We start from the raw sequence: 55,126 nt of genomic DNA on the forward strand, positions 1-55,126 counted from the left end.
GTTTCCATGGCCGGACTCCCCGTGTGCTGTTGACGTGCTCCTGATCGAACGCGCAGATCCTAGCGGGCTTCGAGCGCGCGTTCACCGGCGATACGCATCGCCCGCAGCGGTGCGGGCGCGCGGCCGGTCATCTGCTCGACCTGGAGCACCGCCTGGTGCACCAGAAGGTCGAGGCCACCGACCACCTCGCCGCCCCGGCCGGACCAGGCGGCGGCGAGCGCCGTGGGCCACGGTTCGTACAGCACGTCGAAGAGCGTGCCCGGCCGCTCCGGCACCTCGGCCGCCAGGGCGTCCGTGGTGCCCGCGGGGGTCGTGGCGACGACGAGCGGCGCGCTCAGCGCCTCGGCGGCGGCGGACCAGTCCGCGATACGCACGTCGACGCCGAGCCGCTCGCCCCAGCCGCGCATCTCGTCGGCACGGGCCGCGCTGCGTATATACGCCGTGACCGGCCCGGCGCAGACCTGCGCGAGGGCGGCGAGCGCGGAGGAGGCGGTGGCGCCCGCGCCGAGGACGGCGGCGGACTCGACCTTCTCCACGCCGCGTTCCGCCAGCGCGGCGACCATGCCGGGGATGTCGGTGTTGTCGCCGAGGCGCCGGCCGTCGTCGGTGAACACGACCGTGTTGACGGCCTCCACCGAGGCGGCCGTGTCACTGATGCCGTCCAGCAGCGGGATGATCGCCCGCTTCAGGGGCATGGTGAGCGACAGGCCCGCCCAGGACGCGTCCAGCCCGGCCACGAACGCCGGCAGCGCCGCCTCGTCGACCTCGAACCGGTCGTAGGACCAGTCGGTCAGGCCGAGCGCGGCATAGGCGGCGCGGTGCAGCACCGGGGACAGGGAGTGCGCGATGGGCGACCCGAGCACCGCGGCGCGGTTCCGGGCCGGGGACAGGGAAGGGGTCATCAGTTGCCCCGCGAATCGTTGAACTTGTCCACCAGCCTCTGGTGCTCGGCGAACGTCTTGGCGAACTCGGTCTTCTTCATGCCGTCGGTCGACACGAAGTACAGCCAGCCGTCGTCCGTCGGGTTGAGGGCAGCGGCCAGGGCCTCGTTGCCCGGGTTGCTGATCGGCCCCGGCGTCAGACCCTTCTGGGTGTACGTGTTGTACGGGTCCTGGTTGCTGTTGATCTCGTCCTCAGAGATGTCGATCTTGCTCTGCCCCTTGAGGTAGTTGAACGCGGAGTCGAACTGGAGCAGTTGGTTCGTCTCGGTGTTGGTCGGCTTGAGGCGGTTGTAGATGACCTCGGACATCTTGCGGAAGTCGTCGTGCGTCTTGCCCTCGACCTGGACCAGACTGGCGAGCGTGAGCAGTTCCCAGGGGTTCTTGAGACCGAGGCCCTCGGCCTTCGCCTCCAGGCCGGCCTTCTCGTACTCCTGGTTGGCACGGGCGACCATCTTCTTGAGGACCGCCTCCGGCTTGGCGCCCTTGGCGACCGGGTAGCTGGCCGGAAAGAGGAAGCCTTCGAGCGGGTCCTTGACGTCCGGGTGGTTCCTGGCCCAGTCCGGGAGGCCCAGGTTGTCGGCCTCCTTCTCGGCGATCTCCTGCGTGGTGCCCGGCTTCAGTTCGAGGCGCTTGTCTATGTCCGCGTAGACCTGGACGTTGCGCCTGCCCTCGGCAATGATCAGGTTGTTCCGGCTGGCGGGGCTCAGCATGAGCTCCACGGCCCTCGCCGCCGACATCTCCTTCTTCAGGAGGTACACGCCGTCCTGGATCGTGTTGCCCTTCGGGTTCTCCTCCTGGGCGGCGACGAAGGCGTCGACGCTCTTGACGACGCCGGCGTCCTTGAGGATGTTGCCGATCTCGTAACCGCCGGCGCCCCTGGGGATCTCGACCTGGACCGATCCGGTGCCGTCGCCCGCGTAGTCCTCGGCCGCGCCGAAATGGCTCTGCCAGAACTGGTACCCGAAGTAGCCGACACCGCCGAGACCGCCGACGAGGACCGCCGCGACGACCAGGCAGGCCAGACCGTTGCGGCTCTTCTTCTTGCCCTTGCCGCGCCGGTCGCGGCCTCCGCCGCCGCGCGGCTCCGCGTCGTCACCGTCGTCGCCGCCGGGTCCGTCGTCGCCAGTGAAGAACGGGTGGGTCTCCTCCTGGGCCGCCTCATTGTCCCAGTCGGTGGCCGGTTCGGGCTCCGGCGGGCGACGACCGGGGGGCTGCGGTGGCGGGTACGCCTCGGCCGTGCCGTAGTAGTCGGCCTCCTGGGGACTGCCGTAGCCCGCGGGATGGACTCCGTAGCCGCCCGCCTGGTCGGCGCCGTAGGGCATGGCCGCCGTCTGCTGTCCGGTGTCCCAGCCGGCGTCGTACTGCTGGTAGGGGTCGTGCGCCTGCTGGTACGGGTCCTGCGTGCCGTACTGCTGGTACGCGTCCTGCTGCGCCTGCGGGTACTGCTGCTGCGACTGGCCGCCGTACGGAGCGTGACTGGCCGCGGCCGCCTGGCCTCCCCATCCCTGGTCCCCGTACAAGGGGTCCTCGGGATGCCACGGTTCGGAGCCGGGGCCCCGGCCATACTCAGTCATCGATCCCCTAGGGCCGCGAGACGGCGCGAAACGACCCGCCTCTCTTATGTGCGGCAGCTGTTCGAACACGCCGCATCGCGCGGAACGTTACCGTATCGCGATCAGACAACCACTTCGATGCCCTCTCCTGGAGCAACACCGGACGCCCGTTCGGACTCCAGAGCGTTCTGGAGGATCACCACAGCGGCAGCCTGATCGATGACGGACCTGCCCTTTTTGGACTTCACGCCCGAAGCGCGCAGCCCCTGGGTGGCCGTCACTGTGGTCATCCTCTCGTCCACCAGTCGTACCGGAACCGGCTTGATGCCCTGGGCGAGTGTCTGTGCGAAGCTGCGGACCTTCTTCGCCGCCGGTCCCTCACCGCCGCTGAGCGAGCGGGGCAGACCGACGACGACCTCGATCGGCTCGTACTCCTCGACGAGTTGGCGCAGCCGCCGGTGGGCGGCCGGGATGTCGCGGCCCGGCACGGTCTCCACCGGCGTGGCGAGGAGCCCGTCGGGGTCGCACGAGGCGACCCCGATCCGGGCGTCCCCGACGTCGATCGCGAGACGACGTCCTCTGCGCATCGTCATCAGGCGGTCTCGGCGACGAGACGCTCGACGGCGGCGACGGCGGCGCCGATGGCGTCCGGGTTCTGGCCGCCGCCCTGGGCGACGTCCGGCTTGCCGCCACCGCCGCCGCCCAGCGTCTTGGCCGCGGTGCGCACCAGGTCGCCGGCCTTGAGGCCGCGCTCGCGGGCGGCCTCGTTGGTGGCGATGACGGTGAGCGGACGCCCGTTCGCGGTGGTGAACACGGCGACGACGGCCGGGCGGTCACCGGGGATGCGGCCGCGGACGTCGAGGACCAGCTTGCGCAGGTCGTCGGCGGACGTGCCGTCCGGGACCGTGCCGGTCACCAGGGCGACGCCGCGGACGTCCTTGGCGCCCTGGGCGAGACCGGCAGCGGCGCCGAGCACCTTCTCCGCACGGAACTTCTCGATCTCCTTCTCGGCGTCCTTCAGCTTGCCGAGCATGGCGGCGATCTTCTCCGGCAGCTCCTCGGAGCGGCCCTTGACGAGCTCCTGGAGCTGGGCGACGACCGTGTGCTCCTTGGCGAGGAAGTTGTACGCGTCCACGCCGACGAGGGCCTCGACGCGGCGCACGCCGGAGCCGATGGAGGACTCGCCGAGCAGCTTCACCAGACCCAGCTGGGCGGTGTTGTGGACGTGCGTACCGCCGCACAGCTCCTTGGAGAAGTCGCCGATGGTCACGACGCGCACCCGCTCGCCGTACTTCTCGCCGAACTCGGCGATGGCGCCCTGCTTCTTGGCCTCGTCGATGCTCATGACCTCGGCGTGGACGTCGAGTTCGCGGGCGAGGACCTCGTTGATCTTCTGCTCGACGTCGGTGAGGACCGTGCCGGGGACGGCGTTCGGCGAGCCGAAGTCGAAGCGGAAGCGGCCCGGGGAGTTCTCCGAGCCGGCCTGGGCGGCGGTGGGGCCGAGGGCGTCCCGCAGCGCCTGGTGGGTCAGGTGCGTGGCGCTGTGGGCGCGGGCGATGGCCCGGCGGCGGCGTACGTCGATGGCGGCGTAGGCCGAGGCGCCGACGGTGACCTCGCCGACCTGGACGACGCCCTTGTGGACGCTGACGCCCGGGACGGGCTGCTGGACGTCGCGGACGTCGATGACGGCGCCGGTGTCGAGCTTGATCCGGCCCTGGTCGGCGAGCTGGCCGCCGCCCTCGGCGTAGAACGGGGTGCGGTCGAGGACGATCTCGACCTCGTCGCCCTCGGAGGCGGCCGGGGAGGAGACGCCGTCGACGAGCAGGCCGACGACGGTGGATTCGCCCTCGGTGGAGGTGTAGCCGGTGAACTCGGTGGTGCCCGAGGTGTCGGCGACGTGGCGGTAGGCGGACAGGTCGGCGTGGCCGGACTTCTTGGCCTTGGCGTCGGCCTTGGCGCGGTCCCGCTGCTCCTTCATCAAACGGCGGAAGCCGTCCTCGTCCACGCTCAGGCCTTGCTCGGCGGCCATCTCGAGGGTGAGGTCGATCGGGAAGCCCCACGTGTCGTGGAGCAGGAACGCCTTGTCGCCGGAGAGCACCGTGCCCCCGGCGGCCTTGGTCTCGGTGACGGCGGTGTCGAGGATGTTCGTGCCGCCCTTGAGGGCCTTGAGGAAGGCGGCCTCCTCGGCGGCGGCGACGGTCTCGATGCGCTTGCGGTCGGTGATCAGCTCCGGGTACTGCTGCCCCATGGTCTCGATCACCACGTCGACGAGGTCCTTGACGACCGGGCCGGTGGCACCCATCAGGCGCATGTTGCGGATGGCGCGGCGCATGATGCGGCGCAGCACGTAGCCGCGGCCCTCGTTGCCCGGGGTGACCCCGTCGCCGATGAGCATCGTGGACGTACGGATGTGGTCGGCGACCACCCGCAGGGAGACGTCAGAGCCGTGGTCGGCGCCGTAGCGGACGCCGGTCAGCTCGGTGGCCCGGTCCATCACGACGCGCAGGGTGTCGGTCTCGTACATGTTCTGCACGCCCTGCAGGATCATGGCGAGGCGTTCGAGGCCGAGGCCGGTGTCGATGTTCTTCGACGGCAGGTCGCCGAGGATCGGGAAGTCCTCCTTGCCCTCGCCGGCGCCGCGCTCGTACTGCATGAAGACCAGGTTCCAGATCTCCACGTAGCGCTCGTCGTTGACGGCCGGGCCGCCCTCCTCGCCGAACTCCGGACCGCGGTCGTAGTTGATCTCGGAGCACGGTCCGCAGGGGCCGGGGACGCCCATGGACCAGAAGTTGTCCTTCTTGCCGAGGCGCTGGATGCGCTCGGCGGGCACGCCGATGACGTCGCGCCAGATCTGCTCGGCCTCGTCGTCGTCGAGGTAGACGGTGATCCACAGGCGCTCGGGGTCGAGGCCGTAACCGCCCTTGTCCTGGGGATTGGTGAGCAGCTCCCAGGCGAGCTTGATGGCGCCTTCCTTGAAGTAGTCGCCGAAGGAGAAGTTGCCGCACATCTGGAAGAACGTGCCGTGGCGGGTGGTCTTGCCGACCTCTTCGATGTCGGGCGTGCGCACGCACTTCTGCACGCTGGTGACACGGGGGGCGGGCGGCTTGACCTCGCCGAGGAAGTACGGCTTGAAGGGGACCATGCCCGCGGGCACCAGCAGCAGAGTCGGGTCGTCCGCGATGAGCGACGCCGAAGGGACGACGGTGTGCCCGCGCTCCTCGAAGAAGCTCAGCCAGCGGCGGCGGATTTCAGCCGACTCCATCAGTGGTCCTCATTCCGGTTGTACGAAGTCCCGGTGGCCGGGTCTTCGGTGGTGTTCTTGGTCGTGCGGTACGAGTCTTCGGTCCTGCTGTGCAGGTAGGTGATCGATGCGGGCCGGTCGGGCTCGATCGCGGGCCGGCGGGCGGCGGGGAGGTCGCCGCCGGGTGCCGCGTTGAGTCCGAGGACCTCGCCCAGCTCCGCCTCGCGCTGGCGCATCTGCGCGCGGATGTCGACGGCGATGTCCTTGAGACGGTGTCCCGCGTCGATCGCCTTGTTGGCCGCCTGGGCGGCGAGGCTCTCGGGGGTGAGCTGCTTGAGCTTGCGGTTGACCTTGGTGGTGGCCCAGACGCCGGCTGCGGCGCCCGCGGTGAACCAGAACGTACGGCGGAACACGGCGCCTCAGCCCTTCCGCTTCTTGCGCCGCGCGGGGGGCACGGCCCGTCCGACGATCACGGTCCGCCTGGTCTCGGGGGCCGGGGCGTCGTCCCGGCGGCTGAGCGCCCGTCGTACGCCGTACCCGAAGGCGGCGACCTTGACGAGAGGGCCGCCGAACGTCGACGCGACGGTCGTGGACAGCGCCGAGGCGTTGGAGGTGACCTCCTGGACGTCGCTCGCGATGGCGTCCACCCGGTCGAGCTGGGTCTGCGCCGAGCGCACGGTCGCGGCGGCGTCGGCCAGCAGGGGCACCGCCTGTTCGGTCACGTCCGCCACGAGTCTGGTGGTCGCTCTGAGCGTCTGCGCCAGCCTCACCAGCACCACGGCCAGGAAGGAGACCAAGATCGCCCAGAAGACGGCCACCAGAATCCCGGCAACCTCTCCACCGGTCACTGCGCACCGCTCTCTGCTGTCGTCTGGCACCTGAAAAGTCGCATCCCGACCCTATCGCGCCCTGGGTGGGGCCCCATACCGCATTAGCGGTCGGCGAGCGGTGGCCCTGCGGATCGATTCTACGGAGTGCTTACGCGCCGATACGCTGCGTGCCCCATGGGGGACGATCCTCTCGCACCGGCTCCTCCCCCGGCGACCCCCTCAGGGTGGCCATTCGGTGCGCCGCGCGCGCGGTGCGACCGGCAGGCGCGGCGCCTGCTCGGCACGGAGCGCTACGAGGCGTGCGTGGCGGAGGCAGGTCGCTGTGGCCGGATGCGGCGGTGCGGCGGGCACTGTCGGCGCGGACGGACGTACGGCCGTTTCCGGTGCGGCGGCGTGACGCGCGCCGGGCGGTCCCGGAAACGCGGGAGCCCGCCGCTCCCCCACCGGAAACGGCGGGGAAGCGGCGGGCCGAGGTGCGGGGAGCTACTGCGCCGGCTGCCGCTGGGAGGATCCCAGGATCAGCGGGCGTAGTACTCGACGACCAGCTGCTCGTCACAGATGACCGGGATCTCCTTGCGCTGCGGGTCACGGTCCAGGCGGAACGCCAGGGCCTTCAGGTTGACCTGCAGGTAGCGCGGGGTCTCACCGTCGGCGGCGAAGCCACCCTCGCGAGCGACCTGGAACAGGGCCTTGTCGCGGGAGCGCTCGCGGACCATCACGACGTCGTCGGGACGGACGCGGAAGGACGGCTTGTCGACCTTGCCGCCGTTGACCTCGATGTGGCCGTGGACGACCATCTGACGGGCCTGGTAGATGGTGCGGGCGATGCCCGAACGCAGGACCAGGGCGTCGAGGCGGCGCTCGAGCTCGATGACGAGCGCGTCGCCGGTCTTGCCCTCGGCCTTCTTGGCGCGGTCGTAGGCGCGCGCCATCTGGCGCTCGCTGATGTCGTACTGGGCACGCAGACGCTGCTTCTCGAGCAGACGGACCTTGTAGTCCGAGTTCTGCTTGCGGCCACGGCCGTGCTCGCCCGGCGGGTAGGGGCGGGCCTCGAAGTACTTGACGGCCTTGGGCGTCAGCGCGATACCGAGCGCACGGGACTTCTTGACCTTGGGACGCGACTGGTTAGGCACGTTCTCCAGACCTCCGTTGTAGGTTAGGTTAGGCTCACCTTACTCAAGGAGATCGCATGTCTCGCCGTGGGAACACCAAGCGCATCACGGACAGCACAAAGAACGCCGACGCTTCATCGAGCGTCGAGGTGACGGAGGTCCGATCAGCTCATGGTCAGCCGCGTCCCAGCGGGCTTGAAATCACCCGGATGCCGTCAGCAGCCGAGCGCACACGAACTCTCGTACAGAGTACATCCTCGGCGGTACTGCTCGTTCCCGGCGTGGAGGGTGCCCGGACCGACCAGCTCAGTCCGCAGGCCAGGGCATTCGGCGCGGACGGGGAGGTGTTCCTCCTCTTCCCGGGGAACGCCCCCGTCGTCCGGGCGGCGACCCATGCGCAGGACGACGAGCTCTCGGCCGTGCTGGAAATCACCGACGTCGCGCCGGTCGCCGTGCCCCACCGTATCCGCGCCCGCGCCCGGGTCTCCGGCTGGCTGACCTGCGCACCCGGCCTCGCGACCGAGCCCGGCGCCATGATGCTGCGCCTGGAGGTGGGAGAGGCGAGCGTCGACGACCTGTGGGGCGCGTCCGCCGTCGAGGCGGAGGACCTGGCCCGGGCATCCGCCGACCCGCTGGTGGCCCACGAGACCGAGTTGCTCCAGCATCTGCACTCCGCCCACTTCGACCAGGTGCAGGCGCTCGCGGGACTGTTCGGCGAGCGCGGCACGGCCGCGACGGCCGGGGGACGGCGGGCGGTGCCGCTGGCGCTGGACCGCTTCGGGCTGCGCGTGCGGTTCACCGGGGAGCAGCCGGTCGACGCCCGCTTCGACTTCCCGGAGCCCGTGCGGGACATCACCGGACTGCGGCGCGCGATGCACACGCTCTTCGAGGCCGCCGCGCTCTGACGGCTGCCGGTGCGGGCTACTTCGCCTCACCGCGCAGGCGCTCACGCACCTTCTCCACCACGTCGGCATACCGCGCCTCGGCGCCGTAGCGCGTGGGCTCGTAGTACCGGCGGCCGTGGACCGCGTCCGGCGCGTACTGCTGGGCGGCGATGCCTCCGGCGACATCGTGCGGATAGACATAGCCCTGGGCGTGGCCGAGCTTCTGGGCTCCCTTGTAGTGGCCGTCGCGCACGTGCGGCGGGACGGGGCCGACGAGGCCGTCGCGGATGTCCTGCCGGGCGGCCTGGATGGCGAGCGTGGCCGCGTTCGACTTGGGGGCGAGCGCCAGGGCGATCGTGGCGTGGCTGAGGGTGAGCGCCGCCTCCGGGAAGCCGATCATGGCGACGGCCTGGGCGGCCGCCACGGCCGTCGGCAGAGCCGTGGGGTCGGCGAGACCGATGTCCTCGCTGGCCGCGATCATCAGCCGGCGGGCGATGAACCGGGGGTCCTCCCCCGCCTCGATCATGCGGGCCAGATAGTGCAGCGCGGCGTCCACGTCCGAACCGCGGATCGACTTGATGAGCGCGCTGGCGACGTCGTAGTGCTGGTCGCCGTCGCGGTCGTACTTCACCGCGGCGCGGTCGACGGTCTCCTCGACGGTCTCGAGGGTGATCTCCTCCTCGCCCTTGTCGATGGCCGCGCCGGCCGCCGCCTCCAGAGCGGTCAGGGCCCGCCGGGCGTCGCCTCCCGCGATGCGCAGCAGGTGCGCCCTCGCGTCGTCCTGGAGGGCGAGCGCGTCGGCGAGACCGCGTTCTTCGGTGAGCGCGCGCACCAGCAGAGCGCCGATGTCGTCGTCGGTGAGCGGCTCCAGGGTGAGCAGCAGGGAGCGGGAGAGCAGGGGGGAGATCACGGAGAAGTACGGGTTCTCCGTGGTCGCCGCGATCAGCGTGACCCAGCGGTTCTCCACCGCCGGGAGCAGGGAGTCCTGCTGGGCCTTGGAGAAGCGGTGGATCTCGTCGAGGAAGAGGACGGTCTCCTTGCCGAAGCCGCCCGCGGCCCGGCGGGCGCCGTCGATGACCGCCCGGACCTCCTTGACGCCCGCGGTGATGGCGGACAGCTCGACGAAGCGCTTGTTGGTCGCCTTCGAGACGACGTACGCGAGGGTCGTCTTGCCGGTGCCGGGCGGTCCCCAGAGGATCACCGAGGAGGCGCCCGCCCGGCCCGAGCCGCCTTCGGCGACGAGCCGGCGCAGCGGTGATCCGGGCTTCAGCAGATGCTGCTGGCCGACCACCTCGTCCAGGGTGCGCGGGCGCATCCGGACTGCCAGGGGGCTACTGGTCGGGTCCTTCTCCTGGCGGTCTTCGGCTGCGGCGGTGAACAGGTCGGGCTCCACGTGGTGAAGCCTATGTCAGAGCACCGACACCGCCGCTGGGCCGGTCAGCCGGTCCAGAAGTCCCACCAGCGGGTGAGCACCAGCATCCCGATGATCCCGACGTGCAGCACCGGCAGCACCCACGTGAACTCGTCCAGGAACCCCCGTACCACAGCCGGCGCGGGCAGCAGCCCATGACGGACGTTGTGCGAGGTCACGTACCAGAACATGACGATCGTGGCGACCCACGCCAGACAGCACCACAGGCACAGCGCGTTGATCTCGTACAACGACTGCTGCATCAGCCACATGCAGAACCCGACGCCGAACAGCGTCCCCGCGTTCAGCCCCAGCCAGTACCACCGCCGAAAACGCGCCCCCGCCAGCAGCGCCACCCCGATCGCGATCACCATGCCGTACGTGACCAGACCCAGCATCGGGTTCGGGAACCCGAACACCGCCGCCTGCTCGCTCTTCATGATGCTGCCGCACGACACCACCGGATTCAGACTGCACCCCGGCGTGAACCCCGGATCCTCCAGCAGCTTGAACTTGTCGATCGTGATCACCCACGCCGCCAGCAGCCCCGCCGCACCCGTGACCACCAGCATCCACGCGAACCCACGGCTCGCGCCTGTCGTCCCGTGGTCGGTGGACACGTCGTCAACCGCTGCAGTCGTCATATCGCCGTTCCATCGTTCGCCGGTCTGCTGGGTACCGCCATTCTGCCGCACCCCATCCGGTTCTCTCTGTTCGCTCCGGATAAGCAACACCCCCGGCGATGCTCTCGGACCTGGACAACGGCGAAGGGGCCCAAGGCAGTTGATGCCCGGGGCCCCTTCGCGTCGCGCTGTCAGCCGAGGAGTTCGGCGCGCAGCCTGGCGACCACGGCGTCCAGCGCCACGGGCTGCTGTTCCCCGGACTCCATGTCCTTGAGCTGGACCACGCCCTCGGACAGGTCGCGCTCGCCCGCCACGAGGGCGTACCGGGCACCCGAGCGGTTGGCGTTCTTCATCGCGCCCTTGAGGCCCTTGCCGCCGTAGCTGAAGTCGGCGGCGACGCCGGCCTTGCGCAGCTCGGTCACCACGCCGAACAGCACCCGGCGGGCCTCCTCGCCGAGCGGGACCGCGTAGACGCTGGTGGCCTCGGGCAGGTCGAGCTCGACGCCCTCGGCCTCCAGCGCGAGGACCGTGCGGTCGACGCCGAGCGCCCAGCCGACGGACGGCAGCGCCGGGCCGCCGATCATCTCGGACAGGCCGTCGTAGCGGCCGCCGCCGCCCACCGCGGACTGCGAGCCGAGACCGTCGTGGACGAACTCGAACGTGGTGCGCGTGTAGTAGTCGAGGCCGCGCACCAGCTTCTCGTCGTCCTCGAAGGGGACGCCGGCCGCCGTCAGCAGCGCCCGCACCTCCTCGTGGTACGCCTTGCACGCGTCGCACAGGTAGTCGCGCAGCAGCGGCGCGCCCACCAGCTGCTTCTGCACGTCGGCACGCTTGTCGTCGAGGACCCGCAGCGGGTTGATCTCCACCCGGCGGCGGGTGTCCTCGTCGAGGTCGAGGTCGCGCAGGAAGCCCTGGAGCGCCTCACGGTAGACCGGGCGGCACTCCTTGTCGCCCAGCGAGTTCAGCAGGATGCGGAAGTTCGTGAGGCCCAGCGAGCGGTACGCCTGGTCCGCCAGGATGATCAGCTCGGCGTCCAGCGCCGGATCCTCCGCGCCGATCGCCTCGGCGCCGACCTGCGAGAAGTGGCGGTAGCGGCCCGCCTGCGGCTTCTCGTAGCGGTAGTACGAGCCCGAGTACCAGAGCTTCACGGGCAGGTTGCCGGCCTTGTGGAGGTTGGCCTCCAGGGCCGCGCGCAGGACGGACGCGGTGCCTTCGGGGCGCAGCGCGAGCCGGTCGCCGCCCTTGGTCTCGAAGGCGTACATCTCCTTGGTGACGATGTCGGTGGACTCACCGACACCGCGCGCGAACAGCTCCACGTTCTCGAAGCCCGGCGTCTCGATGTAGCCGTAGCCGGAGTTCTTGAGCGGGGTGGAGATCGCGTCGCGCACCGCGAGGAACTTCGCGGAGCGCGGCGGGATCAGGTCGTAGGTGCCCCGGGGGGCCTGGAAGGTACTCACGTCGGAATCTCGTCACATTCCTCGTCGGGGAGCGGGCTGGGCGCTCCCGAGGCCGGCCGCCACCTCGCGCAGATACGGGTTGGTGGCGCGCTCACGGCCGATGGTCGTCTGGGGACCGTGGCCGGACAGCACCACGGTCGAGTCGTCGAGCGGCAGGCACACCCGGGCCAGCGAGTCGAGCATCTCGTCCATGTCGCCGCCGGGCAGGTCCGTGCGTCCGATGGAGCCGGCGAACAGCAGGTCGCCCGAGAAGAAGACGGACGGAACGTCCGCGGACTCGGGCATCCGGAAGGTCACCGACCCCTTGGTATGGCCGGGTGCGTGCGCGACGGAGAAGTCCAGGCCGGCGAGGCTGAGCGCGGCGCCGTCGGTCAGCTCCCTGACGTCGTCGGGCTCCCCGACGGTCAGCTCGCCCATGAGCGGCATGCCGATGGAGCGGCCGAGGGACTTCTCGGGGTCGCTCATCATGTAGCGGTCGGCCGGGTGGATCCAGGCCGGCACGTCATGGGCGCCGCAGACGGGGACGACGGAGGCGACGTGGTCGATGTGGCCGTGCGTGAGCACGACGGCGACGGGCTTGAGCCGATGCTTCTTGAGCGTCTCCTCGACCCCCTGGGCGGCCTGGTGGCCCGGGTCGATGATCACGCACTCCTCGCCGGCGGCGGGGGCGACCAGGTAACAGTTGGTCCCCCAGGCCCCGGCGGGGAACCCGGCAATAAGCACGATCGTCCTCAGTTCGGTCGTCGAGAGGCATGCGGCGGATCGGCGGGCGGTGCTGCCGCGTCGATCACAGCAGTTCAGAGCCTACCGGCGCTGCTCGCTCCACAGCCAACCCGTATACGGTACGGGGCCAGGCCCACTCTTCCCGGTCAGGCCGGACCGGTGAGAGGGCCTGGCCCGGCGGTCGGCATCGCGCCACGTGCACGGCCCCTCGACGGACACGACGTTTTCGACGTTCTCGACCTACAAGGAGAAGACCCGGTGGTCAGCAGCGATCAGCGGCGGCGGCAGCTCGCCAGGGAGAAGTTCGAGCGCCAGCAGCAGCGTCGGGAGCAGGCGCGGAAGAAGGCGAAGCAGCGCAACGCGATCATCGCGGCCGCCCTGGCCGTCGTGGTCGCCGCCGGCGGCGCCGTCTACGCGGGCGCGGCCCTGAGCGACGGCGACACGAGCGACAGCGCCTCGTCGGAAACCTCGCCCGGCGCCACCCTTTCGCCGTCCGAGAGCAGCTCGCCCGAGCCCGCGATGTCGATCGACAAGAAGGCGAAGTACACCTTCGCGCTGAAGACGAACCAGGGCGACATCACGATCGCGATGGACGCGGCGAAGACGCCCCGCACGGTCAACTCGTTCAAGTCGCTGGCGGACAAGGGCTACTTCAACGGCACCAAGTGTCACCGCCTCACTACGCAGGGCATCTTCGTGCTCCAGTGCGGCGACCCGAAGGGCGACGGCACCGGCGGTCCGGGCTACACGATCCCGGACGAGAACCTCGCGGCGCTCGGCAAGGCGGGCGCCGACGGCAGGGTGACGTTCCCGGCGGGCACGGTCGCGATGGCGAACACCGGCCAACCGAACTCGGGCGGCAGCCAGTTCTTCCTCGTGTACAAGGACACCAAACTGCCGCCCACGTACACGCCGTTCGGCACCATGGACGACAAGAGCCTCAAGATCGTGGAGGCCGTGGGCAAGGGCGGTGTCGAGGGCGGCGCGAGCGACGGCGCGCCCAAGCAGGCCGTCAGCATCGAGAAGGCCACCGTCCCCAAGGTGTGAGCCGGGGAATTTCGGCGGCGCCGAGTGCGGACAGCCAGGCGGCCGGTCGCCTAGATTGGCGTTGTGCAGCGCGGGCCGGCTTCGCGTTGTTCAGGACGGGCGAGGCCCGTCCCAGGAAACTGTGGACGATGCCCGGGGACGAACTCCCTCGCGGGCATCAGGTTGAGGAGGCGCTGTGAGCAGCGACCCGTGGGGCCGTGTCGACGAGACGGGCACCGTGTACGTGCGTACTGCCGAGGGCGAGAAGGTCGTCGGATCGTGGCAGGCGGGCTCTCCCGAGGAGGCGCTGGCCTACTTCGAGCGCAAGTACGAGGGCTTGGTGGTCGAGATCGGCCTCCTCGAGCGGCGGGTGAAGACCACCGACCTGTCGGCCAAGGACGCCATGGCGGCGATCGACCATCTGCGTCAGCAGGTGGACGAGCACCACGCCGTGGGTGACCTCGACGCCCTGCGCGTGCGTCTCGACGCGCTCGTGGCGACGGTCGACAAGCGCCGCGAGGAGCGCAAGGCGCAGCGCGCGAAGCAGAGCGACGAGGCGCGCCGGGCCAAGGAGGCGCTGGTCACCGAGGCCGAGGAGCTGGCACAGAGTGACCAGTGGCGAGCCGCGGGTGAGCGGCTGCGGGCGCTCGTGGACACCTGGAAGGGCCTGCCCCGGCTCGACCGGAAGTCCGACGACGAGCTGTGGCACCGCTTCTCGCACGCCCGCTCCGCGTTCTCCAAGCGCCGCAAGGCGCACTTCGCGTCGCTGGACGCGCAGCGGGAGGAGGCCCGTCAGACCAAGGAACGGCTGGTGGCCGAGGCCGAGGCCCTGTCCGGGTCGACGGACTGGGGCCCCACCGCCGCCCGCTATCGCGACCTGATGGCGCAGTGGAAGGCGGCGGGCCGTGCCCAGCGCGAGGCCGAGGACGACCTGTGGAACCGCTTCCGGGGTGCGCAGGACGTCTTCTTCGCCGCGCGCAGCGGCGTGTTCGCCGAGCGCGACGCCGAGCAGGCGGAGAACCTCAAGCTCAAGGAGGAGCTCGCGGCCGAGGCCGAGAAGCTGGTGCCGGTGACGGACCTCAAGGCGGCCCGCGCCGCCTTCCGGGCCATCAACGAGCGCTGGGAGGCCATCGGCCACGTGCCGCGCGACGCCCGGCCGAAGGTGGAGGGCCGGATGCACGCGGTGGAGCGGGCCCTGCAGGAGTCCGAGGAGAACGAGTGGCGCCGGACGAACCCGGAGGCACGTGCGCGTGCCGCGGGTCTGACCGGGCAGCTGCAAGCGGCCGTGGACAAGCTGCGTGAGCAGATCGACGCGGCGCGTGCGGCGGGCAACAACGCCAAGGCCGACAAGCTCGCCAAGGAGCTCGAGGGCCGTCAGGCGCTGCTGGACCAGGCGCTGAAGGGCCTGGAGGAGTTCGGCGGCTGACGCGCCGGCCCCCGGAGTACGGGAAGGCCTCGGTACGCGGTGCGTACCGGGGCCTTTGCGTACTCCGGCACTTCCGGCGGGCACTCCGGGCACTTACGGCGCGGCCGGCGATCCCGCGGCCGACGCCCTGCGCGGGCCGGCGAACCCGGGGCCGACGCCCTGCGCGCCCCGGCGAGCCCGTGGCCCGACGGCTCGGCCTGCGTGGTCGAGCCGTCGCGGGGCCGCCGGCGCGGTCGTGGCCTGTCAGGGCCGGCGCGCGGAGGTGACGCGGTAGACGTCGTAGACGCCCTCCACGCCGCGGACGGCCTTCAGTACGTGGCCGAGGTGCTTCGGGTCGCCCATCTCGAACGTGAAGCGCGAGGTGGCCACCCGGTCGCGGGAGGTCTGCACGGCCGCCGACAGGATGTTGACGTGCTGGTCGGACAGGACGCGGGTCACGTCCGACAGCAGCCGGGAGCGGTCCAGGGCCTCGACCTGGATGGCGACGAGGAAGACCGACGACTGGGTGGGCGCCCACTCGACGTCGAGGATCCGTTCGGGCTGCTGCGAGAGCGAGTCGACGTTGACGCAGTCCGCGCGGTGCACGGACACGCCGCTGCCGCGGGTGACGAAGCCGATGATCGGGTCGCCGGGAACGGGCGTGCAGCAGCGGGCCAGCTTGACCCACACGTCCTCGACGCCCTTGACGACCACGCCCGGGTCCGTGCTGTTGCGGCGCTTGCCGCGGCTGCGGGAGGGCGGGGTGGACTCGGCGATGTCCTCGTTGGCGGCCTCCTCGCCGCCGAGGGCCTGCACCAGCTTCTGCACGACGCCCTGCGCGGCGACATGGCCCTCGCCGATCGCCGCGTAGAGCGACGAGATGTCGGGGTAGCGCATCTCGTGCGCGAGGGTGACCAGGGAGTCGCCGGTGAGGATGCGCTGGATCGGCAGGTTCTGTTTGCGCATGGCGCGCGCGATGGCGTCCTTGCCCTGCTCGATGGCCTCGTCGCGGCGCTCCTTGGAGAACCAGGCGCGGATCTTGTTGCGTGCCCGCGGCGATTTGACGAAGCCGAGCCAGTCGCGGGAGGGACCCGCGCCCTCGGCCTTGGAGGTGAAGACCTCCACCAGGTCGCCGTTGTCGAGGGTCGACTCCAGCGGGACGAGCCGGCCGTTGACCCGCGCGCCTATGGTGCGGTGACCCACCTCGGTGTGCACGGCGTAGGCGAAGTCGACGGGAGTGGCGCCCGCGGGGAGCGCTATGACGTCACCCTTGGGCGTGAAGACGAAGACCTCGTTGCGGGACAGGTCGAAACGCAGGGACTCCAGGAACTCGCTGGGGTCCTCGGTCTCCTTCTGCCAGTCCAGCAGCTGCCGTAGCCAGGCCATGTCGTTGACGGTGTCCTGGCCCGCGGTGCCCTTGCCGGCCTTGGGGACGTCCGTACGGATCTTGGAGGCCCCGGCGACGGTCTCCTGCTTGTACTTCCAGTGGGCCGCGATGCCGTACTCCGCGCGGCGGTGCATGTCGAAGGTGCGGATCTGCAGCTCGACGGGCTTGCCGTTGGGGCCGATGACCGTCGTGTGCAGCGACTGGTACATGTTGAACTTCGGCATCGCGATGTAGTCCTTGAACCGGCCGGGGACCGGATTCCATCGCGCGTGCACCGTGCCGAGGGCCGCGTAGCAGTCGCGGACCGTGTCGACGAGGACGCGGATGCCCACCAGGTCGTAGATCTCCGCGAAGTCACGGCCTCGGACGATCATCTTCTGGTAGACGCTGTAGTAGTGCTTGGGGCGGCCGGTGACGGTGGCCTTGATGCGGGCCGCGCGGAGGTCGGCCTGGACCTCGTCGGTCACTATGGCGAGGTACTCGTCGCGCTTGGGCGCGCGCTCGGCGACGAGGCGCACGATCTCGTCGTACATCTTGGGGTAGAGGATCGCGAACGCGAGGTCCTCCAGCTCCCACTTGATGGTGTTCATGCCCAGCCGGTGCGCCAGCGGGGCGTAGATCTCCAGCGTCTCGCGGGCCTTCTTCTCCTGCTTCTCCCGCTTGAGGTAGCGCATGGTGCGCATGTTGTGCAGGCGGTCGGCGAGCTTGATGACCAGGACGCGCGGGTCCTTGGCCATGGCGACGACCATCTTGCGCACGGTCTCCGCCTGCGCGGCCTCGCCGAACTTGACCTTGTCCAGCTTGGTGACGCCGTCGACGAGCAGGGCCACCGAGTCGCCGAAGTCGCGGCGCAGCTGGTCGAGGCCGTACTCGGTGTCCTCGACGGTGTCGTGCAGCAGGCCGGCCATCAGCGTCGCCGGGTCCATGCCGAGTTCGGCGAGGATGGTGGTGACGGCGAGGGGATGCGTGATGTACGGGTCGCCGCTCTTGCGCTTCTGCCCCCGGTGCCAGCGCTCGGCGACCTGGTAGGCGCGCTCGACCTGGCGCAGCGTGGAGGTCTCGATCTTGGGGTCGTTGCTGCGCACGATCCGCAGCAGCGGCTCCAGCACCGGGTTGTACGGCGACGAGCGCTGCACGCCGAGACGGGCGAGACGGGCGCGTACCCGATTCGAGGAGCCGCCGGACCGCGTCGTGGCGGGCGGTACGGGCTTGGGCGCGGAGACGGGCACCGGGCTCACGCGCTCGGGCGCGGGGGGCTGCGGCTGACGGTCCGGCTTCGGCTCGGGCGTGACAGGGGCTGCCGCGGCCTTTGCGGCCTTCTGGCCGGGCTGCGCGGCTGCGGACTGGGCCTCGTCTGGCAAGGGCACTCCTCTGGGGGTCCCCCGGGACGGAGTCTGGGGGAGGTTCCGGGTCCCCCGGTCAGGCCCGGAAAGCCCATGGTATCGACCCGGCTCTGCAGGTGCGCACGAGGCGGTGGAGAGGCATGCGCCACAGGAGCCGCCCGGGAGCGGGGCGGGAACGACGACGGGTGCCCCGGAGTGATTCCGGGGCACCCGTCGTGTGCCGTGGGCCGGCCGTGCGGCCGGCCGTCAGAGCGTGATCAGCGCCTCCAGCGGCGCTCCGCCCAGGGCGCCGTCCAGCCGGGCACGGCCGCCGAGGAAGCCGAGCTCCATGAGGACCGCGATGCCCGCGACCTCCGCGCCCGCCCGCCGGATGAGTTCCAGCGACGCCTCGGCGGTCCCGCCGGTGGCGAGGACGTCGTCGATGACCATGACGCGGTCTCCCGCGCTCAGGTCCTCGGCGTGCACCTCGATCTCGGCGGTGCCGTATTCCAGCTCGTACGCCTGTCCCAGCGTCGCCCCGGGCAGCTTGCCCGCCTTGCGCACCGGGATGAACCCGATGCCGGCGCGGACGGCTACCGGCGCGGCGAGGATGAAGCCGCGCGCCTCGAGGCCGACGATCTTCGTCGCGCCGTGGCGGACGCAGAGCTCGGTGAGGACGTCCGTCAGCGCCGTGAAGGCGACCGGGTCGGCGAGCAGGGGCGTGATGTCCTTGAACACCACTCCCGGCTTCGGGTGGTCGGCGACGTCCCGGATACGGCTGAGCAGCAGTTCCCTGGTGCCGGCGGGGGTCACCGGCGCCTGCCCGAGGGACGGCCGCGCCCGCGTCCGCGCTGACCGACGATGGCGCCGGCCGGCGCCGCGTCCTCCGGCACGTCGGCGTCGGCGTCGACGGCATCGCTCTGCTCGGACTCCGCCGACTCGCCCTTGGCGGCGGCGGCCGCGCGCTTGGCGAGCACCCGCTTCTTCAGGGCCTTCATCTGCGGCTCGCGCTCCTTGAGGTCGGCGACCAGCGGAGTGGCGATGAAGATCGAGGAGTACGCACCGGCGGCGAGGCCGACGAACAGCGAGAGCGAGATGTCGTTCAGCATGCCGGCGCCGAGGACACCGCCACCGATGAACAGCAGGCCGGCGACCGGCAGCAGGGCGACGACCGTGGTGTTGATCGAACGCACCAGGGTGCTGTTGATGCTGCGGTTGGCGACCTCGCTGTAGGTCCAGCGGGTCTGCTTGGTGATGTCCTTCGACCCCTCCTTGAGGGAGTCGAAGACGACGACCGTGTCGTACAGCGAGTAACCGAGGATCGTGAGCAGACCGATCACGGTGCCGGGCGTGACCTCGAAGCCGACGAGGGCGTAGACGCCGACGGTGATGGTGATGTCGTGGATCAGCGCGACCAGGGCCGCGACCGCCATGCGCCACTCGAAGGCGATGGCCAGGTAGATCACCACGAGGATCATGAAGACCCCGAGGCCGGTCCAGGCCTTGTTGGCGATCTGCTCGCCCCAGCTGGGCCCGACGAGCTCGGCGTTGATCCTCTCCGCGTCGACGTCGAGCGTCTCGGAGAGCTCGGCGGCGACCTTGTCGGCCTGCTTCGTGTCCAGCTCACTGACCTGGATGCGCATGCCGCCGGTGCCGAGCTCCTGGACGATCGCGGGGTGGCCGGAGGCCTCCTCGGCGGCTGCCTGGGCCTGGGCGACGGACACGCTCGTCTTCGGCGTCGTGAAGACGGCACCGCCCTTGAACTCGATGCCCATGTTGAGGCCCTGGACCACCAGGCCGAGGATGGCCGTGATGGTGATCAGGATCGAGACGCCGTACCAGATCTTGCGCTTGCCGACGAAGTCGTAGCCGACCTCGCCCTGGTACAGCTTGGCACCGAGGGTTCCGAGTCGTGACATCTCACGCCTCCTTCAGGTCGGTGGGGGCGGAGACGCGACGCGAGCGGCGCAGCGGCGGCTTGGCGCCGAGCCGCTTCGGGTCCAGTCCGGACCACGGGTGGCCGTTCGAGAAGAACTTCTTGCGGGCGAGGATGGTCATGATCGGCTTGGTGAACAGGAAGACGACCACCACGTCGAGCAGGGTCGTCAGACCCAGCGTGAACGCGAAGCCCTGGACCTTGCCGACCGTGACGATGAAGAGCACGGCGGCGGCCAGGAACGACACGAAGTCGGAGACCAGGATCGTGCGCCGGGCACGCGGCCAGGCACGCTCCACGGCCGGGCGCAGGGTGCGGCCCTCGCGGATCTCGTCCCTGATGCGTTCGAAGTAGACGATGAACGAGTCGGCGGTGATGCCGATCGCGACGATGGCGCCGCAGACGGCGGGCAGGTTCAGCGCGAAGCCGATACCCGGGCCGAGCAGGGCCATGATCGTGTAGGTCAGGATGGCGGAGACCATGAGGCTGAGGATCGCGATCAGGGCCAGGCCGCGGTAGTAGACGACCAGGTAGATCACGACGAGCGCGAGGCCGATCGCACCGGCGATCAGACCCGCCTTCAGCTGCTCACCGCCGAGGGCGGCGGTGACCGTGGTGACGCTCTGCTCCTCGAAGGACAGGGGCAGGGCGCCGTAGGACAGGATGTTGCCCAGGTTCTGTGCGGAGTCCTGGGTGAAGTTGCCGGTGATCTCGGCGCTGGCGCTCAGCGTCTGGTTCACCTGCGGGGCCGAGACCACTTCACCGTCGAGGACGATGGCGAACTGGTTCATCGGGGGCTGCTGCTGCGACAGGCGGCTGGTGATCTTCGAGAACTTCTTGGCGCCGTTCTCGGTGAACTCCATCGTGACGATCCACATGCCGCGCTGCTGGTCGAGCTGGCCCTTGGCGTCGTCGACGTCCTTGCCGTCCACCTCGGCCGGGCCGAGGATGTACTTCTCCCACTCGCCCACGCTGTTCTTGCCACAGGCGAGGGTCGTCTCGGTCGGCTTGACGCCGTCACCGAGCTTGCCGCGGGCCTTGTCGTCCGTGCAGTCCAGCGCGGTGAAGCGCTTCTCCAGCGCGGCGGAGGCCGGGTCGCTGGAGGGCGTCGGCTCGGGCTTGTCCGTCGGCTTCGGGCTCTCGGACGTCTTCGGCTTGTCCGACGCGGACGGGCTCGGGCTCGCCGCGGGGGCCTTGAGGCCCTCGGTCACGGCGCGGCCCTGCGTGGTCGGGGAGGCGGAGGGGGAGCCGGAGGGGGCGTCGGCCCTCGGCTTGTCCGTCGCCTTGTCGTCCTTGGGCTTGCCGCTGGGCGACGCGCTCGGGGAGGGCTCGGGGGCCACGGGGGTGCCGGCCGCGACCGTCAGCACGGGCCGGAAGTAGAGCTGGGCGGTGGTGCCGACCTGCTCGCGGGCCTGCTCGGAATTCGTCCCCTTGGGGATGTTGACGATGATGTTCTGGCGGCCCTGGGTCTGGACCTCGGCCTCGGAGACGCCCAGACCATTGACACGGCGCTCGATGATGCCGACCGCGGTGTTCATGTTGGTCTCGTTGACGGCGCTCTCTTTGCCGGGCTCGCTCTTCGCCTCGAGCGTGATGGTCGTACCGCCCGCCAGGTCGATGCCCAGACGCGGCGTGAGCTGCCCCGCCCAGAACATGCCGCCCGTGAGCGCGACCATGGCGATCAGGATCAGAACCAGGGCACGCCCCGGCTTGCCCTGAGCCCCCGCGGGCCTTCGGCCCCTGTTCGGTGCTGCCACCTTCTCGTTTCTCCCTGTCCAACCGCCTGCGCCGTGAGCGCCGAGGCGGCCACGAAGTGTTGTGGGGACCTGCCCCCGAAGGTAAGTCGGCACAACCGGGGGACCGCCCGGCGCCGGTGGACGCCGTCGCGGTCCCCGATCGTGACTACTTCGCGTCGGCCTCGCCGTCGGTCTTGCCGTCCTTGGTCTCGGCGTCCTTCGACTCCGCGTCGTCCGCGTCGGCCTTCTTGCCGAGGTCGATCTTGTCGGAGTCGGTGGCCTCGGCGGCAGCGGCGTCGTCGCTCAGCGAGGAGGCGTCGTCGGGCACGACGGTGACGTCGTCGGTCTTGACATCGTCGTCACCGTGGACGATGCGGTTGTACTCGTCGTCGGCGAGGACCGCGCCGATGGCGTTCTTCGCGAACACCAGGTGCACGCCGGGGGCGGCCTCGAGAAGGACCGTGTCGTCGTTGACCTCCTTGACGGTCGCGTAGAGGCCACCGATGGTCCGCACTCCGGTGCCGGGCTGCATCTGGTCGCGCATCTGCGCGGCTGCCTGCTGCTTCTTCTTGGCGGAGCGGGTCATCAGGAACATGGCCCCGATGAGCACGATGAAGGGGAGGAGGGTCAAGATATCCACGGCGGGGAATTCCTTCGCACGACCGCGCTGATGAACGGCCTGATCTACGGGGGTGGGCACGCCGACCCGGAAGGTCGGCATCGGCGGAGTCTAAGCGAGTCCGCATCACTGGAACAACGCCCAGCATCCCACCCTGGTTCCGCTGGTGGCGACTCTCCTCGCCGTCACGCCCCGAACAGACCCTGTTGTCCACTTGCGCCCTGCTGGGGCGGCACGAGCCCGAGGTGCGCCCAGGCCGCGGGCGTCGCCACCCGGCCGCGGGGCGTCCGGGCCAGCAGACCCTCCCGTACGAGGAAGGGCTCGGCCACCTCCTCGACCGTCTCGCGCTCCTCCCCCACCGCGACCGCGAGCGTGGACAGACCGACCGGGCCGCCCCCGAACAGCTTCAGCAGCGCGTGCAGCACCGCCCGGTCCAGCCGGTCCAGGCCGCGGCTGTCGACCTCGTACACGCCGAGGGCGGCCGCGGCCACCTCCCGGGTGATCAGGCCGTCGGCCTTGACCTGGGCGTAGTCCCGGACGCGGCGCAGCAGACGGTTGGCGATGCGGGGCGTGCCGCGGGAGCGGCCGGCGATCTCCGCGGCCCCCTCCGCCTCTATGTCGACGTCGAGAAGCTGCGCGGAACGGTGGACGACGCGCTCCAGCTCGACGGGCTCGTAGAACTCCATGTGCGCGGTGAACCCGAAGCGGTCGCGCAGCGGGGGCGGCAGCAGACCGGCCCTGGTCGTCGCGCCGACGAGGGTGAACGGCGGCAGCTCCAAGGGGATGGCGGTGGCCCCGGGGCCCTTGCCGACGATCACGTCGACGCGGAAGTCCTCCATCGCCATGTACAGCATCTCCTCGGCGGGCCGGGACATCCGGTGGATCTCGTCGAGGAAGAGGACCTCGCCCTCCTGGAGCGAGGAGAGGATGGCGGCGAGATCGCCCGCGTGCTGGATGGCGGGGCCGGAGGTGATGCGGATCGGGGCGTTCATCTCGGCGGCGATGATCATCGACAGGGTGGTCTTGCCGAGGCCGGGTGCGCCGGAGAGCAGGACGTGGTCCGCGGTGGCGCCGCGTGCGAGGGCCGCCTTGAGCACGAGGTCGAGCTGCTCGCGCACGCGTTCCTGGCCGACGAACTCGGCCAGCGACTTGGGTCGCAGAGCCGCCTCGACGGCCTGGTCCTCGCCGTCGGCGGCCCCGCCGACCAGCCGCGGTTCCGCTTCGGCGGTGGTCTCGTCGTCCCAGTTCACGTGGTGTCTGCCTTCTCGGTTCGTACGGTTGCGTGCGGGTGGCCGGGGCTGCGGGGGGGCTTTCCTCTACCCGCCCCTTCCCGAACGGGGGCTTCACCCCCGGACCCGCCCCCTACGGCCTGGCGGCCGGGGGCACCCCCCCATCCAGAGACCGGGGCAAGCCCCGGGCCCCGCACCGCGCTGCGCGCGGTGTCCTCGATCTCCTCCTGGGCTTCGCCCGGGGCACCTCCAGACGGGCTGACGCCCCGCAGGTAGATCAGGCCCGGCTGGGGGCACTCCCCCGGCTTCGCCGGGATCCCCACCCACGGCCGCCATGCCGTGGGAGGAGATGGAGGCGCTGGGGATCCCTCCATCCGCAGGGCGTAGGGGGGCCCGGGAGCAGAGCCCCCCGGTCTCGGGTTGGGACACCTCCCACGGCGGCCAGGCCGTGGGGCGGGTCGGGAAACACCCCGCGGGCATGTCAGCGCGCCCTGTTCAGGGTCTGCAGGGCCGCTCGGAGCAGGGGGCCCACCTCGGGGGCCGGGCCCAGGGACTCCGCCTGGGGGGCCACGGCCGTCACCGCCTCGTCCGCCTCCCGGGTCGCGTAGCCGAGGCCGATCAGCGCGGCGTGCAGCTGGTCGCGCCAGGTCTGGCCGACCGGCGCACCGACGGCGGGGGCGGAGCCGACCGGCGCTCCGAGGCGGTCCTTCAGCTCCAGCAGCAGCTTCTGCGCGCCCTTCTTGCCGATGCCCGGCACCGCCGTCAGGGCCTTCTCGTCGCCGCTCGCGACGGCGACCCGCAGGGCGTCCGGTGTGTGCACGGCGAGCATCGCCTGGGCCAGGCGCGGGCCCACGCCGCTCGCGGTCTGCAGGAGCTCGAACACCTGGCGCTCGTCGTCGTCGGCGAAGCCGTAGAGCGTCAGCGAGTCCTCCCGGACCACCAACGACGTGGCGAGCTTCGCCTCCTGACCCAGCCTCAGCTCGGAGAGGGTGTTCGGTGTGCACTGCACGGCCATGCCGACGCCGCCGACCTCGATGACGGCCGTGGTCGGGGCGAGGGCGGCCACCGTGCCGCTCACAAAGGCGATCATGCGGTCCGGCCTTTCGTTGCGTGATGCGCGGCGACCGCCTGCTGGAGGCGGTTCTGCGCGGGGGCGCGCCAGATGTGGCAGATGGCGAGGGCGAGGGCGTCCGCGGCGTCGGCGGGCTTGGGCGGTGCGTCGAGCCGCAGCAGTCGGGTCACCATGGTGCCCACCTGCGCCTTGTCGGCCCGTCCGCTGCCGGTGACGGCCGCCTTCACCTCGCTGGGCGTGTGCAGGGCGACGGGAATCCCGCGGCGGGAGGCGCAGAGCATGGCCACGGCGCTCGCCTGGGCCGTGCCCATGACCGTACGGACGTTGTGCTGGCTGAACACACGCTCAACGGCGACGAATTCGGGCTTGTGCTCGTCGAGCCACCGCTCGATGCCCTGCTCGATCGCGACCAGCCGGTGGCCCAGATCGGCGTCCACCGGGCTCCGTACGACCCCGACGGCGCGCATCGTCAGCGGACGGCCGGCCACGCCCTCCACGACGCCGACACCGCACCGGGTCAGCCCAGGGTCCACCCCGAGAACGCGCACGCGTCCCACCCCTCCTTCGCTCAGCTGTTTGTGCAGGCTATCGGCTGCCACCGACAGCCGCCGACAACGCGACGGGCCGACGGGGATGTGCCCCCGTCGGCCCGTCGTACGAGCGTGGATCAGGCGTCGACCTTCTCCATGACCTCGTCCGATACGTCGAAGTTGGCGAAGACGTTTTGCACGTCGTCGCTGTCCTCCAGCGCGTCGATCAGCTTGAAGATCTTGCGCGCGCCCTCCTCGTCCAGCTCGACCTGCATGGTCGGGACGAAGTTGGCGTCGGCCGAGTCGTAGTCGATGCCGGCCTCCTGGAGGGCGCTGCGGACCGCGACCAGGTCGGTGGCCTCGCTCAGCACCTCGAAGGACTCGCCGAGGTCGTTGACCTCCTCGGCGCCCGCGTCCAGGACGGCGCCGAGGACGTCGTCCTCGGTCAGCTCGCCCTTGGGGACGATGACGACGCCCTTGCGGTTGAACAGGTACGAGACGGAGCCCGGGTCGGCCATCGAGCCGCCGTTGCGGGTCATGGCGACACGCACGTCGGAGGCGGCGCGGTTGCGGTTGTCGGTGAGGCACTCGATGAGCACCGCGACACCGTTCGGGCCGTAGCCCTCGTACATGATCGTCTCGTAGTCGACGCCGCCGCCCTCGAGACCGCCGCCCCGCTTGACGGCGGAGTCGATGTTCTTGTTCGGGACCGAGCTCTTCTTCGCCTTCTGGATGGCGTCGAACAGCGTCGGGTTGCCGTCGGGGTCGGCGCCGCCGGTACGGGCCGCGACCTCGATGTTCTTGATCAGCTTCGCGAAGAGCTTGCCGCGCTTGGCGTCGATCACGGCCTTCTTGTGCTTCGTCGTAGCCCATTTAGAGTGGCCGGACATCTGCCTGTCTCCTTCGCGTAACCAATTTCTGAACGAACCCCAGAGATCCTACCGGGATCGGGTCAGGCAGCTGCGCGCACCATCTCGACGAACAGGGCGTGCACCCGGTGGTCGCCCGTCAGTTCCGGGTGGAACGAGGTGGCAAGGGCATTGCCCTGCCGTACGGCGACGATGTGGCCGTCGTGCTCGGCGATGACCTCGGCCTGGGCGCCGAACGACTCGACCCAGGGGGCGCGGATGAAGACACCCTCGACGGGGCCGCCGTCGATGCCGGCGACCTCGACGGCCGCCTCGAAGGACTCGTTCTGGCGCCCGAAGGCGTTGCGGCGGACGATCATGTCGATGCCACCGAGCGTCTCCTGGCCCGAACGCGGGTCGAGGATCTTGTCGGCGAGCATGATCAGGCCGGCGCAGGTGCCGTAGACGGGCATGCCCGCCGCGATGCGCTCGCGCAGCGGCTCCATGAGGCCGAAGAGACCGGCCAGCTTGGAGATGGTGGTGGACTCGCCGCCGGGGACCACGAGACCGTCGACCTCGGCGAGCTCCTCGGGCCGCCGGACCGGCCTGGCCACGGCGTCCGCCGCGGCCAGGGCGATCAGGTGCTCCCGTACATCGCCCTGGAGAGCCAGGACACCGATGAGCGGAGTGGTCATCACCAGCCCCGGTTCGCGTAGCGCTCGGCCTCGGGCAGGGTGTCGCAGTTGATGCCGACCATGGCCTCGCCCAGGTTGCGGGAGGCGTCCGCGATGATCTTCGGGTCGTCGTAGAAGGTGGTGGCCTTCACGATGGCGGCGGCGCGCTTGGCCGGGTCGCCCGACTTGAAGATGCCGGAGCCGACGAAGACGCCCTCGGCACCGAGCTGGCGCATGAGCGCGGCGTCGGCGGGAGTGGCCACGCCACCGGCGGAGAACAGCACGACCGGCAGCTTGCCGAGCTCGGACACCTCCTTGACGAGCTCGTACGGGGCGCGCAGTTCCTTGGCGGCGGCGTACAGCTCGTTGTTGTCGAAGCCGCGCAGCTTGGCGATCTCGTTCTTGATCTGGCGCAGGTGGCGGACGGCCTCGACGACGTTGCCCGTGCCGGCCTCGCCCTTGGAGCGGATCATGGCCGCGCCCTCGGCGATACGGCGCAGGGCCTCGCCCAGGTTGGTGGCGCCGCAGACGAACGGGGTGGTGAAGGCCCACTTGTCGCTGTGGTTGACCTCGTCGGCGGGGGTCAGGACCTCGGACTCGTCGATGTAGTCGACACCCAGGGACTGGAGCACCTGGGCCTCGACGAAGTGGCCGATACGCGACTTGGCCATGACCGGGATGGAGACCGCGTCGATGATCTCCTCGATCATGTTCGGGTCGGACATCCGGGCCACGCCGCCGTCCTTGCGGATGTCCGCGGGCACGCGCTCCAGGGCCATGACGGCCACGGCGCCGGCATCCTCGGCGATCTTCGCCTGCTCGGCGTTGACCACGTCCATGATCACGCCGCCCTTGAGCTGCTCGGCCATGCCGCGCTTGACGCGGGCGGTACCGGTCTCGGGGGTCTGCGGGGTGGTGGTGCTGGACACGGATGGACCTCACTCGATGACGACGTTGTGATGCGTCACCGATGGAACATCCGGGGACCAGGCCACATCAAGGGCCAATAGTCACCCCGTGGATCGTTTTGGGGCGTACCACCGGCCACCGGCGGCCCGGGGCCGGTCAGGCGGGCCGGTCCGCCAGCGCTGCCGGGGGCTCGTCGTCCATCTCGAACGCCATGGGGAACGGGGCGTGGCCCGCGAGGCGGAACCAGCGCACCTTGCGGTGCCGGCGCAGGGCGCGCGCGGCGCGGACGGCGTCGTTGTGGAACCGGCGCGCCATGGGGACGCGGCGCACCGCCTGCGCGAGCTCGCCGGCGGCCTCCTCACCGCCCGGTACCTCGCGCAGTGCCTCCATCTGCTCGGGCTCCCCGAACACCGCCCGCAGTGCGGCGCTGAGTTCGCTCTCGGCGACCTCGCGGTGCTCCTCCTCCGCCTGCCGCGCCTCGTGCGCGGCCTCGTACAGCACGATCGACGCGGCGGGGTCGAGCACTCCGGAGGTCGCGAGCTCCTGTGCGACCGAGGCACGCCGCAGGAGTTGCGCGTCGAGCGCGGCACGGGCGGCGTCGATCCGCGCGTGGAGCCGGTCGAGTCGCCCGGCGGTCCAGCTGAGGTACATGCCGATGGCCACGAGGGCGACGACGATCCAGATCAGGGTGCTCACGGGCGGCAAGGCTACCGGGCCCTTGCGCGGGCGGCGGACCGGGCTTTACGCCCCCGGGCGCGGCCGGCCCGTACGGGTAACGCCCCCTGGGGCGGGCCGGGCTTTCCGGGCTGGGCCCGGTCCGTGACCGCAGCGTCGGGCCGCTCCGGGGCTCGCATTCGGGACTGCTTTCACGAACCTGCGTTGCGGTATCCCACGACGCCTTACGTCCCGAACACGACCCCTGCGCGTCCCTACCCCTGGCTCGAACGGCGCAACGCCCTCGGGGGCTCAGTCCCGCGTCGCCAGACCGAAACGCGCCCGCAGTCCCGGGCGTTCGTCCGCCGCGACCGACGCCGCGCCGTCCGTCACCGTCTCGTACACGGCGAGAATGTCCGCCCCCACCGTCGACCAGTCGAACCGCCGCACGTGCGCGCTGCCCCGCTCGCGCAGCTCCCGCCGCCGGTCCGGGTCGCCCAGCAGGCGGATCGCCGCCGTGGCCAGCGCGTCCGCGTCCTCGTTGGCGAACAACTCCCCCGCCGCGCCCTTGTCCAGCACCTGGGCGAACGCGTCCAGGTCGGACGCCAGCACCGGCGCACCCGCCGACATCGCCTCGACCAGGATGATGCCGAAGCTCTCGCCGCCCGTGTTGGGCGCCACGTACACGTCGACACTGCGCAGCAGCCGTGCCTTGTCCTCGTCGCTGACCATCCCGAGGAACTCGACCCGCGAGCGCATCGCGGCCGGCAGGGACGCGACGGCCTCCTCCTCGTCGCCGCGCCCGGCGACCAGCAGCCGGGCGTCCGGGCAGGCGTCGAAGATCGCCGGGAGCGCCTTCATGAGCACCGGCAGGCCCTTGCGCGGCTCGTCGATGCGGCCGATGAAGCCGATCGTGCCGTTCTGCCACTCCGCCTTGGGCTCGGCCTTCTCGAAGAAGCCGACATCGACGCCGTTCGGGATGACGACCGCGTCGCCGCCGAGGTGCTCGACGAGCGTGCGGCGGGCGTACTCGCTCACCGCGACCCGCGCGCTGATCTTCTCCAGCGCGGGCTGCAGGATCGGGTAGGCCGCGATCATCGCCCGCGACCGCGGGTTGGACGTGTGGAACGTGGCGACGATCGGCCCCTGCGCGGCCCAGCAGGTGAGCAGGCCCAGGGACGGCGACGCCGGCTCGTGGATGTGGATGACGTCGAAGGTGCCGTCGTGGAGCCAGCGCCGTACCCGGGCCGCGGACAGGAAGCCGAAGTTGAGCCGGGCGACCGAGCCGTTGTACGGCACGGGCACGGCGCGGCCCGCGGAGACCACGTAGGGCGGCAGGGGCGTGTCGTCGTCCGCCGGAGCGAGGACGGACACGTCGTGCCCGAGCCGGATGAGGTGCTCGGCCAGGTCCCTGATGTGGAACTGCACGCCACCGGGCACGTCCCAGGAGTACGGGCAGACGATGCCGATCCTCACGACCTGTCCTCCCGGGGCTCCAGGTCCGAAAGCCACAGCCGTTGCAGCATGTGCCAGTCCTCCGGGTGCTGGGCGATGCCCTCCGCGAACACGTCCGCGAGGGCCTGCGTCATGGCGGACGTCTTCTCGGCGCGCGTGCCCGACTCGGGGACTTCGACGGGCGCGTGGACGCGGCCCTTCATCACGGGCGTCTCGTCGTACCAGAGGGTCACCGGGAGCAGCAGGGCGCCGGTCTGCTGGGCCAGCAGCGCGGGCCCCGCGGGCATGCGGGCCGTCTCGCCGAAGAAGGTCACCTCGACGCCGGAGGCGGACAGGTCGCGGTCCGCGACCAGGCAGACGAGGCCGCCGTCGCGCAGCCGCCGGGCCAGCGTGCCGAAGGCCGACCCGCCCGTGTGCGGCAGGACCTCCATTCCGAGGCTCTCGCGGTAGGCGACGAACCGGTCGTACAGGGACTCCGGCTTGAGGCGTTCGGCGACCGTGGTGAAGGTGATGCCGAGCGCCCGGGTCACCCAGATCCCGGCGACGTCCCAGTTGGCCAGGTGCGGCAGGGCGAGGACGACGCCGCGGCCCGACGCGAGGCCGTCGGTCAGGTGGTGGGCGTCCTTGGGGTCGAAGCTCAGCCGGGCGCGCTCCTGGTTCCAGGCGGGCAGCCGGAAGGACTCCATCCAGTAGCGCATGTACGAGCGCATTCCGGCCTTGGAGAGCTCGGCCAGGCGCTCGGGGCCCGCGTCCGGGACGACGCGTGCGAGGTTGGACTCCAGGCGCAGCACGCCCTTGCCGCGCCGCCTCCAGGCGGCGTCGGCGATGGTGCGGCCGAGTCCGGCGGCCACCGGCTCGGGCAGCTTCTTCACGGCGCCCCAGCCCAGTCCGTACAGGGCGTCGGTCAACCGGTCGCGCATCATGATGCCCCGGCCCCTTCCTGCTCGGCCCCGCCGGGCCCGGCCGCGGCCTCCGCCTCGGCGGACTCCCGCCGTACGGTGACGACCCGCTGCCCCAGCGTGACCAGGCTGCCGACGGCGACGATCCACAGGGCGACCGGCAGCAGGACGTCGATGCCCGGTACGCCGAACGCGTGGAGGCCGGCGAGACCGGCGGCGACCAGCGAGATGACGAGCCGCTCGGCCCGCTCGACCAGTCCGTTGACGGCGACGGGCAGGCCGATCGATTCGCCCCGGGCCTTGGTGTACGACACTACCTGGCCGCTCGCGAGACAGAAGATCGACACCGCGCAGAGCACGTTGTTGTCGCCCTTGCCCGCGTACCAGAGCGCGAAACCGCCGAAGATCGCGCCGTCGGCGACCCGGTCGAGCGTCGAGTCCAGGAAGGCGCCCCAGCGGCTGGAGACGCCCGCCTGCCGGGCCATGTTGCCGTCGACCAGGTCGGAGAAGACGAACAGCGTGATGACGATCGTGCCCCAGAAGAACTCGCCCCTGGGGAAGAAGACCAGCGCTCCCGCCATGACTCCGGCCGTGCCGATGAGCGTGACTGCGTCGGGGCTCACCCCGCGGCGGAGCAGAAACGCGGCGAACGGTGTGAGAACACGCGTGAAGAATGCACGCGCGTACTTGTTCAGCATGGCCTTCCCGAGGGGTCCGGTGGGCCGTGTGGCCCCTACGGCCACCGGCGGGCCCATCGTAGCCAGGACGGTGACGCCCCACGGGCCGGACCCGGACAGGTGCTGCGGTGTCCGACGTATGGACGCACCATGACGACAGTGGAAAGCTCGAAAGACCACCGCGGGCATCGCCGGAGCTGCCCCGGACGACGATTCGGGACATCGTCCCGGCTTCCCGCGCCCGCGGATTTCCCTCCTCGCCGTGCAATCGATCGGGAGGCAAGATCATGGGCGACAAGGCGCATGCACACCCCGGAGCCGCCGGCAGAGCAGTAACGGCCGACCACCCCGCATCCGTACGGAATGTGGTGCTGGTCGGCCACAGCGGGTCGGGCAAGACGACACTGGTCGAGGCCCTGGCACTGACCGCGGGCGCGGTCAACCGGGCCGGCCGGGTCGAGGACGGCGCCACGGTCTCGGACTACGACGAGATCGAGCACCGCCAGCAACGTTCCGTACAGCTGTCCCTCGTCCCCGTCGAATGGGGCGGATACAAGATCAACCTTCTCGACACTCCCGGATACGCGGACTTCGTCGGGGAGCTGCGGGCCGGTCTGCGAGCTGCGGACGCGGCCCTCTTCGTCGTCTCGGCCGCGCAGGAGGCCGACGCCGTGGCGGGCGCATGCCGCGCGGTGTGGGACGAGTGCGCGGCGGTGGGCATGCCGCGCGCCATCGTCGTGACGCACCTGGACACCGCGCGCACCGGGTTCGAGGAGCTCACCGCCGTCTGCAGCCGGATCTTCGGCGGCGACGACCCCGACGCGGTCCTGCCGCTCTACCTGCCGCAGTACGGCTCGCAGCAGGCCGACGGTCACGCGGCGGTCACCGGCCTGGTCGGCCTGCTGACGCAGAAGATCTTCGACTACTCGTCCGGGGAACGGAAGGAGTCCCCGCCCGACCCCGCACAGACGCCGCTGATCGAGGAGGCCCGCAACCGGCTCATCGAGGGCATCATCGCGGAGAGCGAGGACGAGACCCTCATGGACCGCTACCTCGGCGGTGAGCAGATCGACCTCAAGACCCTCGTCGACGACCTGGAGAAGGCCGTGGCGCGCGGCACGTTCCATCCGGTCCTCGCCGCCGCCCCCGCGGCCGACGGCGCCCGGGAGGGCCTCGGCACGGTCGAGCTGCTGGAGCTGATCACCGGCGGCTTCCCGACCCCGCTCGAGACCACACCGCCGGACGTCACCACCCCCGGCGGGTCGCCGCGGCCCGCGATCAGCTGCGACCCGGCGGGACCGCTCGTCGCCGAGGTGGTCAAGACGGCGTCGGACCCGTACGTCGGCCGGGTCTCGCTGGTCCGCGTCTTCTCCGGAACGCTGCGGCCCGACGAGACGGTCCACGTCTCCGGTCACGGACTGGCCGACCGGGGGCACGAGGACCACGACGTCGACGAGCGCATCGGCGCCCTGTCCGCGCCCTTCGGCAAACAGCAGCGCCCGCTCCCCCACGCCATCGCCGGGGACCTGGCCTGCGTCGCGAAACTGTCCCGCGCCGAGACCGGCGACACGCTCTCGGCCAAGGACGATCCGCTGCTGATGGCGCCCTGGACCATGCCCGATCCGCTGCTGCCGCTCGCCATCCAGGCGCACAGCAAGGCGGACGAGGACAAGCTGTCGCAGGGCCTGACCCGCCTCGCCGCCGAGGACCCGACGATGCGGCTCGAACAGAACCAGGACACCCACCAGGTGGTGCTGTGGTGCATGGGCGAGGCACACGCCGACGTCGCCCTCGAACGGCTGCGCAACCGCTACGGCGTCCAGGTCGACGTCGTGCCGCACAAGGTCCAGCTGCGTGAGACCTTCGCCGTCGGCTCCGCGGGACGCGGCCGCCACGTGAAGCAGTCCGGCGGCCACGGGCAGTACGCGATCTGCGAGATCGACGTCGAGCCCCTGCCGCCCGGCTCCGGGGTCGAGTTCGTCGACAAGGTCGTCGGCGGCGCGGTGCCGCGGCAGTTCATCCCGTCCGTCGAGAAGGGCGTACGCGCCCAGGCAGCGCGCGGCGTCGCGGCGGGCTACCCGCTCGTCGACGTACGGGTCACCCTGCGGGACGGCAAGGCGCACTCGGTGGACTCCTCCGACGCGGCCTTCCAGACCGCGGGCGCGCTCGCCCTGCGCGAGGCCGCGGCCGAGGCGCGGATCAGCCTGCTCGAACCGGTCGCCGAAGTGCAGGTGCTCGTCCCGGACGAGTACGTGGGTCCGGTGATGAGCGACCTGTCCGGCCGGCGCGGCCGCGTCATCGGCACCGAACAGGCGGGCGGCGGACGCACACTGGTGCGCTCGGAGGTGCCGGAGATCGAGATCGGGCGCTACGCGGTCGACCTGCGTTCCATCTCGCACGGCACGGGGCACTTCAGCCGGACCTACGCACGGCACGAGCCGATGCCGCAGCAGGTCGCCGACCGGATGCGCGAGGAGGCGACGTCGAAAGCCTCCTAGCCGGTGGCCGTCCGCCGGTGCGCACCGCCGGCGGACGGCCGTCCTGATGTCCACTGCCGTGACCGCCCGGCCCCCGATACGCTGAGGCGTCCAGCTCAGCAGGTGTGCGGGGCACGGCAGTTGGGAACAGGCCGCAGTGCGGACGCGTGCGGCGATGGGGGCGGTAGTGACAGACGGATTCGATTTCACACCCGGGGCTCAGGTCCCGCTCATGGGGTCGGCCGGGCAGACCGCGGCGACTCATGCGCTCGCCTCGGCGGCGTACCGCGACAGCCCGGTCGCCGAGATCCTCAATGCCAACAGCGAGTGGCACAAGTCCGAGGTGACGCCGGGCAAGTTCTCCCTCTTCGAGCCGAACCTCGGCGAGGCGTTCTCCCGGGCGGTCCAGGTGCGGATGCTCGGCGGCGCCCGCAAGGCACTGATCCAGTCCTTCGGCACGGAGCCCCAGACCGTCGTGGAGCACTGCCTGGCCGCCACCCGCATCCGCAAGGAGCGGGACGCCCGGCTCACCGCCGTCATGGCGCTGTGCGGGCTGCTCTTCCTGCCCGGACTCCTGCTGTGGATGGGCGTCTTCCAGCTGCGCCGCACCCTCGCGGGCGCGGCGAACAAGCGCGCCGGAGCCCTCGGCACCCTCCTGCTGGTGGGAATGGGCGCCATGGCGGTGATCCTTCTGCTGAGGCTGCCGTTCACGGGCTTCTGGGGCTACTACCTCCGCGGCATGATCGTGGCCCCGGTCGTCGGCTGGATGCTCGCGAAGAGGATCTGCGAGTCCACCGCGAAGGACATGCGGGCACGGTGGGACAGCCTCCTGTCCGGGGGCGGCGGCATCGGCGCGAAGGTCCCCGAGGCCGTGCCGGGAAATCCCGACGAGACCGCCCGCGAGCAACTGCGCCAGGGGCTGCAGAAGCTCACCGCCGAGCAGCACTCCAACGTCGTCTTCTACGCGGGCCCCAAGGGAATACTCGGCATGGGCACCCGCTGGGGCAGCTGGCAGATGGCCGAGGATCTCGTCTCCGGCGAACCGGGCAAGGAGATCAACCAGTTCCGCAGCTGGGACGTCATAAGGGCCATCCACGACAAGATGAAGCTGCTGGAGCGGGGCCCGCTGAACTCCGGCGGCTTCCCGACCCCCTCCGTCCGGCACTGGATCGTCTCCCCGGTCGGCGAGAACGCCGCGGCGGTCGCCAGGCCCGAGGGCCAGGACGTGGAGACCTTCCAGGTCAAAGGCCACGAGATACAGCGCATCTGCAACCACCAGCAGTTCGGCGGCGGCAACCGCCACTACCTCGGCGTCCAGTTCACGCTGTGGGACGGCCAGTTGGTCATCACCATGATGATCACGGTCACCGTGCTCCACGAGACCCTGCGCGTGGAGGTCACCGGGCACGCGCTCGGCCCCGTGCACTCCCTGTTCACCACCAAGCCCGAGCCCAAGACGGTCACCGTCAGCAAGACGGTCAAGTTCTGGGAGACGGTCGACCGGGTGCTGCCGCTGGTGGACGCGCCCGAGGTCGTACGTCTGGCAGTGCGGGCGCCCTTCACCTGGTTCCCGCCGCTGCTCGACTTCCTCGGCGGCAAGCTGGTGCTGCCGGAGCCGTTCGGACTGCGCCACGCCTGGGCCGAGAAGCCCTGGCGGCACCGGTTCATGGCGGACGACGCGATGCGCGCCGCCACTCCGGTGCTGCGCGTGGCCCACGCCGCCGCGATGAAGGTCCTCGCCGACAACGGCGTCAGCACGGAGAAGTTCGACAACCGCTCGATGGTGGTCAGCGGGTTCGTCCAGGACCCGACTCCGCGGAACGCGGACCTGTACGACGCGTGAGCCGTACGGCTCCGGTGCGGGTCAGACGGGCCAGGCGGCGGCGAGCATCCGGCGGGTGTCGGCGAGGAGCTGCGGCAGCACCTTGGTGGTCGCGACGACCGGCATGAAGTTGGTGTCGCCGCCCCACCGGGGCACGATGTGCTGGTGCAGGTGGGCGGCGATACCGGCGCCGGCGGCGGAGCCCTGGTTGAGGCCGATGTTGAACCCGTGGGCGCCGGAGGCGGCGCGCAGGGCGGTCATGGCCTGCTTGGTCAGCAGCGCGAGCTCCATCGTCTCGGCGTCGTCCAGCTCGGTGTAGTCGGCGACGTGGCGGTAGGGGACGACCATCAGGTGGCCGCCGTTGTAGGGGTAAAGGTTGAGCACGGCGTAGACCGTCTCGCCGCGGGCGATGATCAGGCCGTCCTCGTCCGACTTCGACGGGATCGAGCAGAACGGGCAGCCGTCGTCGGCCCCCGGGCCGGTCGGCTTGTTCTCGCCCTGGATGTACGCCATGCGGTGAGGCGTCCACAGGCGCTGGAACGAGTCAGGCGTCCCGACCCCGATCTGCTGCTCCGGCTCAGTCGTCATGCGTGCCAGCATATTCGCCGCTGACGGCGGCATGCGGCGAGGGGCGGCCCCTTCCTGGACCGCCCCTCGCGTGCCTGCTCGGGTCAGACCTGGACCCGTCGGTCCGCCACGTCGACGAGCTTGGCCAGGGCCTCCTCGCGCGGGATGCCGTTCTCCTGCGAGCCGTCGCGGTAGCGGAACGAAACCGTGCCCGCGTTCATGTCCTCGTCACCGACGATGATCATGAACGGGACCTTCTGCTTCTGCTGGTTCCTGATCTTCTTCTGCATCCGGTCCGAGGACGCGTCGACCTCGACCCGCAGCCCCTTCTTCTTCGCGTCCGCGGCGAACTCCTGCAGGTACTCGACGTGCGCGTCGCCGATCGGGATGCCGACGGCCTGGACCGGCGCCAGCCACGGCGGCATCGCGCCCGCGTAGTGCTCCAGCAGCACCGCGAAGAAGCGCTCGATCGAGCCGAACAGGGCCCGGTGGATCATGACCGGGCGCTGCTTGGTCCCGTCGGGGCCGGTGTACTCGAGGTCGAAGCGCTCCGGCAGGTTGAAGTCGAGCTGCACGGTCGACATCTGCCAGGTCCGGCCGATGGCGTCCTTGGCCTGGACGGAGATCTTCGGGCCGTAGAAGGCGGCGCCGCCCGGGTCCGGGACCAGCGGGAGGCCCTGCTTCTCGGCCACCTGCCGCAGCGTCTCGGTGGCCTCCTCCCACACCTCGTCCGAGCCGACGAACTTGGTCTCGTCCTTGGTGGACAGCTCCAGGTAGAAGTCGGTCAGACCGTAGTCGCGCAGCAGGTTGAGCACGAAGGTGAGCGTCGAGTCGAGCTCGTCCGCCATCTGCTCCTTGGTGCAGTAGATGTGCGCGTCGTCCTGGGTGAAGCCGCGGGCACGGGTCAGACCGTGCACGACGCCGGACTTCTCGTACCGGTACACGGTCCCGAACTCGAAGAGGCGCAGGGGCAGTTCACGGTAGGACCGGCCGCGCGCGTCGAAGATCAGGTTGTGCATCGGGCAGTTCATGGGCTTGAGGTAGTAGTCCACGCCCTCGTCGAGCTGCATGGGCGGGTACATGCCCTCGGCGTACCAGTCGAGGTGGCCCGAGGTCTCGAAGAGCTTCCCCTTGGTGGCGTGCGGGGTGTAGACGAACTCGTAGCCCTCCTCCTCGTGCCGCTTGCGCGAGTAGTCCTCCATGACCCGGCGGATGATGCCGCCCTTGGGGTGGAAGACCGCGAGGCCGGAGCCGATCTGGTCCGGGATGGAGAAGAGGTCCAGCTCGTTGCCCAGCTTGCGGTGGTCGCGCTTCTCGGCCTCGGCGAGGAAGTCGAGGTGCGCCTTCAGCTCGTCCTTGGACGGCCAGGCGGTGCCGTAGATGCGCTGGAGCATCGGGTTCTTCTCGCTGCCGCGCCAGTACGCGGCGGCGTTGCGCATCAGCTTGAAGGCCGGGATGGTGCGCGTGGTGGGCAGGTGGGGACCCCGGCAGAGGTCCTTCCAGCACAGGTCGCCGGTCTTGGCGTCCAGGTTGTCGTAGATCGTGAGCTCGCCGGCGCCCACCTCGACGTCGGCGCCGTCGTCGTGGGACGCCGAGCCCTTGAGGCCGATCAGCTCCAGCTTGTACGGCTCGTCGGCGAGCTCCTCGCGGGCGGCCTCGTCGGTGACGACGCGGCGCGAGAAGCGCTGGCCGCGCTTCTGGATCTCCTGCATCTTCTTCTCGATGGCCTTGAGATCCTCGGGCGTGAACGGCTTCTCGACGTCGAAGTCGTAGTAGAAGCCGTCCTTGACCGGCGGGCCGATGCCGAGCTTGGCCTCGGGGAAGAGCTCCTGCACAGCCTGGGCCATGACGTGCGCGGTGGAGTGGCGCAGGATGTTCAGGCCGTCCTCGGAGGAGATCTCGACGGGCTCGACCTCCTCGCCGTCCTTGATCTCGTACGCGAGGTCCTTCAGCTCCCCGGCAACGCGGGCGGCGACAATGGTGCGCTCGCCGGCAAAGAGGTCGGCGGCCGTAGTGCCCGTCGTCACCACGCGCTCTTCCCGCTCGGAATCGCGTTGGATGATCACACGGACGTCTGACACCGGTCTCTCCTGACTGAAGGTGGATGCACGGCCTGGCACAGCACGCGCACCAGGAATCGTACCGAGCCGGAGTGCCCACTCGCGAAACGGTTACGGGGCCGGGCGTCAGTCCTCCTCGTCCGTCGCATCCCCGAAGAAGTCCAGGTTCGCCTGGAGCGACTTCATCAGCCGGTCCCGCTCCGCCTCGTCGACCGCCACGGGGGTCACGCCGGAGGCGTCGGTCAGCCGCCGGAAGCCGCCCCGGCTCTCCAGCCGGCCGGCCACCCGGATCGGCAGGCCGACCAGATGGGCGTGACCGGCCGTGCGGTAGGAGTCCTCGTCGAGCGCCACCCGCACGTGCGGCACCTCGGCTCCCGCCAGCACCCGCAGCCGTACGGTGCCCCGCCCGCTCGGTCCCGAGCGGCGCATCCGGACGACGGTGCCGGTGATCCGCACGGGCACGGACGACTCGTCCTGGAGGTAGCGGGCCCCCGCCTCCCGCAGCGCCGGCAGGTCTCCCGCGGAGAACTCCACCGGTTCCATGCGGGCGGCGCAGCCCTGGGGCACTCCGGCGGCCGGGGACCAGGCGAGCGCGATGCGCGCGCCTTCCGAGCCGCGCACGAGCGCGATCACGGCCTCGGTCAGCTCGCGGCTGACGCCCGCCGCCACGGCGGTGTCGAACGCCTCCATGCCCCCCGCGGCCCGCTGGTAGTCGATGGCCTCGCGGGTGGCCTGGAGCGCGTGGGAGAGCCGCACGGCGACCGCGCGGCCGGTCTGCACGGGGACGAAGGCGGTGAGGGAACGGCCGCCGGGCGCGGGGCCCACGAGGACGCCTTCGAGCAGGGCCTGCGCCTGCCTGCGGTGGCGGGCCCCGTAGTAACCGGCTCGCTCCCGTACGGCGAGGGCGCCGGCCAGCAGCATCTGGCGGGCGGCCGAGCGCAGCTGCTCCTGCGCGGTCCACGAGACGGTGCCGGACGGCCCCTGCGGGCTGTCGCGCCACCAGCGGATCTCGTCACTGGGGACGGTGAGCCCGATGAGGACGTCGCGGGCCGAGGGGGCGGCGCTGCGGGCGAGTGCGGTGAGGGCTTCGCCGATGAGGTCCTCGCAGTCGGGGAAGGCGCGGCTCTCGGGGACGAGCAGGCTGGTGCCGCCGGCGGCGGGGCCAGGCGGGGTCCAGCGCGTGTAGCGCCCGGCGGCCCCGCCGCGGCGACGCCAGCCGTGACGGTCGAGGAGCGCGCCGAGGACGGCGGGGTCGATCTGGGCCGGGTCCGGCTCCGCGGGGACGCCCCAGGGGCCGGGCGGGTCGGCCGTGGGGCGGGGGCCGCCGGGCTGCGGGAATCCGTGGAGGTGTTCGTCGAAGGACCGGTGCGTCAAGGTCTTCCTCCCGCCCCGACGCGCGCCATGATCTCGCAGAGCGCGCGGTCGTCGAAGATCCGCGTGGTCGGGATCCGCACAGTGGTGCGGTGTCTGCCCGTCACCGGGTGGCCGGCCAGATTGGTCCAGTAGCAGCAGTGCCTGAGGTCGAGCCGGTCGTGGCTGGCGCGCAGCCACTCGTCCTGGGTGCGCGGAACGAGCATCACGACCAGGATCTTGTGCACCGAGACCGGTGTGCGGGCGAGCTTCACCAGGTGCTCGTTGTCGAGCGTGAACGAGAACGCGGGCCCCGGTGGGTGGGGCGGGATCTGGTAGGTGCACTTGAGCTGCACCTTGATGGTCACTTCGTCGTCGACCGTGTGCCGGGCCGAGCTGTGGCTGACGTGCCAGTCGATGCCGTTGTCCGGGAACGGCTGGGACAGCGAGCAGCCGGCCGCGGCGGCGACGGCGTGCAGATAGCCCACCTGGAGCGTCTCCATGCAGGCGGTGGTGGCAAGCGCTCCGCGCAGTGGAACGGTCCGCTGGGGCTGGGGGCACCTCCCGCTTGCTTGGGAAAGCCCTCCCGATTCGGGCTGGGCGAGCGCCATGGCAATGTCCTTCCCCGTCACCTGTGTTGTCACCGCGCGGCGTACGGCGCAAACGGCCCGGGTATCACCGATTCGGGCAGGTCCCTTCGCCATCTGCCAGGCACGTGCGAGGAGTTCGGGGATGACGCACTGGTTCGACGGCCCACTGGCCGCATTTGACACGGAGACGACCGGAGTGGACGTCGAGGCGGACCGGATCGTGTCGGCCGCGGTGGTCGTCCAGGACACGCCCGGCGGACGGCCGCGCATCACACGGTGGTTGGTGAATCCGGGGATCCCGGTGCCCCCTGCCGCCACCGAGGTGCACGGCCTGACGGACGATCACCTCCAGCGGAACGGGCGCTGGCCGGCGCCGGTGATGGAGGAGATAGCGAGGTCGCTGGCCGAGCAGTGCGCGGCGGCCCGCCCGCTGGTGGTGATGAACGCGCCGTTCGATCTGACCATCCTGGACCGGGAGTTGCGCCGCCACCGGGCATCGTCGCTGGCGCGCTACCTGGAGAACGTACCGCTGTGCGTGCTGGATCCGCGGGTGCTGGACAAGCATCTGGACCGCTATCGCAAGGGACGGCGGACGCTCACCGATCTGTGCGCGCAGTACGACGTGGCGCTGGACGGGGCGCACGACGCGGCGGCCGACGCGCTGGCGGCGATGGAGGTCGTACGGGCGGTGGGGCGTCGTTTCGCGTCGCGGCTGGAGCGGTTGTCCGCCGCGGAGCTGCACACGTTGCAGGCGGTGTGGCACGCGGCGCAGGCGCGGGGCCTTCAGGCGTGGTTCGCGCGCAGCGGTGTCCCGGAGCCGGTCGATCCGGCGTGGCCACTGCGTCCGGAGCTCCCCGCGGCCGCGTAACAGCCGGCGGCTGACAAGCGTGAGGCCGGTCCGTCTACTGACGGACCGGCCTCTCCCGGTGGGCGATACTGGGTTCGAACCAGTGACCTCTTCGGTGTGAACGAAGCGCTCTCCCACTGAGCTAATCGCCCGGGAACGCACTGAACCATACAGGGCTGCGCGGCCTTCCTTCAAACCGCTTCCAGGTAGGCGGCCAGACCGCGTCGCCCACCGCGCATCATCAGCGCGTGGTTGGCCCGGAAGACCGGGCGGCAGGGCACCGCCAGGCGCCTCATCAGCGGCTTGCGGACCTCGACGTCCTGCTCGAACAGGGCGCGTGCCCCCGCGTCGTGCGCCGTCACGGTCCAGCGCGACCAGCCCACGAGGTCCCCGTCCAGCGCGATCTCCAGCACGCCGGCCACCGGGTCCCGGCGGCGCGCGCGCACGGTGACGCGGAGGTCGTACGGCAGCAGGGAGCGGAAACGGGCGGTGCCGTAATCCTCGCCCGCGACCTCGACGGCGCGCACCTGCGGCCACCACCGCGGGTACTCCTCGCCCCGCTCCAGAACCCGGTAGACGGCCTCCGGGGCGGCGGGCAGATCCCAGACGCTGCGGAAGCGGTAGCGGCACCAGTCCATGACCCCCAGTCTGGCCCGCTGCGACCGCTGCGACCGTCGGCGGGTACTCACGCGGATCTGAGTACCCGCACCCATGTCCGGAGCTTGTGGCACGCGCCACACTGCCGGCCATGGAGAACGTTCCGACACCCGCCGAGGAGCTGGCGATCCTCGACCGTGAGCTGCGTCAACTGGACGCACGTCGAGCGCAGTTGCTGGCCCGGCGCAGCTGGTTGCTGGCCGCCCTGCGGCCGCCGGTCGCCGCGTCCCCGACCCCGCCGTTCCCGGCGTCGCGTCCCTGGCCGGCGGGGCCGCAGCCGCGCGCCGAGGCGTCCCCGCCGAGCGTGCAGAACGTGCTGCTGACGCTCGGGGGCATCCTGCTGGCCGTCGCGGCGATCGCGTTCACGTTGGTCAGCTGGGGCCACCTGGGCATCGGCGGCCGCAGCGCGGTGCTCGGCGCGGTCACGCTGGCGGCCCTCGGCACGCCGGCCGTCCTGCTGCGCCGCGGTCTCGTCTCGACGGCCGAGTCGGTGGGCGTGCTGGGTCTGGTGCTGATGGTGCTGGACGCGTACGCGGTGCACCGGGCGGCCCTGGCGGACACCGACGGCCTGGCTTATGCGGCCGGGGTTTCGGCGGTGCTGGCCGGGCTCTGGTCCGCCTACGGCCTGGTGCTGCGGCGGCTGCACACCCCACTGCCGACGGCGGTGGTGACGGCGCAGCTGCCGCTGCCGCTGTGGGCGCTCGCCGGTGGTCCTGGCGCGCCCCCGATGGAGTGGGCGCTGCTGCTGACGGCGGCGCTGGACGTCGCGGTGGCCCTGCGGACACGGCCGGCGGTGGTGCGCGGGTTCGCCTGGGTGACGGCCTCGGTCACCGGCGGCCTTGCCGTGCTGACGGGCCTGTGGCTCTCCCTTGCCGCCGGCTCGCCCGGCACGGCGGCGGGTCCGGCGGTCCTGCTGCTCGCGGCGTCGGCCGTGGCGGTGTTCGCTGCGTGGCGTTCGCCGGCCGCCGCGCCGGGCGCGTCGGTGGTCGCCGGTCTGGCGGCTGTCGCGGCCGTGGGCGGCGTGATCCGCACGGCGGTCCCGCAGGGGTGGGCGGTGCTCGGCTACGTCCTGTGCGCGACGGCGCTCCTCGCGGTCGTCCGTACGTCGTTGCCGGACCGCCTGCGGCAGGGCCTCGCCCGGTCGGCGGGCGCCGTGCAGGCGGCGGCCGCGGTGACGGCGCTGCCGGCGGTACTCGTGTCGCTCGCGGGCCCGGCCACGCGGCTCACGGACATCTGGTCGCAGGCACCGGCGGGTACGCGGGAGGCCTTGTCCCTGGACGTTCCGCTCTCCGTCCTCCCGGCTGCCCCGCTGGTGCTCGCGGTCCTCGCGCCGACGACGGCACTGGTGTCGCGCCGCATCCCGGCCGCCGACAGCCCGCACGCCACTTCAAACGCGGCCGCCGCCGGCCGTGGCACCGCGCTCCGCGCCGTGCTCCGCCCCGCGGCGGCCTGCGGCTCCCTGGCCCTGTTCTGGGCCGCCCTGCTGGTCCTGCCGGCGGTCATCGACGTGCCGTACCGCGTCGCGGTCGGCTGGCAGCTGGTGCTCGTCGTGGCGCTCTTTGTGCTCGGCGCCGTGCTGACCGCCCGTGGCGACCTGCGGCACGCCCCGCTCGCGCATGCCGCGCTGGCCTGCGGCCTGGCCGGCTCGGTGAGCGTCGCGCTGCTGTCCCTGGCGACGCGTCCGGCGACGTTCGTCGTGCTGGGCGTGCTGCCGGCGGCGCTCGTGGCCGCCGCGTTCCGGTCGCGTGGTCCGGCGCAGCGGGTGGCCGCCTGCGCGGCGGCCGTGTTCGCGACCGGCCTCGCCGGAGCATGCGCGGCGGCCGCCGGGCTGCCGCCGCACCGCGCGGCCCTCGTGCTCCTGCTCGTGCCGGCGGTGGCCGCCCTCGTCGGGGCCCGCCTCGGCCGCCACCCCGTGGCCCTGCCGGTGGAGGCCACCGCGGCGGCCGCCGGTCCGGTCGCCGTGCTGCTGGCCACCGGACACCCTCCGACGCTGGCCCTGGTGCTGGCCCTGTGCGGTGTGATCGCCGCGGGCACGGCGGTGCGGGCCGAACGCCGCCCGGCCGCCGGGTACGTCGCCGCGGCGCTGTTCGTGCTCGCCACATGGGTGCGGCTGTTCGCCTCCGACGTGGCCGCGCCCGAGGCGTACACGCTGCCCGTCACGATCCCCGCGCTTGTGATCGGCGCGCTGCGCCGCCGGCGGGACCCGCAGGCGTCGTCGTGGACGTCGTACGGTCCCGGCCTCGCGGCGACCCTCGTGCCGAGCCTGTTCGCGGCCTGGGGCGACGAGCACTGGCTGCGGCCGCTGCTGCTGGGCGCAGCCGCGCTCGCCGTGACCCTCGCGGGCGCGCGGCTGCGGCTGCAGGCCCTGCTGGTGCTGGGCGGCGCGGCGCTGGCGCTGGACGCCCTGCACGAGCTGGCCCCGTACGTCGTCCAGGTCGTCGACGCGCTCCCCCGCTGGCTGCCCCCGGCGGTGGCCGGTCTGCTGCTTCTCGGCGTCGGCGCCACCTACGAGCAGCGGCTGCGGGACGCGCGCAGGCTCAGGGAGAGCCTGGGCCGGATGCGCTGAACGCCGAAGGCCCCGGAGACTGGGTCTCCGGGGCCTTCGGTCCAGGTGGGCGATACTGGGTTCGAACCAGTGACCTCTTCGGTGTGAACGAAGCGCTCTCCCACTGAGCTAATCGCCCGGGCGCACCGCAAACATTACCGCATGTCAGAGCGTGCCCAGGACCACTGCGGGGTCACTCGTCGATCTTCCACGGCATCACGAGGCCGAACTTCACGAGGTAGATGCCGACGAGCACGGCCACGATGACCAGGCCGATCGTCGTGAGGATGATGTTCCGCCGCCGGACCTTGGGGTCGAGCGCGCGCTGGGCGGCTTCGGTGACCTTGCGCTTGGTCCAGCGCAGCACCAGCTGGGCCCAGACGAACTCAGTGGCCCAGATCGCCATGCCACCGAAGATCACGACCCAGCCGGGTCCCGGCAGGACGAGCATCGCCGCGCCCGCGCCGACGACCGCGAGGCCGACGACGAAGACGCCGACCTGCCAGCTGATGTGCAGGGTCCTCGACCGCTTGATGAAGTGCGGCGCCCGTGAGCCGAGCGCCGGCTCGTCGACCCTCTCCGCCTCCTGGGCCGGCCGCGCCGCGCCCGTCGTCACGTCCCCCGTGGCGGGGGCGGCGGCCACGGCCGCGACCGCCTCGTCCCGCTCGTCACTCTGCGCATTCATAGCGCCCAACTTACCCGATCGAACAGCGTCACCGGATTGGCCGTGCAACGCCAAGCAATGCGCGGCCGCACGAGCGACCCGAGGGATCACAAAACGGTCAGAGGGGTTTACAACGGCACCGTAGGTGGCATGTCGATTTCGCCGACGTGCGAATCCCCGAGCGCACACTGAGCGAAAGGCCCTGGCGCTTATGAACACCACGGTCAGCTGCGAGCTGCACCTGCGCCTCGTTGTATCGAGCGAGTCCTCACTGCCTGTACCCGCGGGCCTGCGGTATGACACGGCCGATCCCTACGCCGTGCACGCCACCTTCCACACCGGAGCCGAAGAAACGGTCGAGTGGGTCTTCGCCCGCGATCTTCTCGCGGAGGGCCTGCACCGCCCCACCGGCACCGGCGACGTACGGGTCTGGCCGTCCCGCAGCCACGGCCAGGGGGTTGTCTGCATCGCCCTCAGCTCCCCGGAAGGGGAAGCACTCCTGGAGGCCCCCGCACGGGCCCTGGAGTCGTTCCTCAAGCGGACGGACGCCGCGGTGCCGCCGGGCACCGAGCACCGCCATTTCGATCTGGACACGGAGCTCTCGCACATCCTGGCCGAAAGCTGAGCCAGGCGAAAGACGCCCGGCGCCGTCCATCTCGGGGAGACGGCGCCGCGCGGAGAATTCCATACAGCCGGCGCCGTCGTCACGGAATCCACCGTGGCGACGGCGCCGATGTGCTCTCGGCACGAACCGCTAGAGTCGGCGCAATTAGGCGGGCACCGGCCCGCGGCCGGCCAGGGAGCGAATCGTGCTGATTCCCCACGACACCCGTATCGCCCTCGACACCGTCGTCGATCTGGTGAACACCGCACCTGAGGGCGACCAGGAGGACGGACTCGCGGACGTCGCGGCGCTCGACGAGTTCGTCCGGAGCCACCACGTCAGCGACGTGGGCGAGCTGGGACCGAAGGACCTCGCGGCCATGCGGGGCGTCCGGGACCGCTTCGCGGAGGTCTTCGCCGCGCGGGACAGCCGCACGGCGGCCGAGCTGATCAACCAGCTCGTCGCGGCGGCCGGGACGACGCCGCAGCTCACCGACCACGACGGCTACGACTGGCACGTGCACTACTTCGCGCCGGGCGCCTCGGTGGCGGACCATCTCGCCGCGGACTGCGGGATGGCGCTGGCATTCATCGTGGTCGCGGGCGAGCAGGAGCGGCTGCGGCGCTGCGAGGCGCCGGACTGCGGGCGCGCCTTCGTCGACCTCTCGCGCAACCGGTCACGGCGTTACTGCGACAGCCGCACCTGCGGGAACCGGCTGCATGTGGCCGCCTACCGGGCGCGCCGCAAGGAGGCGGCGGGCTGACGGGCGCTGCCCCTTCCGGACTCGGCCGCCGCGGGCGACCGGGGGCGCGGCAGCGTCACAGCAGGAACAGATCGTGCACAGCGCCCATCAGCAGGAGCACGCCGATCACCGCGAGGAAGATCATCAGGGGCGGCTGGGAGAGCGCGAACAGACAGCCCCGCGGCTCTGGGGTGGGTGCGGGGGGCTGGCCCCGGGAGGTATCGAGCATCTCGGGGCGATCATGGCGCAGCGCGCCACGGCGTGATCGACCAACACACCCCGACGGCGCGGCAGTTCATCACATCCCATTGCGCCGTACGGGCGGGCTCCGGCGGCCACGCCGGTCGCCTTGCGCGGGTCCGCGCCCTCGGAGCAGGCCGGATCAGCGAGTGGGAGGCCCTGGTGCGTGGGGTGCGGTGCCAGGGCACGGGGGTCCGGCGAGATCCGCAGAGCGGGCTAGATGCCGTGCTTCTTCAGGATCGCCTCGATGTCGCTGAAGTCGTCGGCCGCGGTCGCCTTCGATGCCGCGGACGGACGTGCCCCGCCGAGAGCGGGCTGGGAAGCGCCGGACTCGGCTGCGGAGCGCCGCGCCGAGGCGGCGGCCTTGCGCTCCCGGCGGCTGCCCCCGGAGCGCCGCTCGACGGCACGGGTGGTCATGAACAGCAGCCAGGCGCCGCCGAGCAGTCCGAAGCCGAGCCAGGCCGCGGGGCTGAAGGCCGTGTCCGCGAGCCACTGGACGGCCCCGGTCAGCACCAGGCCCACGGGGACCAGGGAGTAGGCGGCGATGCGGGTCGCGGCGAGGAAGCGCCTGCGGTACGCCGTGATCGCGGCGATGCCCAGGCCCGCCGCGGACACCGCGGAACAAATGGTCTCGGCAAGCATCCGGTCCTCCAGGCATCGGCGGGCATGAGGTGGTACGTCCCTTCCATCCTGCACCGTCCCCCTGACCGCGGGCCATGCCCGGTGGCGGCCTCAGGGGGATCTCGGGGGCGATCTCCTCCTCCGGTCCCGGTTGGGTGCGCCGGGCACCGGCTGGAAGACTGGCCCCATGAGCGACTCCACCACCGCCCGCCCGGTCGTCCTCGACGTCTGGTGCGAGCTCCAGTGCCCCGACTGCCATGCCGCCCTGGAGGACCTGCGGACCCTGCGCGCCCGGTTCGGCGACCGGCTGGAACTGCGGCTGCGGCACTTCCCCCTCGACAAGCACAAGCACGCCTTCACCGCCGCACAGGCCGCCGAGGAGGCGACCGAGCAGGGCAAGGGCTGGCCGTACGTGGAGGCCGTGCTGGAGCGCACCGAGGACCTGGCGGCGCGGGGCGAGCCGGTGCTGCTGGAGGTGGCGTGCGAACTCGGCCTGGACGCCGAGGAGTTCGACACCGCCCTGATCGACGGCCGGCACATCCTGATCGTCGACGCGGACCAGGCCGAGGGCAAGGCGATCGGGGTGACGGGCACGCCGACGTACGTCATCGGTGGCGAGCGCCTCGACGGCGGAAAGAGCCAGGAGGGGCTGCGCGCCCGGATCGAGGAGATCGCCGAGCGGCTGCTCGGGGAGCCGACGGACACCCCGTAGCCCCGTGGCTAGAGGAGCCGCTTGAGGAAGTTGTGGTGCGTGGTCCGGTAGCCGAGGGACTCGTAGAGGCTCTGCGCCGGGGTGTTGCCCGCGAACACGTGGAGACCGATCAGGGTGCGGCCGGCGGCACGGGCGATGTGCTCGGCGAGCAGCATCAGGGCGCGGCCGTAGCCCCTGCCGCGGTGCTCCTCGGCCACCTCCACGTCGAAGACGTAGGCCCCCTGCTCCCCCGGGCGCACCTCGTGCCGCGTCGCGACCCAGACGTGTCCCACCACGGTGTCCGCCGCGACCAGGCACCACAGCTCGGCGCCCGGCGTCGCGAGACCTTCCGGGAGCAGGGTGCGGTGGAGGGTGTTGGAGCGGGTGAGGGCCTCGTCGCGCGGCGTTCCCCGGGCGATCCACTCCTCGGCGTGGTGCGCGACCGCCTTGGCGCGCCAGCCGTCGAACTCGGTCTCGTGCATGGGCCGCCCCGAGGCCGTGCCGGGCAGCGGGGACGGATGGTCCGGCAGCTCCTTGAGCATGTTGCGGCCGCGTTCGGTGTAGCCGAGGGCCGAGATCAGGCGCAGGGCGGCGGTGGCGTCGGCCGGGACGGAGGTGCGGGCCTCGGTGCAGCCCCAGTCGCGCAGCACCTCCTCGGCGGCGAGCGCGGCGACGGTGCCGCGACCGCGCCGGCGGTCCGCGTCGTCGATGGTCAGGGAGCGCACGTACCCGACCGAGGGCCCGGCGGCGGTGTCCTTCGCGAGCAGGACGGAGCCGACCGGCCGGCCGTTCACACAGACGTCGTACGCCCGCGAGGCGGCGCCGGACTCCTCGCGCTGAATCGGCCCGGTGGGCCGCAGGGTTGTGGTCATCGGGGACTTTCTACCTGCCCCGCGGCCGTCCGACACCAGGTTTTCCGACGGGCCTGCTCCTACCGGGACTTGGGGTCGGGGTCGGCCGACGCCCGCTCCTCGAAGACGCGCATCGCCTTCGTCGTCACGGGGCCGGGGGCCCGCCCGATCTCCCGGCCGTCGATGCGGACGACGGCCTGGACGTCGCGCAGGGTGGAGGTCAGGAAGACCTCCTCGGCCCGGTCGAGCACGTCGAGCGGCAGGTCCGTCTCCTTGGCCCCCGTCCACTCCACGGTCAGGGCGCGGGTGATGCCCGCGAGGCAGCCGGAGGAGACCGGCGGGGTGTGCAGTTCTCCGTCGAGGACGACGAAGACGTTCGAGCCGGTGCCCTCGCAGAGCTGCCCGACGGTGTTGGCGAACAGCGCCTCCGAGGCGCCCTGCTGGTGCGCCCGCGCCAGAGCCACGACGTTCTCGGCGTACGAGGTGGTCTTCAGGCCCGTCAGCGCGCCGCGCTCGTTGCGCGTCCACGGGACGGTGATCACGGCGGTGGTGTCGGGCCTGCGGCCGGTCTCGCCGAGGGCGACGACCAGGGTCGGGCCGGCGTCGCCGCGGTCGGAGCCGAGCGGCGAGAGCCCTCCGGTGTAGGTGATGCGCAGGCGTCCGAGCGGCATGGGGTTGGCGTCGAGCACGGCGGCGCAGGCGCGGCGCACCTCGTCGTGGTCGGGCTCGGGCAGGCCGAGGCCGCGGGCCGAGCGCGTGAGCCGTTCCAGATGGCGCGTGAGAGCGAAGGGCTGCCCGTGGACCGCCTTCACGGTCTCGAAAATGCCGTCGCCCACGGTCATGCCGTGGTCGAGGACCGATACCCGGGCGTCCTCGGCGTCCTTGAGCTCGCCGTTGACCCAGAGTTTCATCCCGCTGTCCTTCCGCTTGCCTCGTACGCACCCGACGCTACCGCGAGCAGCCGGGACGCCTTCAGTTCGGTCTCGTCCCACTCGCGCTCGGGGTCGGAGCCCCAGGTGATCCCGGCTCCGGTACCGAAACGCAGCGCGGGACCGCCCGGGTCCCGGCGGTCGATCCAGAACGTGCGTATGCCGACGGCGAGCTCGCCGGTGCGGCGGTCGGCGTCGACCCAGCCGATGCCTCCGCAGTACGGGCCGCGGGGCGAGGTCTCCAGCTCCTCGATGATCTTCAACGCGCTGGACTTGGGTGCGCCGGTGACCGAGCCGGGCGGGAACGTGGCCGTCAGCAGCTCGCTCCAGCCCGCCTCCGGGGCGAGCTCGCCGCGGACGGTGGAGACGAGGTGGACGAGTCCGGGGTGCTGCTCGACCGCGCACAGGGCGGGCACGCTCACGCTGCCGGTGGCGCAGACGCGGCCGAGATCGTTGCGGACGAGGTCCACGATCATCACGTTCTCGGCGTGGTCCTTCTCGAGCAGGTCCTCGGCGGTCCGGCCGGTGCCCTTGATCGGCCCCGACTCGACCGTGCGGCCGGCGCGGCGCAGATACAGCTCGGGCGACGCGGTGGCGATCTCCACTCCGTGCGCGGGGAGCCGAATCGTTCCTGCGTACGGGGCGGGGTTGCCGCGGGCCAGCAGCGCGGTGAGCTCGTCGACGTCGGCGCCGTCCGGGTCGGGCAGCGGCGCGGAGAGCACCCGGCACAGGTTCGCCTGGTACACGTCGCCGGCCGCGATGTGCTCGCGGATGCGCCGTACGCCGGCAGTGTAGGAGGCGCGGTCCAGCGAGGAGGTCCAGTCCTCGGCGGCCGGGCCGCGCCATCGTCCGGGCACGGGCTCGGGTACCGGTTCCGTACGGACGTCGCCGAAGCGGGCGCAGGTCAGCCGCCCCTCGAAGTCCGCGGCGACGGCCCAGAACCCGGCGGAGTCCAGGGCGGAGGGGTCGCTGGTGACGTCCCGGAGATCGGTGGCGACGAGGGGGCCGAAGCGGGCCAGAGGAGGGAGGGCGTGCACGTCTGTGAGTCTATGACCGGCGGGGATCGGGCGGCGAAGAGCGGCCCGTCGGCCGCCGCCGAGCCGCCGATGACCTGCCGCGACGCGCACACACGTCAGCACGCTGCAGAAACGCGTTTTTGTACTGGCCCAGGAATCCGCTAGAGTTCAACACGTCGCCGGGACGCGCAAGCGGAACGGAAACGACAGGCGGACGTGGCTCAGTTGGTAGAGCATCACCTTGCCAAGGTGAGGGTCGCGAGTTCGAATCTCGTCGTCCGCTCGAGAAAAGGGGGGTCTTCCCGACCCCCCACACTCCGGGTGGAGTGGCCGAGAGGCGAGGCAACGGCCTGCAAAGCCGTCTACACGGGTTCAAATCCCGTCTCCACCTCCATGGACGATTAGCTCAGCGGGAGAGCGCTTCCCTGACACGGAAGAGGTCACTGGTTCAATCCCAGTATCGTCCACTGGTCCGCAAGGATCCCCCGCGCGATTAGCTCAGCGGGAGAGCGCTTCCCTGACACGGAAGAGGTCACTGGTTCAATCCCAGTATCGCGCACGCAGCACCTCGCAGTACGCCGCAGCAGTGCGGCGACCTGCGCGATTAGCTCAGCGGGAGAGCGCTTCCCTGACACGGAAGAGGTCACTGGTTCAATCCCAGTATCGCGCACCATCGACAAGCCCCCGGCCGTCTCGACGGCCGGGGGCTTCGTCGTGCGCGGGGCGCGTCGTGCCGTGCCGGGGCCCGTCCGGCCGCCGGGCCGGGGTCCACGCAGGAACGACCGGGCCGGCGGGCGGGGCTGTGGTCAGCCGCGCGGAGGCACCCCTTTCGGGGCGCCCTTCAGGACGACCGGGCACCCTTCAGGACGACCGGCGCCTTTCAGGACGAGAAGAGCATCCGGCCGAAGCTGCGCTGGCGGTAGTGCCCACCGTGGTGGCCGCCGTGGTGCGGGGCTCCCCAGGCCGGTGCGGCCGGGGCGGGAGCGGCCGGGTACGCCTGCGGGGCCGGCGGCGGGGGCGGCGCCTGCTGCACCCACTGGGACTCGAGCCGGGTCAGCGACTCCAGCTCGCCGTAGTCGAGGAATATCCCGCGGCAGCCGCTGCACTGCTCGATCTGGACCCCGTTGCGGTTGTACGTGTGCATCGCTGCATGGCACTTGGGACACTGCATCGTCTGCTCTGCCTCTCGCCGTTCGGTCGACGTCGCCGGATGCATGCCCGGCGACGAGGACTTCACCCTACGACGCGGAGGCGCACCCCAACTCGGGTGGGAGTGTGCCGATTCGGGCACAGGTGTCGATCACCGCGCCTTCCACGTCGTCCGGTTGCCGGCCCTCCGCGGCGGATTTCGCGAGGGCTAGCGCGGCGGTCTGCACGGTGAGCGCCCGGGCGGGGACGTCGAGTTGGGGCCACGGATCGTCGCAGTCGGACGGGACCGCCGGACCGTGCGCGGCCGTGTACGCGCCGAGGAACCGCTGCCAGATAGGCGGGGGCAGGAGGCCGGCCGCGTACCAGGCCGCGGGGCGGGCCAGGTCCCAGGCGGGGTCGCCGAGGCCGAGGTCGTCGATGTCGATGAGCAGCCAGGGGCCGTCGGGGACGGGATGGCGCACGAGCTGGCCGAGGTGCAGGTCGCCGTGGCAGAGGGTGCGGGGGCGGTGGTCCGGCGCGGCCGGGGCCGCTCCCCTGGCCCATGCGGGGAGGCTCTCCCAGGCGCGCCGGACCACGGGTGCGGCGGGGTGGTCGGCCGCGGCGGCCTCCATGCGCGCCATCGCGGCCGCGGCCTTGGCGGGGCCGCGCATGGGTGGCAGCGGGCCGGGAAGGCCGACGGTCCCGACACGGTGCAGGCGGGCCAGGAGGACGCCCGCCTCCTCCCAGGGCGCGGCGTCGGGGTCGGCGGGGTCGACGGGGACGCCGTAGGGCCAGGCGGTGACGGGGCGAGTCTGCGGCAGTGTGCCTGCTGGAGGGGGCAGCGGCGGCAGGAGGATGTCCGCCAGCGCCGGGTGGGCGGCCAGGGTGAGTCGGGCGCGGTGGGCGACGGGGTCGGTCTCGGGCGCGTGCGCCTTGGCGACGGCCCTGCCGTGCCGTACCACGGTGCCGTCGGGCCGGTCGGCGAGCGTCTCACCGTCCCTGGGGGCGCCTGCGGCGCCGCAGGCCGGGCAGGGGGCGCCGCCAGGGGTGGCGAGGTGGGCGGCGTCACGGGCGACGGTGGCCAGGATGCGGACGAGTGGGGCGGTCACGTCGTGGAGCGTAATCGGGCCGGGCCGCTGCTCGGGGCCACCGGCCAGGCGGTCGTGGACGACACCCGCGTCCCGGCAATCGGGGCTCCGGCACCCGCGAGCGTGGGGGCCCAGCGCCTCCGGCACCGGCGCGCTTGGCTCCGCCCTTCGGCCGAAGGCGTGTTCGGGACGTGCGGCGTCGTGCCGTGGGGCAGGGCAGGTGAGGGAAGCCGGGGGCGTACGCGGCCCGAACGGAAGCGTGAAACCGTGCTCCCACCCGCCCAGGGCATGCGCGATGGCCGGTCAGCTCCCCAGCTGACCGGCCAAACGCTGCCGTCCGCCGCACCCCCGTCCCCACGGGGTTGTTGGCCGGATGTCCCCGACCCGGACCGCTCTTCCGGGCCCGGGGCGCTCCTCAGCGCCCCAGCATCACGCCCACGGACGACGCCTGTGCGACCACCGCTTCCCAGCCGCCGAAGACGACCACCAGCAGTGCCGCGAGGGGAAGGACCATGGCCGTCGCCACCAGCGGGTGACGCGTCCCGGAGGGGCGGACGCCGAGCTCGGCGTAGGCCTTGCGCGATGCCGTGTCCGCCATGGTCCCTCTCCTGTCGTGGTTGGCAGCGGCGGGTGTCTGACCTCGGAGGACGAGTGCTGCACCCGCCGCTTGACCTCAACACTAGGGAAACGACGGGGCCCGGACGTCATGCCCGCGTACCGATTGCCGGGCCTCCCCGAGGATGAGCCGCCCCCCGGTGATGTACTCCCCTGGGTGGAGACGCGGACCTACGACTTGGGGTCTTCCCGGAGGGGACGCTCCCGATCGGCGCCGTCGTCGCGCGGGACCGGCTGCTCGACCAGCGCCAGCACCCGGTTGGCCATGAAGCGCGCCGTGCGCACGACCGTGCCCGATCTGGTGACTTCGCTCACTTCCACCACCCCTCTGCGCACCGCCGTCTCCACCCGGCGGCCCGCCCGGCTTGCCACCACTTCGTACGTACGGGTCGTGTCTCCCGCGTCCACGACGATTTCCACCCGGTCGCCCTTCATCGATCCAATCCCCCTTCTGCGTCGAACCGTTGAGTTGGCGCACGGGTCAGCGGCGGCGGATCCGGCCGCCCCTGACCACTCCTCAAGTTTCCCACCGGGCACTGACAAGATCCGGGCGCGAGGGCGCGGCCTATGAGCGCACCGGCGCGGCGGTACGTAAGCTGTGGCACGTCAAACGGACGACCGGGCAGCGGGGTGGGGCCTCCCACCGTAGGTAGGGGACGGACAATGGCGATGATGCGGCTCCGGCGCGAGGACCCGCGTGTCGTCGGCTCGTTCAGGCTTCACCGGCGGCTCGGCGCGGGCGGCATGGGTGTCGTCTATCTGGGGTCCGACCGCCGCGGCCAGCGGGTCGCGCTGAAGGTGATCCGGCCGGATCTCGCGGAGGACCAGGAGTTCCGGTCGCGGTTCGCCCGGGAGGTCTCGGCGGCGCGGCGCATCCGCGGCGGCTGCACGGCCCGGCTGGTGGCCGCGGACCTGGAGGCGGACCGCCCGTGGTTCGCCACGCAGTACGTCCCCGGCCCGTCCCTGCACGACAAGGTGGCCGATGAGGGCCCGTTGCGGGCCGCCGACGTCGCCGCGGTCGGGGCGGCGCTCTCGGAGGGCCTCGTCGCGGTCCACGAGGCCGGCGTGGTCCACCGTGACCTGAAGCCGTCGAACATCCTGCTGTCGCCCAAGGGGCCCCGGATCATCGACTTCGGCATCGCCTGGGCCACCGGCGCGAGCACCCTCACGCACGTCGGCACGGCGGTGGGCTCCCCCGGCTTCCTGGCGCCCGAGCAGGTGCGCGGTGCCGTGGTCACGCCCGCCACGGACGTCTTCGCGCTGGGTGCGACCCTCGCGTACGCGGCGATGGGCGACTCGCCCTTCGGGCACGGCAGTTCCGAGGTGATGCTGTACCGCGTCGTGCACGAGGAGCCGCAGCTGCACGGCGTGCCCGACGCACTGGCTCCGCTGGTGGCCGCGTGCCTGGAGAAGGATCCCGAGGAACGGCCGAGCACGCTGCAGCTGTCGATGCGCCTCAAGGAGATCGCCGCCAGGGAGGCGCAGGGCCTGCACGACGCCCGGCCGCCCATGCAGCGGGAGCGGGTCGAGATCGACCGGCCGACCGCGCGCTATACCGAGCGCACGGAGCGAGCCGAGCGGACGGAGCGGACCGAGCGCATGGAACGGCGTACGGGCGGCTCGTCGGCGCAGCGGCCGCAGCCGCCGTCCCGTACGGGTGGCGGCTCCAGGCCGCCTCAGGGCCGCACCACCGGGCGCGGCACGGCCCGTACGAACGACCGGACGAACGGTCGTCGCAGCGGGACGCGGCCGGGAGTGCGCACGACGTCGGCCGGCCGGCGGCCCGCCAATCCGCGGCTGCTGCGGCAGCGCATCGTCGTCTTCTTCGTGGTGACGCTGATCGTGGCGCTGGGCATCGCCGCCGCGCAG

53 protein-coding genes and 7 tRNA genes (2 of these 60 only partly in view) are annotated in these 55,126 nt (G+C 71.6%); 16 read left to right on the forward strand and 44 right to left on the reverse strand.

The window, feature by feature from the left end; genetic code table 11:
* The 8 genes from ACLB9X_RS24320 to rpsD form a co-directional block, all read right to left on the reverse strand.
* Positions 1-8 carry the 5' portion of a hypothetical protein gene (locus tag ACLB9X_RS24320; protein WP_410362509.1) on the reverse strand. The gene continues 397 nt to the left of window position 1, outside the view, so 8 of the gene's 405 nt are visible here — the first part of the coding sequence; the start codon lies at positions 6-8; its stop codon lies beyond the left edge, outside the window.
* Between the two features lie 51 nt (positions 9-59).
* Entirely contained in the window at positions 60-902 is an 843-nt protein-coding gene (locus ACLB9X_RS24325) for a shikimate dehydrogenase (RefSeq protein WP_410362510.1), read from the reverse strand.
* The gene (gene mltG / locus ACLB9X_RS24330; RefSeq protein ID WP_410362511.1) at positions 902-2,515 is read right to left on the reverse strand and encodes an endolytic transglycosylase MltG; all 1,614 of its coding nucleotides are present in this window, start codon (positions 2,513-2,515) and stop codon (positions 902-904) included. The genes ACLB9X_RS24325 and mltG overlap by 1 nt, the downstream gene beginning before the upstream one ends.
* 101 nt (positions 2,516-2,616) lie before the next feature.
* On the reverse strand, positions 2,617-3,087 hold the full coding sequence (gene ruvX, locus ACLB9X_RS24335) for a Holliday junction resolvase RuvX (protein ID WP_410362512.1): 471 nt from the start codon (positions 3,085-3,087) through the stop codon (positions 2,617-2,619).
* A complete protein-coding gene (gene alaS / locus ACLB9X_RS24340; protein ID WP_410362513.1) occupies positions 3,087-5,756 on the reverse strand; it encodes an alanine--tRNA ligase in 2,670 nt (889 codons plus the stop codon). The genes ruvX and alaS overlap by 1 nt, the downstream gene beginning before the upstream one ends.
* The gene (locus tag ACLB9X_RS24345; protein ID WP_410362514.1) at positions 5,756-6,148 is read right to left on the reverse strand and encodes a hypothetical protein; all 393 of its coding nucleotides are present in this window, start codon (positions 6,146-6,148) and stop codon (positions 5,756-5,758) included. The genes alaS and ACLB9X_RS24345 overlap by 1 nt, the downstream gene beginning before the upstream one ends.
* A 6-nt stretch (positions 6,149-6,154) precedes the next feature.
* Positions 6,155-6,583 carry a DUF948 domain-containing protein gene (locus ACLB9X_RS24350; RefSeq protein WP_410362515.1) on the reverse strand — a complete coding sequence of 143 codons (429 nt, stop codon included), beginning with the start codon at positions 6,581-6,583 and terminating at the stop codon, positions 6,155-6,157.
* Between the two features lie 500 nt (positions 6,584-7,083).
* The gene (gene rpsD, locus ACLB9X_RS24355; RefSeq protein WP_177153203.1) at positions 7,084-7,698 is read right to left on the reverse strand and encodes a 30S ribosomal protein S4; all 615 of its coding nucleotides are present in this window, start codon (positions 7,696-7,698) and stop codon (positions 7,084-7,086) included.
* A gap of 188 nt (positions 7,699-7,886) precedes the next feature.
* On the opposite strand from rpsD, the gene ACLB9X_RS24360 reads away from it, so the two are divergent.
* The gene (locus tag ACLB9X_RS24360) at positions 7,887-8,582 is read left to right on the forward strand and encodes a DUF2470 domain-containing protein (RefSeq protein WP_410362516.1); all 696 of its coding nucleotides are present in this window, start codon (positions 7,887-7,889) and stop codon (positions 8,580-8,582) included.
* A gap of 16 nt (positions 8,583-8,598) precedes the next feature.
* Here the strand turns inward: ACLB9X_RS24360 and ACLB9X_RS24365 are convergent, their stop codons facing one another.
* The 4 genes from ACLB9X_RS24365 to ACLB9X_RS24380 all read right to left on the reverse strand — a co-directional run bounded on the left by ACLB9X_RS24365 (position 8,599) and on the right by ACLB9X_RS24380 (position 12,775).
* Entirely contained in the window at positions 8,599-9,954 is a 1,356-nt protein-coding gene (locus ACLB9X_RS24365; RefSeq protein ID WP_410362517.1) for a replication-associated recombination protein A, read from the reverse strand.
* Between the two features lie 44 nt (positions 9,955-9,998).
* Positions 9,999-10,616 (reverse strand): vitamin K epoxide reductase family protein, encoded by a 618-nt coding sequence (locus tag ACLB9X_RS24370; RefSeq protein WP_410362518.1) that lies wholly within the window; start codon positions 10,614-10,616, stop codon positions 9,999-10,001.
* 170 nt (positions 10,617-10,786) lie between these two features.
* On the reverse strand, positions 10,787-12,052 hold the full coding sequence (gene hisS / locus ACLB9X_RS24375) for a histidine--tRNA ligase (RefSeq protein ID WP_410362519.1): 1,266 nt from the start codon (positions 12,050-12,052) through the stop codon (positions 10,787-10,789).
* A gap of 12 nt (positions 12,053-12,064) precedes the next feature.
* Positions 12,065-12,775 carry an MBL fold metallo-hydrolase gene (locus ACLB9X_RS24380; protein ID WP_410362520.1) on the reverse strand — a complete coding sequence of 237 codons (711 nt, stop codon included), beginning with the start codon at positions 12,773-12,775 and terminating at the stop codon, positions 12,065-12,067.
* Positions 12,776-13,033: 258 nt separating this feature from the next.
* Between ACLB9X_RS24380 and ACLB9X_RS24385 the strand changes: the two genes are divergently transcribed.
* Both ACLB9X_RS24385 and ACLB9X_RS24390 read left to right on the forward strand, forming a co-directional pair.
* Positions 13,034-13,822 (forward strand): peptidylprolyl isomerase, encoded by a 789-nt coding sequence (locus ACLB9X_RS24385; RefSeq protein WP_410362521.1) that lies wholly within the window; start codon positions 13,034-13,036, stop codon positions 13,820-13,822.
* Between the two features lie 175 nt (positions 13,823-13,997).
* A complete protein-coding gene (locus ACLB9X_RS24390; protein ID WP_410362522.1) occupies positions 13,998-15,227 on the forward strand; it encodes a DUF349 domain-containing protein in 1,230 nt (409 codons plus the stop codon).
* A gap of 243 nt (positions 15,228-15,470) precedes the next feature.
* Here the strand turns inward: ACLB9X_RS24390 and ACLB9X_RS24395 are convergent, their stop codons facing one another.
* From ACLB9X_RS24395 to pgsA, 15 genes are all read right to left on the reverse strand, one after another.
* A complete protein-coding gene (locus ACLB9X_RS24395) occupies positions 15,471-17,954 on the reverse strand; it encodes a RelA/SpoT family protein (protein WP_410362523.1) in 2,484 nt (827 codons plus the stop codon).
* Between the two features lie 228 nt (positions 17,955-18,182).
* Complete coding sequence (locus tag ACLB9X_RS24400; protein ID WP_410362524.1) at positions 18,183-18,728, reverse strand: adenine phosphoribosyltransferase; 546 nt, start codon at positions 18,726-18,728, stop codon at positions 18,183-18,185.
* Entirely contained in the window at positions 18,725-19,834 is a 1,110-nt protein-coding gene (gene secF, locus ACLB9X_RS24405) for a protein translocase subunit SecF (protein WP_410362525.1), read from the reverse strand. Before secF ends, ACLB9X_RS24400 begins: the two co-directional genes overlap by 4 nt.
* 1 nt (position 19,835) lies before the next feature.
* Positions 19,836-21,608 (reverse strand): protein translocase subunit SecD, encoded by a 1,773-nt coding sequence (gene secD / locus ACLB9X_RS24410; protein WP_410362526.1) that lies wholly within the window; start codon positions 21,606-21,608, stop codon positions 19,836-19,838.
* A 145-nt stretch (positions 21,609-21,753) separates the two neighbouring features.
* Positions 21,754-22,227, reverse strand: a complete 474-nt coding sequence (yajC, locus tag ACLB9X_RS24415; protein ID WP_410362527.1) for a preprotein translocase subunit YajC — start codon at positions 22,225-22,227, stop codon at positions 21,754-21,756.
* Between the two features lie 164 nt (positions 22,228-22,391).
* Positions 22,392-23,456, reverse strand: a complete 1,065-nt coding sequence (gene ruvB, locus ACLB9X_RS24420; protein WP_410362528.1) for a Holliday junction branch migration DNA helicase RuvB — start codon at positions 23,454-23,456, stop codon at positions 22,392-22,394.
* Between the two features lie 460 nt (positions 23,457-23,916).
* Positions 23,917-24,525 (reverse strand): Holliday junction branch migration protein RuvA, encoded by a 609-nt coding sequence (gene ruvA, locus ACLB9X_RS24425; RefSeq protein ID WP_410362529.1) that lies wholly within the window; start codon positions 24,523-24,525, stop codon positions 23,917-23,919.
* The gene (ruvC, locus tag ACLB9X_RS24430; protein ID WP_410362530.1) at positions 24,522-25,055 is read right to left on the reverse strand and encodes a crossover junction endodeoxyribonuclease RuvC; all 534 of its coding nucleotides are present in this window, start codon (positions 25,053-25,055) and stop codon (positions 24,522-24,524) included. Before ruvC ends, ruvA begins: the two co-directional genes overlap by 4 nt.
* A 119-nt stretch (positions 25,056-25,174) precedes the next feature.
* Positions 25,175-25,927, reverse strand: coding sequence for a YebC/PmpR family DNA-binding transcriptional regulator (locus tag ACLB9X_RS24435; RefSeq protein ID WP_410362531.1), 753 nt, complete (start codon positions 25,925-25,927; stop codon positions 25,175-25,177).
* A 62-nt stretch (positions 25,928-25,989) separates the two neighbouring features.
* Positions 25,990-26,580 carry a pyridoxal 5'-phosphate synthase glutaminase subunit PdxT gene (pdxT, locus tag ACLB9X_RS24440; protein WP_410362532.1) on the reverse strand — a complete coding sequence of 197 codons (591 nt, stop codon included), beginning with the start codon at positions 26,578-26,580 and terminating at the stop codon, positions 25,990-25,992.
* The gene (gene pdxS, locus ACLB9X_RS24445) at positions 26,580-27,488 is read right to left on the reverse strand and encodes a pyridoxal 5'-phosphate synthase lyase subunit PdxS (protein WP_177153221.1); all 909 of its coding nucleotides are present in this window, start codon (positions 27,486-27,488) and stop codon (positions 26,580-26,582) included. Before pdxS ends, pdxT begins: the two co-directional genes overlap by 1 nt.
* 136 nt (positions 27,489-27,624) lie before the next feature.
* Entirely contained in the window at positions 27,625-28,119 is a 495-nt protein-coding gene (locus ACLB9X_RS24450) for a hypothetical protein (protein ID WP_410362618.1), read from the reverse strand.
* A 315-nt stretch (positions 28,120-28,434) separates the two neighbouring features.
* Positions 28,435-29,598, reverse strand: coding sequence for a glycosyltransferase family 4 protein (locus tag ACLB9X_RS24455; RefSeq protein WP_410362533.1), 1,164 nt, complete (start codon positions 29,596-29,598; stop codon positions 28,435-28,437).
* Complete coding sequence (locus ACLB9X_RS24460) at positions 29,595-30,497, reverse strand: phosphatidylinositol mannoside acyltransferase (RefSeq protein WP_410362619.1); 903 nt, start codon at positions 30,495-30,497, stop codon at positions 29,595-29,597. Before ACLB9X_RS24460 ends, ACLB9X_RS24455 begins: the two co-directional genes overlap by 4 nt.
* On the reverse strand, positions 30,497-31,174 hold the full coding sequence (gene pgsA, locus ACLB9X_RS24465) for a phosphatidylinositol phosphate synthase (RefSeq protein ID WP_410362534.1): 678 nt from the start codon (positions 31,172-31,174) through the stop codon (positions 30,497-30,499). Before pgsA ends, ACLB9X_RS24460 begins: the two co-directional genes overlap by 1 nt.
* A 266-nt stretch (positions 31,175-31,440) precedes the next feature.
* Here pgsA and ACLB9X_RS24470 point away from each other — a divergent pair, with 266 nt between their 5' ends.
* Entirely contained in the window at positions 31,441-33,651 is a 2,211-nt protein-coding gene (locus ACLB9X_RS24470; RefSeq protein ID WP_410362535.1) for an elongation factor G-like protein EF-G2, read from the forward strand.
* A gap of 154 nt (positions 33,652-33,805) precedes the next feature.
* Positions 33,806-35,473 (forward strand): hypothetical protein, encoded by a 1,668-nt coding sequence (locus ACLB9X_RS24475; protein WP_410362536.1) that lies wholly within the window; start codon positions 33,806-33,808, stop codon positions 35,471-35,473.
* Between the two features lie 21 nt (positions 35,474-35,494).
* Here the strand turns inward: ACLB9X_RS24475 and ACLB9X_RS24480 are convergent, their stop codons facing one another.
* From ACLB9X_RS24480 to ACLB9X_RS24495, 4 genes are all read right to left on the reverse strand, one after another.
* Positions 35,495-36,052, reverse strand: a complete 558-nt coding sequence (locus ACLB9X_RS24480; protein WP_410362537.1) for an HIT family protein — start codon at positions 36,050-36,052, stop codon at positions 35,495-35,497.
* Between the two features lie 71 nt (positions 36,053-36,123).
* On the reverse strand, positions 36,124-38,100 hold the full coding sequence (gene thrS, locus ACLB9X_RS24485; protein ID WP_410362538.1) for a threonine--tRNA ligase: 1,977 nt from the start codon (positions 38,098-38,100) through the stop codon (positions 36,124-36,126).
* A 105-nt stretch (positions 38,101-38,205) separates the two neighbouring features.
* Positions 38,206-39,453 (reverse strand): hypothetical protein, encoded by a 1,248-nt coding sequence (locus ACLB9X_RS24490; RefSeq protein WP_410362539.1) that lies wholly within the window; start codon positions 39,451-39,453, stop codon positions 38,206-38,208.
* A complete protein-coding gene (locus ACLB9X_RS24495) occupies positions 39,450-40,040 on the reverse strand; it encodes a DUF4365 domain-containing protein (protein WP_410362540.1) in 591 nt (196 codons plus the stop codon). The genes ACLB9X_RS24490 and ACLB9X_RS24495 overlap by 4 nt, the downstream gene beginning before the upstream one ends.
* 121 nt (positions 40,041-40,161) lie before the next feature.
* On the opposite strand from ACLB9X_RS24495, the gene ACLB9X_RS24500 reads away from it, so the two are divergent.
* The gene (locus ACLB9X_RS24500) at positions 40,162-40,887 is read left to right on the forward strand and encodes a 3'-5' exonuclease (RefSeq protein ID WP_410362541.1); all 726 of its coding nucleotides are present in this window, start codon (positions 40,162-40,164) and stop codon (positions 40,885-40,887) included.
* A 59-nt stretch (positions 40,888-40,946) separates the two neighbouring features.
* Here the strand turns inward: ACLB9X_RS24500 and ACLB9X_RS24505 are convergent.
* Together ACLB9X_RS24505 and ACLB9X_RS24510 are read right to left on the reverse strand one after the other, a co-directional pair.
* A tRNA-Val gene (locus ACLB9X_RS24505) sits at positions 40,947-41,018 on the reverse strand.
* Between the two features lie 39 nt (positions 41,019-41,057).
* On the reverse strand, positions 41,058-41,504 hold the full coding sequence (locus tag ACLB9X_RS24510) for an SRPBCC family protein (RefSeq protein WP_410362542.1): 447 nt from the start codon (positions 41,502-41,504) through the stop codon (positions 41,058-41,060).
* Positions 41,505-41,614: 110 nt separating this feature from the next.
* Between ACLB9X_RS24510 and ACLB9X_RS24515 the strand changes: the two genes are divergently transcribed.
* Positions 41,615-44,089 (forward strand): SCO7613 C-terminal domain-containing membrane protein, encoded by a 2,475-nt coding sequence (locus ACLB9X_RS24515; protein ID WP_410362543.1) that lies wholly within the window; start codon positions 41,615-41,617, stop codon positions 44,087-44,089.
* 46 nt (positions 44,090-44,135) lie between these two features.
* Here ACLB9X_RS24515 and ACLB9X_RS24520 read toward each other — a convergent pair.
* Positions 44,136-44,207 (reverse strand) — tRNA-Val (locus ACLB9X_RS24520).
* A 54-nt stretch (positions 44,208-44,261) separates the two neighbouring features.
* Entirely contained in the window at positions 44,262-44,753 is a 492-nt protein-coding gene (locus ACLB9X_RS24525; protein ID WP_410362544.1) for a TIGR02611 family protein, read from the reverse strand.
* A gap of 190 nt (positions 44,754-44,943) precedes the next feature.
* On the opposite strand from ACLB9X_RS24525, the gene ACLB9X_RS24530 reads away from it, so the two are divergent.
* Positions 44,944-45,357, forward strand: a complete 414-nt coding sequence (locus tag ACLB9X_RS24530) for an SsgA family sporulation/cell division regulator (RefSeq protein ID WP_003959770.1) — start codon at positions 44,944-44,946, stop codon at positions 45,355-45,357.
* A 184-nt stretch (positions 45,358-45,541) separates the two neighbouring features.
* On the forward strand, positions 45,542-46,099 hold the full coding sequence (locus tag ACLB9X_RS24535) for a CGNR zinc finger domain-containing protein (protein ID WP_410362545.1): 558 nt from the start codon (positions 45,542-45,544) through the stop codon (positions 46,097-46,099).
* A 55-nt stretch (positions 46,100-46,154) separates the two neighbouring features.
* Here the strand turns inward: ACLB9X_RS24535 and ACLB9X_RS24540 are convergent, their stop codons facing one another.
* Both ACLB9X_RS24540 and ACLB9X_RS24545 read right to left on the reverse strand, forming a co-directional pair.
* A complete protein-coding gene (locus ACLB9X_RS24540; protein ID WP_410362546.1) occupies positions 46,155-46,307 on the reverse strand; it encodes a hypothetical protein in 153 nt (50 codons plus the stop codon).
* 227 nt (positions 46,308-46,534) lie between these two features.
* Positions 46,535-46,960 carry a hypothetical protein gene (locus tag ACLB9X_RS24545; protein WP_410362547.1) on the reverse strand — a complete coding sequence of 142 codons (426 nt, stop codon included), beginning with the start codon at positions 46,958-46,960 and terminating at the stop codon, positions 46,535-46,537.
* Positions 46,961-47,126: 166 nt separating this feature from the next.
* Between ACLB9X_RS24545 and ACLB9X_RS24550 the strand changes: the two genes are divergently transcribed.
* On the forward strand, positions 47,127-47,651 hold the full coding sequence (locus ACLB9X_RS24550; RefSeq protein ID WP_410362548.1) for a DsbA family protein: 525 nt from the start codon (positions 47,127-47,129) through the stop codon (positions 47,649-47,651).
* An 8-nt stretch (positions 47,652-47,659) separates the two neighbouring features.
* On the opposite strand, the gene ACLB9X_RS24555 is transcribed toward ACLB9X_RS24550, so the two are convergent.
* The 3 genes from ACLB9X_RS24555 to ACLB9X_RS24565 are packed head-to-tail and all read right to left on the reverse strand — an operon-like array spanning position 47,660 to position 50,447.
* Positions 47,660-48,502 carry a GNAT family N-acetyltransferase gene (locus ACLB9X_RS24555; RefSeq protein WP_410362549.1) on the reverse strand — a complete coding sequence of 281 codons (843 nt, stop codon included), beginning with the start codon at positions 48,500-48,502 and terminating at the stop codon, positions 47,660-47,662.
* A 59-nt stretch (positions 48,503-48,561) separates the two neighbouring features.
* Positions 48,562-49,392, reverse strand: a complete 831-nt coding sequence (locus ACLB9X_RS24560; protein ID WP_410362550.1) for an aminotransferase class IV — start codon at positions 49,390-49,392, stop codon at positions 48,562-48,564.
* Positions 49,389-50,447 (reverse strand): chorismate-binding protein, encoded by a 1,059-nt coding sequence (locus ACLB9X_RS24565; RefSeq protein ID WP_410362551.1) that lies wholly within the window; start codon positions 50,445-50,447, stop codon positions 49,389-49,391. Before ACLB9X_RS24565 ends, ACLB9X_RS24560 begins: the two co-directional genes overlap by 4 nt.
* A 189-nt stretch (positions 50,448-50,636) precedes the next feature.
* On the opposite strand from ACLB9X_RS24565, the gene ACLB9X_RS24570 reads away from it, so the two are divergent.
* The 5 genes from ACLB9X_RS24570 (at position 50,637) to ACLB9X_RS24590 (ending at position 51,099) form a co-directional block, all read left to right on the forward strand.
* Positions 50,637-50,709: transfer RNA gene (locus ACLB9X_RS24570), tRNA-Gly, on the forward strand.
* A 37-nt stretch (positions 50,710-50,746) separates the two neighbouring features.
* Positions 50,747-50,820, forward strand: a tRNA-Cys gene (locus tag ACLB9X_RS24575).
* Between the two features lies 1 nt (position 50,821).
* Positions 50,822-50,893, forward strand: a tRNA-Val gene (locus ACLB9X_RS24580).
* A 20-nt stretch (positions 50,894-50,913) separates the two neighbouring features.
* A tRNA-Val gene (locus ACLB9X_RS24585) sits at positions 50,914-50,985 on the forward strand.
* A 39-nt stretch (positions 50,986-51,024) separates the two neighbouring features.
* A tRNA-Val gene (locus ACLB9X_RS24590) sits at positions 51,025-51,099 on the forward strand.
* 207 nt (positions 51,100-51,306) lie between these two features.
* Here ACLB9X_RS24590 and ACLB9X_RS24595 read toward each other — a convergent pair.
* The 4 genes from ACLB9X_RS24595 to ACLB9X_RS24610 form a co-directional block, all read right to left on the reverse strand.
* Positions 51,307-51,597 (reverse strand): zf-TFIIB domain-containing protein, encoded by a 291-nt coding sequence (locus tag ACLB9X_RS24595; RefSeq protein ID WP_177153633.1) that lies wholly within the window; start codon positions 51,595-51,597, stop codon positions 51,307-51,309.
* A 67-nt stretch (positions 51,598-51,664) separates the two neighbouring features.
* Positions 51,665-52,663 (reverse strand): phosphotransferase, encoded by a 999-nt coding sequence (locus tag ACLB9X_RS24600; protein WP_410362552.1) that lies wholly within the window; start codon positions 52,661-52,663, stop codon positions 51,665-51,667.
* A 394-nt stretch (positions 52,664-53,057) separates the two neighbouring features.
* Entirely contained in the window at positions 53,058-53,240 is a 183-nt protein-coding gene (locus tag ACLB9X_RS24605) for a hypothetical protein (protein ID WP_410362553.1), read from the reverse strand.
* A 188-nt stretch (positions 53,241-53,428) separates the two neighbouring features.
* Positions 53,429-53,692 (reverse strand): hypothetical protein, encoded by a 264-nt coding sequence (locus tag ACLB9X_RS24610; protein ID WP_410362554.1) that lies wholly within the window; start codon positions 53,690-53,692, stop codon positions 53,429-53,431.
* Positions 53,693-53,920: 228 nt separating this feature from the next.
* On the opposite strand from ACLB9X_RS24610, the gene ACLB9X_RS24615 reads away from it, so the two are divergent.
* A protein-coding gene (locus tag ACLB9X_RS24615) for a protein kinase domain-containing protein (protein ID WP_410362555.1) crosses the window boundary here: on the forward strand, positions 53,921-55,126 show its 5' portion. Its footprint extends 9 nt past the window's final position; only the first 1,206 of its 1,215 coding nucleotides appear in the window; it begins with the start codon at positions 53,921-53,923; its stop codon lies beyond the right edge, outside the window.

Source organism: Streptomyces sp. 5K101 (assembly GCF_046506645.1).
Taxonomy (GTDB): domain Bacteria; phylum Actinomycetota; class Actinomycetes; order Streptomycetales; family Streptomycetaceae; genus Streptomyces.

Bases quoted from the DNA above. Each gene is read 5' to 3' on its own strand.
- ACLB9X_RS24560 (WP_410362550.1), bottom strand. From the start codon at position 49,392: ATGAAACTCTGGGTCAACGGCGAGCTCAAGGACGCCGAGGACGCCCGG.
- ruvX (WP_410362512.1), bottom strand. From the start codon at position 3,087: ATGACGATGCGCAGAGGACGTCGTCTCGCGATCGACGTCGGGGACGCC.
- alaS (WP_410362513.1), bottom strand. From the start codon at position 5,756: ATGGAGTCGGCTGAAATCCGCCGCCGCTGGCTGAGCTTCTTCGAGGAG.
- ACLB9X_RS24475 (WP_410362536.1), top strand. From the start codon at position 33,806: ATGGGGGCGGTAGTGACAGACGGATTCGATTTCACACCCGGGGCTCAG.
- ruvA (WP_410362529.1), bottom strand. From the start codon at position 24,525: ATGATCGCCTTTGTGAGCGGCACGGTGGCCGCCCTCGCCCCGACCACG.
- ACLB9X_RS24555 (WP_410362549.1), bottom strand. From the start codon at position 48,502: ATGACCACAACCCTGCGGCCCACCGGGCCGATTCAGCGCGAGGAGTCC.
- ACLB9X_RS24595 (WP_177153633.1), bottom strand. From the start codon at position 51,597: ATGCAGTGTCCCAAGTGCCATGCAGCGATGCACACGTACAACCGCAAC.
- ACLB9X_RS24470 (WP_410362535.1), top strand. From the start codon at position 31,441: ATGGGCGACAAGGCGCATGCACACCCCGGAGCCGCCGGCAGAGCAGTA.
- ACLB9X_RS24495 (WP_410362540.1), bottom strand. From the start codon at position 40,040: ATGGCGCTCGCCCAGCCCGAATCGGGAGGGCTTTCCCAAGCAAGCGGG.
- pdxT (WP_410362532.1), bottom strand. From the start codon at position 26,580: ATGACCACTCCGCTCATCGGTGTCCTGGCTCTCCAGGGCGATGTACGG.
- ACLB9X_RS24325 (WP_410362510.1), bottom strand. From the start codon at position 902: ATGACCCCTTCCCTGTCCCCGGCCCGGAACCGCGCCGCGGTGCTCGGG.
- ACLB9X_RS24360 (WP_410362516.1), top strand. From the start codon at position 7,887: ATGCCGTCAGCAGCCGAGCGCACACGAACTCTCGTACAGAGTACATCC.
- ACLB9X_RS24450 (WP_410362618.1), bottom strand. From the start codon at position 28,119: ATGTACCTCAGCTGGACCGCCGGGCGACTCGACCGGCTCCACGCGCGG.
- ACLB9X_RS24460 (WP_410362619.1), bottom strand. From the start codon at position 30,497: ATGCGCGACCGGTTGACCGACGCCCTGTACGGACTGGGCTGGGGCGCC.
- ACLB9X_RS24525 (WP_410362544.1), bottom strand. From the start codon at position 44,753: ATGAATGCGCAGAGTGACGAGCGGGACGAGGCGGTCGCGGCCGTGGCC.
- ACLB9X_RS24515 (WP_410362543.1), top strand. From the start codon at position 41,615: ATGGAGAACGTTCCGACACCCGCCGAGGAGCTGGCGATCCTCGACCGT.
- ACLB9X_RS24605 (WP_410362553.1), bottom strand. From the start codon at position 53,240: ATGGCGGACACGGCATCGCGCAAGGCCTACGCCGAGCTCGGCGTCCGC.
- ACLB9X_RS24435 (WP_410362531.1), bottom strand. From the start codon at position 25,927: ATGTCCGGCCACTCTAAATGGGCTACGACGAAGCACAAGAAGGCCGTG.
- ACLB9X_RS24610 (WP_410362554.1), bottom strand. From the start codon at position 53,692: ATGAAGGGCGACCGGGTGGAAATCGTCGTGGACGCGGGAGACACGACC.
- mltG (WP_410362511.1), bottom strand. From the start codon at position 2,515: ATGACTGAGTATGGCCGGGGCCCCGGCTCCGAACCGTGGCATCCCGAG.
- ACLB9X_RS24480 (WP_410362537.1), bottom strand. From the start codon at position 36,052: ATGCTGGCACGCATGACGACTGAGCCGGAGCAGCAGATCGGGGTCGGG.
- ACLB9X_RS24550 (WP_410362548.1), top strand. From the start codon at position 47,127: ATGAGCGACTCCACCACCGCCCGCCCGGTCGTCCTCGACGTCTGGTGC.
- ACLB9X_RS24540 (WP_410362546.1), bottom strand. From the start codon at position 46,307: ATGCTCGATACCTCCCGGGGCCAGCCCCCCGCACCCACCCCAGAGCCG.
- ACLB9X_RS24530 (WP_003959770.1), top strand. From the start codon at position 44,944: ATGAACACCACGGTCAGCTGCGAGCTGCACCTGCGCCTCGTTGTATCG.
- pgsA (WP_410362534.1), bottom strand. From the start codon at position 31,174: ATGCTGAACAAGTACGCGCGTGCATTCTTCACGCGTGTTCTCACACCG.
- ACLB9X_RS24370 (WP_410362518.1), bottom strand. From the start codon at position 10,616: ATGACGACTGCAGCGGTTGACGACGTGTCCACCGACCACGGGACGACA.
- ACLB9X_RS24545 (WP_410362547.1), bottom strand. From the start codon at position 46,960: ATGCTTGCCGAGACCATTTGTTCCGCGGTGTCCGCGGCGGGCCTGGGC.
- ACLB9X_RS24510 (WP_410362542.1), bottom strand. From the start codon at position 41,504: ATGGACTGGTGCCGCTACCGCTTCCGCAGCGTCTGGGATCTGCCCGCC.
- ACLB9X_RS24500 (WP_410362541.1), top strand. From the start codon at position 40,162: ATGACGCACTGGTTCGACGGCCCACTGGCCGCATTTGACACGGAGACG.
- secF (WP_410362525.1), bottom strand. From the start codon at position 19,834: ATGTCACGACTCGGAACCCTCGGTGCCAAGCTGTACCAGGGCGAGGTC.